The sequence below is a fragment of the Geodermatophilus arenarius genome (genome assembly GCF_042654585.1).
GTDB lineage: Bacteria > Actinomycetota > Actinomycetes > Mycobacteriales > Geodermatophilaceae > Geodermatophilus > Geodermatophilus arenarius.
Window position 1 is genome coordinate 170,307 of sequence record NZ_JBHSGR010000003.1, and the last position, 54,486, is coordinate 224,792.

Consider the following 54,486-nt stretch of genomic DNA (forward strand, 5'->3'; position numbering starts at 1 on the left):
TCTCGCGGACCTACGACGCGGCCAGTGACGCGCTGGTGTGGGCGGGTCCCGCGACCACGTCGAAGGGCGCGGTCAACGCGGCCGCACCCGCGACGCCGCCGCCCGTGACGACCGGCGTCTGCGACGCGACGCCCACGCACGAGATCGGCGCTGTCCAGGGCGACGGCGCCGCCAGCCCGATCACCGGGCAGACGGTCACCGTGCGTGGCGTGGTCGTTGGCGACGTCCCGGGTCTGTCCGGTTTCTATCTGCAGGACGCTGACGGCGACGGCAGCGCCGCCACCTCCGACGGCGTCTTCGTCTTCAGCCCCGTGGCGGTCGACCTCGGCGACACCATCGCCGTGACCGGCCAGGTGCAGGAGTACAGCGGCCAGACGCAGATCGCCGCGCGCACCGACGTCGCGGTCTGCGCCGACGGCACCGCGGCGAGCCTGCCGCCGGCCGCCCCGCTCGACCTGCCTGCCGACGCCGCTACCCGCGAGCGGCTCGAGGGCATGCGCGTCGCCCCGGCCGACCAGCTCACCGTCAGCGAGGTCTACGACCTCACCAGCTACGGCGAGCTGACCCTCTCCGCGGGTGGCGTGCTGGTGCAGCCCACGGAGATCGCCCGCCCGGGTTCCGACGCAGCCGAGGCCGTGGCGGCGGACAACGCCGCCCGCAAGATCACCCTCGACGACGGCGTCAGTGCTCGCGTCACGGTGACCACGCGGCCCCACCTGTCGCCCACCACCCCGGTGCGGGTCGGTGACCAGCTGCGTCTCCAGGAGTCGCTGGTCCTCGGCGAGGGCTTCGGCACCTACCGCCTGCAGCCGGCCGACGGCACCGCCGCCGACGTCTTCGCGCCGCAGAACACGCGCCCCGCCGCTCCGGCGCCGGTCGGCGGCGACGTCCGGCTGGGCACGTTCAACGTGCTCAACTACTTCCTGACCTTCGGCGGGGAGGGCCGGGGTGCCGCCGACCAGACCGAGCTCGAGGAGCAGGCGGCCAAGGAGGTCGCGGCGATCCGTGGTCTCGGCGCCGACGTCGTCACCCTGCTCGAGATGGAGGACACCGACTCCACCGGGTTGACCCCCGGGAACGCGGACACGGCACTGGCCGACCTGGTCCGTCGGCTCAACGCCGCGGAGGGCTCGCCGGTCTGGAGCCACGTGCCGATGCCGGATGAGCTCTACGCCGTCGACCGCGACGTCATCCGCAACGCGGTCATCTACCGCAACGACGTCGTCCAGCCGGTGGGTGACCCGGTCGGCCTGGTCGACGAGGCGGTGTGGTCCAACGCACGCGAGCCGCAGGCCCAGACCTTCGTCAAGGACGGTGACGCGTTCACCGTGGTCGCCAACCACTTCAAGTCCAAGAGCCCCGGCGACCCGACCGGCGACAACGTCGACACCGGTGACGGTCAGGGGGAGTGGAACGGCGACCGCGTCCGCCAGGCGCGGTCGGTGGCAGCCTTCGCCGCCCAGCTCGCCCGGAGCACCGGCGACCCGGATGTGATCCTGCAGGGCGACCTCAACGCCTACTCGCAGGAGGACCCGATCGAGGTCCTGCGCGAGGCCGGGTTCACCGACCTCGGCGAGGCGCTCGACCCGGGCCGGTACAGCTACGTGTACGACGAGCTCTCCGGCTCGCTCGACCACGCGCTGGCCACGGCGTCGCTGGCGGACAAGGTCACCGACGCGGCCCACTGGAACATCAACTCGGTCGAGTCGTTCGCCTACCAGTACACCGGTGACCCGGCCCTGTACGCGCCGGACCCCTACCGCTCCAGCGACCACGACCCGCTGGTCGTCGGGATCGACCTGCAGGAGCGCTGCAACGGCCTGCGGCCCACCATCACCGGCACCCCCGGGGACGACGTCCTGCGCGGCACCAACGGCGTCGACGTGATCATGGGTCTCGGCGGCGAGGACACCATCAGCGGCGGCAACGGCGACGACGTCGTCTGCGGCGGCGCCGGCGACGACACGCTCTCCGGGGAGAACGGTGCCGACGTGCTGCTCGGCGGGTTCGGCCTCGACACGCTCGCCGGCGGGAACGGCGACGACACGCTCGTCGGTGGTCCCGGCGGGGGCGACGTCCTGACCCAGGGCCGTGGCACCGGCAGCAGCGAGCAGGACGGCCGCGAGTCCTGATCCGCGGCTGAGAACGCGTCCGGCGCGGCACCCCGAGCGGGTGCCGCGCCGGACTCGTCCCGCGGGCCGGTCAGTCCCGGCGGGCCTCCCCGCCGGCCTGCTCGCCGATCGCGTCCTCCTCGGGGTCGGTCGTCGCGAGCACGCCCGCGGCGAGGGTCTGCGCGACCTCCTGCAGCAGCGGGTGCCCCGCGAGCTCCTCGACGGGCACCGGCAGCGGCAGCGACCAGTTGGGCCGGTCGGTGGTGCCGGGCATGTTGGGCCGGCGGCGGACGGCGAGCGCGTCGTCGAGGGTGGCCGACAGCAGCAGCGACGGCGCCCGCCCGAGCAGCTCGTGCGCCCGCTTGACCGCCGTCTCCGGCTTCGCGTTCCTCCGCAGCCCCGGCAGCCGCTCCAGCAGCGACCGCCGGCCGCGCTCGAGCTCCTCGTCGCTGCCGGTGCCGTGCTCGCGCTGCTCCTCGACGTCGGCCCCGGTCCACAGTCCCGCCACGGTGGGGAGGTCGTGGGTGGTGATCGCGGCCATGGCCTCCTCGGGCCACTCGGCGGGGTCGTCGTCCTCGAACCACAGCAGCCGGTAGCTGAGGATGCCGTGCTCGGCCATGGCCTCCCGGACGCCGTCCTCGACCGTGCCGAGGTCCTCGCCGACGACGACGGCCCGCGCCCGGTGGCTCTCCAGCGCCACGATGTCCAGCAGGTCCTCGGCGGGGTAGCGCACGTAGGCGCCGTCGGCCGCGCTGCCGCCCGAGGGCACCCACCACAGCCGGAACAGGCCCATCACGTGGTCGATGCGCAGGCCGCCGGCGCCGGCCATCGTCGCGCGGATGGACTCGACGAACGGCTCGTAGTCCCACTCCTGCAGCCGCCACGGCACCAGCGGCGGGGAGCCCCAGTCCTGGCCCTGCGCGTTGAACTCGTCCGGCGGCGCCCCGACGGTCGCGCCCTGCGCGAGCACCCCCTGCCAGGTCCAGGCGTCGGCGCCGCCGCCGGCCACGCCGATGGGCAGGTCCTGGATGACCGTCATGCCCTCCGTGGCGCGCTCGAGCTGCAGCGACAGGCACCACTGCAGCCAGGCGTGGAAGGCGACGTCGCGCTCGTGCTCGGCCGCGAAGGAGCCGACGGCGCCGCTGCGCGGGTCGCGCAGCTCCTCGGGCCAGGTGTGCCAGTCGGGGCCGTGGACGTCGGCCAGGGCGCACCAGGTGGCCCAGTCCTGCAGCTTCTGCCCCTGGTGCCACCACCAGTCGGGGAAGGCGGGGTCGTCGCGGCCGGTGGCGTCGAACACCCGGCGCAGCGCCTCGCGCTTGCGGGCCCAGATCGCGTCGCGGTCGATCAGGTCGCCCTCGGACAGGGCGCGGCCGGCGTCGCCGTCGAGGTCGAGGCGGTCGGCGCCGGGCACCTCCTCGACGCGGAGGTACACGGGGTTGCGGAAGCGGCGGGTGGCCGGCAGGTAGGGGCTGGCCTCCTGCTGCGGCGTCGGCGCGACGGCGTGCAGCGGGTTGATCAGCACGAAGCCCGCGCCCTGGCCGGCGGCCATCTCGCGGACGGCGCGCAGGTCGGCGAGGTCGCCGATGCCCCAGCTGCCGCGGCTGCGGGTGGCGTAGAGCTGCACCGCCCAGCCCCACGCGCGGTCCTCGGGCAGCCAGCACCGGCCGGGGGACACGATCAGCCGGCGCCGCGGGCCGCCGGGCGCCTGCAGCCAGTGGTAGCCGAGCGGGAAGTCGGCGGGCAGCTCGCCGTCGACGTGCCGGGTGGACCCGTCCTCGAGGGTCACCTCGGCCTCGTCGACCTCCAGGACGTCGCCGGGGCGGGCGACGATGGGCGCCCGGTGCTCGAGGTCCTCCGGCGGCTCGCCGATCACCTCCCGCAGGCGGTCGATGGTGGCCTGGGCGACCTCGTGTTCCTCGTCGAGGGCGTCGAGCCAGGTGGCGTCGATGCCCCACCGGTCGGTGTCGGGGGTGCGTGTCACCCCCCGATCCTCCGGGCGCGCGGGGGTGATCGCAGCGCAGGGGACGCAGTGGTGCCGGTTACCCCGCTCACCGCTCCCGCCGCGTGCGGCAGGCCGGGCCCGTGGACTGGCTGCTCGTGCACCCACCACTGCCCGGCCCCGCGGTGCTCGGCCCGCTCGCCGCGGAGCTGCGCGCCCGCGGCGCCAGGGCCGCCGTCCCCGACCTCCGGGGGGCTGGTGCAGGACCCGGCGGCCGCCCGGGCCCGCGGCCGGCCGGTCGCCGGCGACGGCCGCGGCGCACACCTCGACGTCGCCACGGACCCCGCGCGGGTGGCCGGGCTGCTGGGTTGGGCTGCTGGGCTGGGCTGCCGGGCTGAGCTGGGCCGTCGCCTGGCCGGGCGGCCCCGGCTGCGGTAGGCACGACCGGTGACCGTGATCGGCTTCCACAACTCGCACGAGCAGGTGCACCCGGCCGATCTGCTGGCCGCCGTCCAGCACGCGGAGGAGGTGGGCTTCACCGCGGCGATGTGTTCGGACCACTTCGCGCCCTGGAACTCCAACCAGGGGCACTCCGGGTTCGCCTGGTCGTGGCTCGGCGCCGCGCTCGCCACCACCGGCCTGCCCTGCGGGGTGGTCAACGCCCCCGGGCAGCGGTACCACCCGGCGGTCATCGCGCAGGGTGCGGCGACGCTGGCGGCGATGTTCCCCGGCAGGTTCTGGATGGCGCTGGGCAGCGGGCAGGTGATGAACGAGCGCATCACCGGCACGCCGTGGCCGCCCAAGCGGGTGCGCGACGCGCGGCTGCGCGAGTGCGTCGACGTCATCCGGGCGCTGCTGGCCGGCGAGGAGGTCACCCACCGCGGCCTCGTGGCCGTCGAGCGGGCGCGCATCTGGTCGCTGCCCGAGCAGCAGCCGGCGCTGATCGGCCCGGTGATGAGCGTCCCGACGGCGCGGCGGCACGCCGACTGGGCCGACGGGTTCATCACCATCAACCAGCCGCACGAGACCCTGCGCGAGCTCGTCGGCGCCTACCGGGACGCCGGCGGCCAGGGCCGGCTGGTGCTGCAGGTCCACCTGTGCTGGGACCCCGACCCGGAGCGCGCGCGAGCCATCGCCCACGAGCAGTGGTTCACCAACACCTTCCCGCCGCCGCTGTGCTGGGACCTCGACGGGCCGGAGGCGTTCGAGCAGGCCAGCGCGTACACACCGCAGGAGGCGGTGGAGGGCGCGGTGCGGGTCAGCTCCGACCTCGGGCAGCACGCCGCCTGGCTGGCGGAGTACGTCGAGCTCGGTTTCGACGAGATCTACCTTCACCACGTGGGCAAGGAGCAGCGGCCCTTCCTCGACGCGTTCGGCGAGCACGTGCTGCCGCAGCTCGGCGTCACCGAGCCCGAGCCGGCGGTGGCGCTCGACGGTCCCGGCGGGCCGCGCCGTCCGCGGCAGGAGCCCGAGCCCGGGGCGCCCACCGTGCTCCCCGAGGGCCGGCCCCCCGCGCGTTGACGATCGGGTCCGTGCCGCTCCCGACGGCGTGTCGGCGCGTGTCGCGGACACGCAGCCGGTGATCGACTCCGGGAGGAGCGCGGGTCCAGCGAGACCCCACCGTCCTGTTGCCCGGGGCGCGCGGGGCCGACAGGGTCGCGGGGCATGAAGATCACCGACACGGCCGACCTGTGGTGGAAGACGGCGGTCGTCTACTGCCTCGACGTCGAGACCTACCTGGACTGGAACGACGACGGCACCGGTGACTTCGCGGGCCTGGCCCAGCGCATCGACCACCTCGCCGACCTCGGCGTCACCTGCCTGTGGCTGATGCCCTTCTATCCCACGGCCGAGCGGGACGACGGCTACGACATCACCGACTTCTACGGCGTCGACCCGCGGCTGGGCAGCCACGGCGACCTGGTCGAGGTCGTCCGCACCGCCAACGACCGCGGCATCCGGGTGATCGCCGACCTCGTCGTCAACCACACCTCCATCGAGCACCCGTGGTTCCGGCAGGGCCGGCGCAGCAAGGACGACCCGTTCCACGACTTCTACGTCTGGCGCGACGACGAGCCGCCGGACACCTCCGACCAGGTCGTCTTCCCCGACCAGGAGGACTCGGTCTGGACGTTCAACGAGCCGACGGGGGAGTGGTACCTGCACCGCTTCTACAAGGAGCAGCCCGACCTCGACGTGACCAACCCGCGGGTCCGCGACGAGGTCGCCAAGATCATGGGCTTCTGGCTGCAGCTGGGGCTGTCGGGCTTCCGCGTCGACGCCGTCCCCTTCTTCCTGGAGACCGAGGGCGGCGCCGACGCCGACCGCTTCCCCGACCCGCACGAGTACCTGCGGGCGCTGCGCTCCTTCCTCAGCCGCCGCACCGGCAGCGGCGTGCTGCTGGGCGAGGTGAACCTGCCGCACGAGCAGCAGCGCGACTTCTTCGGCGGCGACGACGGCGACGAGCTGACCATGCTCTTCGACTTCGTCGGCATGCAGGCGATGTACCTGTCCCTGGCCCGCGCCGACGCCGGCCCGCTGACGAAGGCGCTGGTCGAGCGCCCGTTCGTCGACCCCGACAGCCAGTGGGCCACCTTCGTGCGCAACCACGACGAGCTCACCCTGGACAAGCTGTCCGAGGACGAGCGCAAGGAGGTCTTCGCCGCCTTCGGCCCCGAGGAGCGCATGCAGGTCTACGGCCGCGGCCTGCGCCGCCGGCTGCCGCCCATGCTCGACGGCGACCCGCGGCGGGTGCGCATGGTCTACAGCCTGCTGTTCTCGCTGCCCGGCACGCCGGTGCTCTTCTACGGCGAGGAGATCGGCATGGGCGAGGACCTCGACGCCGAGGGCCGGCTCGCCGTCCGGACGCCGATGCAGTGGACCGCCGGGCGCAACGGCGGGTTCTCGACCGCCGACGCCGACCGGCTGCCCGGGCCCGTGGTCACCGGCGGCTTCGCCCCGGAGTTCGTCAACGTCGCCGACCAGCGCCGCGACCCGGACTCGCTGCTGTCGTTCGTGAAGCTGCTCATCCGCCGCTACCGCGAGTCGCCGGAGCTGGGCTGGGGCTCGTTCCGGGTGATCGAGCAGCCGCACCGCGAGGTGCTCGCGCACGTCTGCGAGTGGGACGACGGCACGCTGGTCGCCGTCCACAACCTCGGTCCCGAGCCGCGCGTGGTGCCGCTGGTGCTCGAGGGCTGCGACGCCTCGCACCGGCTGGAGGACCTGCTGGTCACCCAGACGACGCCCCTCGGCGACGACGGCGCGGCGGAGCTGGCGCTCGAGGGCTACGGGTACCGCTGGCTGCGCGTGGTCGCCGAGGACGGCCGCCGGCTGCTCTGACGCCCCGTCACTCCGGGGCGACGCACCGTGGTCGCGCGCCGCGGCGCCCCGCGGCGGGACCGGCGGGTCCCGCCGCGCCCGGCCGACCTGCGCGGACCTGTCGGAGGGGCGTCCTAGCGTCGCCGGCGATGACCGAGCCCGCCGTCCCCGCACGTCCCGCCCCGCCGACCGCGCCCGCCACCGCCCCCGTGCAGTACCCGCCCGGCGACCCGGGCGCGGGCGGGGCGACCGCCGCCGGCCAGGCGTCCCCCGGAACCGCCGCCCCTGCCCCCGGCGGCCCTCCGGGCGGACCGGGCACGGGCGGGCCGTCGACGGGCGGGCCCGCGCCCGGCGGCGAGGCGGGCTCCTCCCCGACCGGGCCGGTGCCCGGCCGGCCGCCGGTGGTCCGCCCCCGCCGGAGCGACCCGCTGACCCGCATGGGCCCGTGGGCGCCGCTCGCCGGCGCGGTCCTCGGCCTGCTGGCCGGGGTGGTCGCCGTCCTGCTGCTCGGCGGGCGGGCCGAGGCGTTCGCCGAGCGCCTGGCGCTGGTGTTCCTCGTCGTCGGACTGGTGATGCTCGGCGCGGCCGGGGCGCTGCTGGCCGACGAAGTGCGGCTGGTCCGCCGCGGCGCCCGGGAGGCCACGGTGCGGCCGGCCTGGGTGGAGGCGACCGCGGGGCTGATCAACGGGCTGACCCCGGCCCGCCTGCTGCTCGGCTCCAGCGCCTTCGTGCTTTTCCTCGCCGCCTACACGGCCCGCTAGCTGTTCTGTCCCGCGAGGTCGTTGACGGGGATGCGGCTGATCGGTGGCCGTCCGCCGAGGGCGGTGTGGGTGCGGTGATGGTTGTAGGTGTGCAGCCAGCCGGGCAAGGCCGCGGCCCGGTCTGAGCTGGAGTCAAACGGGCGCGCGTAGGCCCATTCCTCAAGCAGCGTGCGGTTGAACCGCTCAGCCTTGCCGTTGGTCTGCGGCCGGTAGGGCCGGATCCGGCGGCCCTCGGCGCCCAGGTCGGTCAGGGCCTGGCGCCAGGCGTGGCTGTGCCGGTAGGCGAAGGCGTTGTCGGTCATCACCCGCTCGATGCGGGCGATGCCGTGCGCGGCGAAGAAGGCTGCGGCCCGGCGCAGGAAGCCGGCGCAGGTGTCGGCGCGCTCGTCGGGGTGGATCTCGGCGTAGGCCAGCCGGGTGTGATCATCGACGGCGCAGTGCACGTAGTCGTAGCCGATCCGGCGTCCGGCGCCGACCTCGGCGCGGCTGAAGCTGTTCTGCGCCGAGCCCCGCCCGTGGGCGCGCCAGCCGCCGCCTGGCCGGATGGCGCCGAGCTTCTTCACATCCACGTGCACCAGCTCGCCGGGGCGGGCCCGCTCATAGCGGCGCACCGGCTCTCCGCTGGGCCGGTCCAGCCAGGCCAGCCGCGGCATGCGGTGGCGGGTCAGGATCCGGTGCACCGTGGAGGCGGCCAGCCCCAGGAGCGCCGCGATCCGGACCGGACCCAGCCGCCGGTCCCGGCGCAGCGCCAGCACGGCCGCCTCCACCTCCGGCGCGGTGCGTCCCGGCGAGGAGTACGGGCGGCAGGAGCGATCCAGCAGCTCGGGGATGCCCTCGGTGCGGTAGCGGGCCAGCCACTTGTAGGCGGTGGTGCGGGAGATGCCCATCTCCGCGGCCACGTGCGCGGCCGGGCGGCCGGCCAGCACCCGCCGCACGCGCTGCAGACGAGACCACGGCGACAGCCGCGGCATAGCGTGGACCACGAAGACCTCCGGTTGAGCGGGCGACGTCAGACATCCCCACTCCGCCGGAGGTCTTCCTGCCGATCAAGCCCTCAACGGCGTGTCAACAAGGTCCGTGGGCACTACAGCTAGCGGCGCGTCAGCCCATCGCGTCGGAGTCGCTCAGCGTGGCGGGGTCCAGCCGACCCGCGACGATGTCGTCGGCGAGGTCGTCGACCACCCGCCCGGTGGCGAAGGCGTGCGCGCGCAGCACGGCGAGGGTGTCCACGACGTCGAGGCCGAGCGCCACCGTGGCGAGGCCGGTGGCCTGCCACACACGGCTGCGCCGGAGGGCGTCGGGGGCGTCCCACCACCGGGCCCCGCCCTCGTCGGCCACCCCGCCGGCGGCCCGCACCAGCTCCTCGGTCAGGCACACGACGACCGCCTCGACGTCGTCGCGCGGGACGCCGGTGAGCGTGGCCAGCTCCCGCGCGTAGAGGTCGACGATCACCGTGGGCCCCAGCGGCGGGGCCAGCGGCACCGAGAACACCGCGCGGTAGGGCGTCTCGCCGAGCAGCGCCTCGTGCAGCTCGGGCCAGTTGCGCTGGATGTCCTCGATGTCGAAGACGATGGCGCTGCCGGTGTCGTGGGCGCGCAGGCACGGGCCGTCGCCGGCGGTGAACTGCAGCTGCTCGGCCCGCGAGGTGGTGCGGTCGCTCGCGCCGATCGGCGTCCGCAGCCCGGCGCCCTCGTGGATGCTCAGCGCCGCGCCGTCCACCCGGACCGCCTGGGCCGCCGCCCGGGCCAGCCGGGAGGGCACCATCTCCGGGCCGTCCTCCCCGGTCCCGGGCGGGTCCTGCAGTGCGTCCAGGAACCGCGTCGCCGCGTCACTCGCCGTCACCCGTCCACTCCCGTCGTCCCGGTCACCGGTCCTGCCGGTGGCTGCGTCCCGGACCTGCGCGTCCCCCGACCCGTGGTCACCTTGGTCCAGCGGCCGTGCGCGCACCACACCGGGGGACCTCATCCGTAGGCCTGCACGGCGAGGACGACGGCCAGGCCCAGCCCGGCCAGCGCGATCAGCCGCCGCAGGAGGGCCTGCGGCACGCGCCGCACGACGCGCGGCCCGAGCCGTCCCCCCGCCAGGCAGCCCAGCGCCAGCGGCAGCGCGGCGCTCCAGGCCACCGGCGCGAGCACCACGAACCCGACGGCGGCCACCCCGTTCACCGCACCCAGCACGACGTTCTTCAGCGCGTTGCCGCGCGGCAGGCCCTCGCCGGTGCCCAGCAGCACCAGCGCGAGCAGCAGCACCCCGGCGGCGGCGCCGAAGTAGCCGCCGTAGACCGCGACGACGCCGGTGCCGGCGACTAGCCACCACGGGTCCCGGGCGCCGTGCAGCCGGCGGCCCTCCGCGGCCAGCTCGCCCGGCGGCCGCTGCAGCAGGATGGCCAGCGCCGCGCCGCCGATGAGCAGCGGGACCAGCCGCTCGAACGCCTCCGCCGGGGTGAGCAGCAGCAGCGCGGCCCCCGCCGTCCCGCCGACGAGCCCCGCGACGGCCAGCGGCACCAGCCGGCGGCCCTGCCCGGCCAGCTCCGGCCGGGACGCGCTCACCGACCCCACGCTGGTGAGCACCAGCGCGACGGTGTTGGTGACGTTGGCGGTCACCGGCGGCAGCCCGGTGGCCAGCAGCGCCGGGTAGCTCACCAGCGAGGCCAGCCCGGCGATGCTCCCCGCCAGCCCGGCGCCGACCCCGGCGAGGACCAGCAGCAGCCACTCCAGCGCGTTCACCGGGCCACCAGCACCCCGATGGCCACGCAGCCGAGGACGACGATCGCCGTCCGCAGGACCGCCGCGGGCAGCCGGCGACCGTACCGGGCGCCGAGCGCGCCGCCCACCACCGAGCCGCCGGCGACCAGCCCGGCGGCGGCCCAGTCGACCCGGTCGGTGGCGACGACGACGTAGGCCGTCGCGGCGACGGCGTTCACCGCGGCGCTGAGCACGTTCTTGAGCGCGTTGAGGCGCTGCAGCGGCTCGGCCAGCAGCAGCCCGAACACGCCCATCTGCAGCACGCCCTGGCTGGCGGCGAAGTAGCCGCCGTAGCTGCCGGTCGCGTACGCGCCGGCGACCAGGCCGGCCAGCCGCCACCCGCGGGGCGGCGCGTCGTCGTCGGTGCGGCGGGCGGCCAGCCGGCGGGTCAGCAGCGGCTGGACGGCGACCAGCACCACGGCCAGCCCCACGAGGACCGGGACCACCGCCTCGAACGCCGCCGCCGGCAGGTGCAGCAGCAGGACCGCGCCGGTCAGCGCGCCCAGCACCGACGCCGGCAGCAGCCGCAGCACCAGCCCGCGCTGCCCGGCGAGTTCCCGTCGGTAGCCGACCGCGCCGCTGACGTTGCCCGGCACGAGCCCCAGCGTGTTGGACACGCTCGCGGTGACCGGCGGCAGCCCGGTGGCCAGCAGCACCGGGAAGGTCACCAGCGTCCCGGACCCGACGACGGCGTTGATCGCGCCCGCCGCACCCCCGGCGGCGAGCACGGCGAGCACCTCGGCGGGGGTCACGCGTCCTTGCGGCCGGCGTCGACGACGCGCAGCACCAGCTCGCCGGCCTCGTCGGAGGCGGCCAGGTCGACCTCGGCGTCGATGCCCCAGTCGTGGTCGCCGGCCGGGTCGTCGACGATCTGCCGCACCCGCCAGACACCGGGCTCGCTCCGGTCCCACACCAGCAGCGCCGGCCCGCGGGCGTCGGCGCCGGTGCCCACCTCGGCGTGCTCGGCGAAGTAGCCGCGGACCACCTCGCCCCACCGCTCGGCGTCCCAGCCGGAGCCGGCGTCGAGCTCGCCGAGGTCGTACCAGCGGCGCCGCGCCCACAGCTGCACCCGCGCGAACAGCGCGTTGCGGACCATCGCGGTGAACGCCCGCTCGTTGCCGGTCAGCGGCCGGGCCCGCGCCGGGACGGCGACCGGCTCGTCCAGCGGCTGGTCCGGGCTGGTCAGCTGCTCCCACTCGTCGAGCAGCGAGGAGTCCACCTGCCGCACCAGCTCACCCAGCCACTCGACGACGTCGGTGACCTCCTCGGTGCGCGCGGCCGCGGGCACGCCGGACCGCAGCGCCTTCACCGCGTCGGAGAGGTAGCGCAGCACCGCGCCCTCGGAGCGGGTCAGCCCGTAGGTGGACACCAGCTCCTTGAACGTCATCGCCCGCTCCCACGTCTCGCGGACGACGGACTTCGGTGAGGGGTGCGCGTCGGCGGCCCACGGGTTGCTGCGCACGTAGACGGCGAAGGCGTGCTCGAGCAGCTCCTCGAGCGGCTTCGGGTAGGTGACGTCCTCGAGCAGCTCGATCCGCTCGTCGTACTCGATGCCCTCGGCCTTCATCTGCGCGACGGCCTCGCCGCGCGCCTTGTTCAGCTGCGCGGCCAGGATCTGCCGCGGGTCGTCGAGGGTGGCCTCGACGACGCTGACGACGTCGAGGGCGAAGGTGTCCGAGGCGGGGTCGAGCAGCTCGATCGCGGCGAGGGCGAACGTCGACAGCGGCTGGTTGAGCGCGAAGTCCGGCGGCAGGTCGACCGTCAGCCGGTAGCGGCGGCCGTCGGGCTCCGGCTCGGGCAGCCGCTCCAGCACGCCGGCCTGCAGCAGCGAGCGGGCGATGCCGACCGCCTCGCGGATGAGCCGCAGCTGCCGCTTGCGCGGCTCGTGGTTGTCGGTGAGCAGCCGGCGCACCGCCGCGACCGGGTCGCCGGGCCGGTCGGCGACGTCGAGCAGCATCGCCGTCGTCACCCGCATGTGGCTGGTCAGCGGCTCGGGCTCGGCGGCGACCAGGCGCTCCATGGTCGCCTTCGACCACGGCACCATCCCCTCGGGCGCCTTCTTGCGGACCAGCTTGCGGCGCTTCTTCGGGTCGTCGGCGACCTTGGCGAACTGCCGCAGGTTCTCCACCTCGTGCTCCGGCGCCTGGACGACGACGGTGCCCGCCGTGTCGTAGCCGGCGCGCCCGGCCCGCCCCGCGATCTGGTGGAACTCGCGGGCGTTGAGCAGCCGGGTGCGGCTGCCGTCGTACTTGCTCAGCGCGGAGAACACGACGGTGCGGATCGGCACGTTGATGCCGACGCCGAGGGTGTCGGTGCCGCAGATGACCTTGAGCAGCCCGGCCTGGGCCAGCTGCTCCACCAGCCGCCGGTACTTGGGCAGCATCCCGGCGTGGTGGACGCCGATGCCGTGGCGCACCAGCCGCGACAGCGTCGTCCCGAAGGCCGAGGTGAACCGGAAGCCGCCGATCGCGTCGGCGATCGCGGCCTTCTCCTCCTTGGTGCACACGTTGACGCTCATCAGCGCCTGTGCCCGCTCGAGCGCCTGCGCCTGGGTGAAGTGCACGACGTAGACCGGCGCCTGCCTGGTGTCCAGGAGCTCCTGGATGGTCTCGTGCGCCGGCGTCGTCGCGTACCAGTGGTGCAGCGGCACCGGGCGCTCGGCGCCGGCGACCAGCGCGGTGGGCCGGCCGGTGCGGCGGGTGAGGTCCTCGCGCAGCGCGTCGGTGTTGCCGAGCGTGGCGCTCATCAGGAGGAACTGCGCGTCGGTGAGCTCCAGCAGCGGCACCTGCCAGGCCCACCCGCGGTCGGGGTCGCCGTAGAAGTGGAACTCGTCCATGACGACGAGGCCGATGTCGGCGCCGGCGCCCTCGCGCAGCGCCACGTTGGCCAGCACCTCGGCCGTGCAGGCGATGACCGGCGCGCCGGCGTTGACGCTCGCGTCGCCGGTGAGCATGCCGACGTTGGCCGCGCCGAACACCCCGCACAGCGCGAAGAACTTCTCGCTGACCAGGGCCTTGATCGGCGCGGTGTAGAAGCTGCGCCGCCCGGCCGCCATCGCCGCGTACTGCGCGCCGGTGGCCACCAGGGACTTGCCCGACCCGGTCGGCGTCGCGAGGACGACGTTCGCGCCGCTGACCAGCTCGATCAGCGCCTCCTCCTGGTGCGGGTACAGCGGCGTGCCGCCGTCCTCGGCCCAGGCCGCGAAGGAGGTGAACAGCTCGTCGGGGTCGCTGCCGCGCGCCCGGAGGGCGGTGAGGTCGCCGGGGTCGTCGAGCAGGGGGAGGGGCGCGGTCGCGGTCATCGTGGGGAACAGCGTGCCCGACGGTCCCGGCCTTCCCAGACGCCGGGGCGACGTCACGAAACGGTCACGACCCGCCCGGTGGGGTGTGGCGCGGATCGCCTCCGTCCGTCAAAGTGAACAGCAGGTGAACGGAAGGTGGATGAGGCGCGTGCTGGAGAAGAACTGCCCGGAGTGCCACTGGGTGACGGTGACCGACGCCGACGGGCGTCGCCGGATCGAGATGCGGTGGGGTTCGCCGCAGCCGGCCGCGCAGGCGAAGCCGCGGCGCGCGGCCTGAGGCCGTCCGGGTTCCGCACGGGATCGCACGGGTAGGCGCTCGCCGAGGGCGGGACGGGGAGCAGACCCGGCCCGCCGGTCCCGCGAGCAGGAGGAGCCCCCGTGTCGTCACCCCGCCCCGAGTCCCAGCCCGAGCAGCAGCAGACCCCGCCGGGGACCCTCGGCGAGATGGACCCCAAGCCCGACCACGGTGAGGAGACCTACCGCGGGTCGGGCCGGCTGACCGGCAAGGCCGCGGTCATCACCGGCGGCGACAGCGGCATCGGTCGCGCCGTCGCGATCGCCTTCGCCCGCGAGGGCGCCGACGTGCTCATCTCCTACCTCTCCGAGCACGAGGACGCCGAGGACACCAAGAAGTACGTCGAGGAGGCCGGGCGCCGGTGCGTGCTGGTCGCCGGTGACCTCTCCGACCGCGCGCACGCCAAGACGATCATCCCGAAGGCCGTCGAGGAGTTCGGCAAGGTCGACGTCCTGGTGAACAACGCCGCGTTCCAGATGTCGCACGACAGCCTGGAGGAGGTCTCCGACGAGGAGTGGGACCACACGGTGGCCACCAACCTCACGGCGATGTTCACCCTCTGCAAGGACGTCATCCCGCACATGCCGTCGGGCGGGTCGATCATCAACTCGTCGTCGGTGAACTCCGACATGCCGAGCCCGAGCCTCGCGCCGTACGCGATGACCAAGGCCGGCATCGCGAACTTCACCGCGAGCCTCGCGCAGATGTACGCGGAGAAGGGCATCCGGGCCAACAGCGTCGCGCCCGGGCCGGTCTGGACGCCGCTGATCCCCGCCACCATGCCCGAGGAGAAGGTGGCCAGCTTCGGGCAGCAGGTGCCGATGGGCCGCGCCGGCCAGCCGGCCGAGCTCGCGCCGGTGTACGTGCTGCTGGCCAGCGACGAGGCGTCCTACGTGTCGGGCGCCCGCGTCGCGGTGACCGGCGGCAACCCGATCCTGTAACGCCGTCCGCGGATGATCAGCTGAGCTCACGCTGACGCGTCCTGGCTCACCGTCGGCGGTGGGCCAGGACGCGGCACGATCAGCTCAGCTGATCGTGCGGGCCAGCGCGGCGACGTCGGCCGGGCGCACCCGGCAGCAGCCGCCGACCAGCCGAGCGCCGGCGGCCACCCACGCCGCGGCGTCGCCGGCCGCGATCCCGCCGGTGCCCGTCCAGCGCCGTGCCGCGGCGTCCCACCCCTCCCCGCTGTTCGGGTACGCCACCAGCGGCACCCCGGCGGCCGCCGCGGCCGTCAGCGCCGGGAGCACCCCGGCCGGGTCGGTGCAGTTGACGCCGACGCCGACCACCTCCGGCACCCCGCGCGCCATCGCGAACACGTCCGCCGCGCGCTCGCCGCGGCGGGTGCGCGCCACGCCGTCGGCGTCGACGACGGTGGTCAGCGACAGCCACACCGGCACGCCCAGCGACGTGGCCTCGGCCAGCACCGCCTCCACCTCGGCGGCGGCGGGCAGCGTCTCGCAGGCGAGCACGTCGGCGCCGGCGTCGGCGAGCGCGGCCATCCGCGGCCGGTGGAAGGCGCGCAGCCGGTCGACGCCGACCTCGGCCGCGTAGGCGCCGGTGTACTCCGAGCCGTCGGCCAGCGCGGCGCCGTACGGCCCGACCGACCCGGCGACCCACGACCCCGGCGCCCCCTCCCGGGCCAGCGCCACCGAGCGGGCGACCAGCCCCAGCGCCTCGTCCCGGTCCACCCCGGCCGCGGCGAACCCCTCGACGGTCGCCTGGTAGCTCGCCGTCGTCGCCACCTGGGCCCCGGCGGCGGCGAACGCGGCGTGCGCGGCGACGACGGCACCGGGGTCGTCGCGCAGCAGCCGCGCCGACCACAGCGCCGAGGCGACGTCGTGCCCGCGGGCCTCGAGCTCGGTGGACAGGCCGCCGTCGAGCAGGACCGGGCCGGCGGCGAGGGCGGCGGACAGGGAGGTCACCGCCCCATCGTCCTCACGAGGGCTGGTACGGCGGCGCCACACCCCAGCCCCAGCGCGGCACCGGGGCGTGCTCGACGACGGCGGCGCCCTCCTGCGAGTTGGCCAGCGCCAGGCGGGTGCCCCACTCGACGTAGCCGACGAAGGCCGCGCGGAACTCGGGGTCGTCGGGCAGCCCGGCGTCGTCGGCGGCGCGGCTCATCAGCGTGGCGAAGCGGAACCGCTGCTCGGGCACCAGCCGCAGCCGGCGGTGGTGGGCGAGCATCCGCTCGTACCCGCCCAGCTGCTCGGTGTACAGCGGCGGGCCGCCGAAGACCTCGCACCACCAGGCGGTGACGTGCGCGCGGTGCGCCTCGGACACGCCGCCGGGGAAGAGCGGGCCGAGCAGGTCGTCCCGCTCGACCCGGTCGTAGAACGCGTCGATCAGGCGCCGGAAGGCCGGTGCACCGCCGGCCCACTCGTAGAGCGTGGGTGGCACGGCGGCCAGCGCACCACGGTCCCGGGCGGCGGGGAAGGGCTCAGCGCGCGAGGCGGTAGTGGGACAGGACGACGCCGGTCGTCGTCGCCACCGACTCGACCAGCTCCCAGCGCAGGTGCGCGCCGGCCGGGAACAGGGTGCGTCCGCCGCCCAGGGCGACCGGCGCGACGGCGAGCCACGCGTCGTCCACCAGGCCCGCCGGGAGCAGGGTGGCCAGCAGGTCGGGGCTGCCGAGGACGGTGAGGTCGGTGTCGACGGTGGCCTTGAGCTCCGCGACGGTGGCGGCGGCGTCGCCGGCGAGGACCGTGGTGTTCTCCCACGTCGGTGCGTAGCCCGGGTCCCGGGTGACGACGTACTTCCGCTTGGCGTCGAGCACCGGGCCGAACGGGTTGTCGGTGGTGCCCGCCCACGCGGCCTGCATCGACTCGAAGGTGCGCCGGCCGAACAGCATGGCGCCCTCGCCCGCCATGCCGCGGCCCATGACCTCGCTGAGGACGCCGTCGGGATAGGGCGCGAACCAGCCACCGTGGGCGAACCCGCCGCGGGTGTCCTCGTCCGGTGAGCCCGGCGCCTGCACGACGCCGTCCAGGCTGACGTTCTCCACGATGCTGATCCGGCCCACGACTCCTCCTCCGATCGGTTGCTACGGATTCAGTAGTAGTGGCTAGGTCTGACAAAGTGCAAGGGGTAGCCTCGGCCGCGTGCCGGACCGCCGCAGCTACGGCGACCCGTGCGGGGTCGCCCGCGCTCTCGACGTCGTGGGGGAGCGGTGGGCGCTGCTCGTCGTCCGCGAGCTGCTGCTCGGCCCCAAGCGCTACACCGACCTGGCGCGCGGGCTGGGCGCCAGCAGCCCGACCGTGCTGAGCCAGCGGCTGCGCGACCTGGAGGCGGCCGGGATCGTCACGCGGTCCGTGGCCGGGCCGCCGGTGGGCGGGCGGGTCTACGCCCTCACCTCGCGCGGGCGCGAGCTCGAGGACGTGCTGCTCGCGCTCGGCCGGTGGGGCTCGCGCACGGTGCAGACCTCGGCCGGTGAGCTGGGTACCGACGCGTTCGTGCTCGCGCTGCGCACCGTCGCCGACCCCGCGCGGCTGGCCGGGTGGTCGGCGCGGGTGGAGCTCGCCGTCGACGACCCCATGGCGCCCGACCGGGTCACCCTCACCGTCGCCGACGGCCGGCTGTCCGCCGTCCGCGGCACGACCGGCGCACCGGATGCCGTCCTGTCCGGCGCGCCGGCGGTGCTGCGCCCGGTCGCCTTCGGCCGCCGGTCCCTCGACGACGCCCTGGCTGCCGGGGACCTGCGCGTCGACGGCGACGTCGAGGTCGTGCGCCGCCTGCTGGGCACGCTCGTCCCGCCGGTCCCGGCCTGACCTCCGCGATCACGGATCTGGCGTGGCGACGCGCCGGGCGACGTCGGCGTGTCCCCACGGGAGCGCCGTGATCGCGGACGACCAGGCCGTCGACGAGACTGGGCGCGTGCCCGGCAGCGACGACACCAGCGGAGACCTCCCGGTCACCGGCTCCCTCGTCGTCCCCGCCGCGGCGCTGGCGTGGCGCTTCTCGCGGTCCTCGGGGCCGGGCGGGCAGGGCGTCAACACCGCCGACTCCCGCGTCGAGCTGTCGGTCGCGCCGCTGGAGCTGCGCGGGCTGACCGACGGGCAGCGGCAGCGGCTGGCCGAGCGGCTGGGCCCGCGGCTGGTCGACGGCGTCCTGACCGTCGTCGCCGGCGAGCACCGCCAGCAGCTGCGCAACCGGGCCGCGGCCCGCGAGCGGCTCGCCGCGGTGCTGCGCGCCGCCCTGGCCGCGCCGCCACCGCCGCGCCGGCGCACGAAGCCGACCCGCGGCTCGCAGGAGCGGCGGATCGCGGAGAAGAAGCGCCGCGGCGAGCTCAAGCGCCGCCGCGGCAGCTGGGAGTGAGGACGCCTGCGAGCGGTGGGGGGACGAGGGGGTCCTCCGTCAGAGCTCCGGCATGGGCACGCCCGGCGGCCGCACCGCCACCCACAGCGGCAGCTGCCCGTCGGCCGAGCGGGTCGCCTGCGTCACCTCGAACCCCAGGCCGCGGGCGAAGCGCACGACCGCCCAGGCGGGGGCGACCAGCGCGGCGGCGACGCCGTCGGCGTCGCCGCGGGCCAGCGCCGCCGCGAGCACCGCGCCGCCGAGCCCGCGACGGCGCGAGCGCGGCCGGGTGGCCAGCGCGCGCAGCCGCCAGTGCGGGCCCTCGGGCAGCGCGGCGGTGAGCTGGGCCTCGGTGCCGGCGACGGCGTCGGCGCGGTCGGCGTGCAGCCGCGGCACCTCCCGTTCCAGCGCCGCGCGGACGTCGGCCGGCACCGGCGTCGCGGCCCCGGCGGGGGCGTCCCAGGAGGCGACGGCGTCGACGTCCTCGCTGACCCAGGTCGTACCGGTGGCGACCCCGCGGTGGCCGGCGTCGAGCTCGGCCAGCCGGGTGAGCCGCTGCGTGCGCCCGTCCAGCGGCAGCGCCCAGCGCACCCACCGCGACTCGGCCAGCGCCACGGTGAGGGTGGCGGCGATGCGCGGCACGTCGCGCGGCTCGGCCGCCCGGACCACCGGGACGCCGATGTGGACCGTCGGCCCGGGTTCGCTCATGCCAGCCATGACACCACGGCGCACGCAGGGCCCGGACACGACCGTGGGGCCGGCCCCCGGGAGGGACCGGCCCCACGGGGCGTCGGACTCAGACGTCGAAGCCGGCGCGGTCGACCTTGCGGTGGTAGCGGGTACCGAGCTTGCCGCCCAGGATCGCGCCGAGCAGCGTGGCCAGGAGCGCGGCGGTGCCGGCGACGATCGCGGCGGTGGTCAGGGTGTCCCCGCCGATCGGGATGCTGGGCAGGTTGAGCTGCGAGAGCACGTTGTACTCCGAGCCGAGCACCGCGCCGAGGACGGCGAGGACGACGGCGACCAGCAGGCCGACCACCCACACGGCGATGCCCTGCCGGACCCCGTCGAAGCGGGCCGTGCGCCCGGCGACGTAGCCGCCGGCGAGGTGGGCCAGGAACAGCACGACCAGCAGCGTGGTGCCGCCGATGACGCCGATGGTGTCGGCCTGGTCGGTGGCCTGGTCGGTGGCCTGGTCGGCGCTGGACACCTGGGTCAGGTCGAAGGCGACGCCGGCGGCGGACAGCAGGGCCAGCAGGACCACGGCCAGGCCGTTGGCGGACAGCCAGCCGAAGAAGGCCGCTCCCCACGTGATGCCGCCGAGGCGCTCGTGCTGCGCGTCGACGGCGTCACGGGCCTTCCCGCGGGTGGCCGACGCACCGACCGAGCCGGAGGTGGCGTCGCCGCCGGGAGGGGAGCTCATGGTGCCTTCCCGACGGGATCGGGGAGCGCGGGTGCGGACCGGCCGAGGGGCCGGCCGGTCCGCGGTGGGGTCAGCGGCGACGGGTCGTCGGGTCGACGTCGCCGTCGACCTCGATCTGCTCCTTGCGCACCTGCCCGGTGACCTCCTGCTGCTCGGTCACCGTCTGGGTGTCGAGGCGGACGCGCTCGACCGGCGTGGCCTCCTTGGACACGACGGGGCGCTCGGCGTGCAGGACGACCTCGTGCTCCTCCTCGGAGATGGCCGGCCCGTCCATCGCGTTGCCGATGTTGGCGTCGGTGATGGGCTCGCGCTCGACCCGCACCTCCTCGTGGGAGACGGGGACGGTCTGGCTCACGTTCTCCGTGACGACGTACTTCCGCAGCCGCGCCCGGCCGGCCTTGACGCGCTGGGTGCCCACCTCGAGGTGCTCCTCGGAGCGGGTCATGGCGTTGTCGGTCGTCGGGCCCGAGGTGTCGCGGCCGACGACGCCCTCCCTGCCGCTGAGGTCGGCGCGGCCGCCGGTCGTCGTCCCGGTCGTCCCGGTCGTCGTCCCGGTCGTCGTCCCGGTCGTCATCGCCTGACCGGTCGTGGTGCCCGCGGTCCCCAGGCCGTAGTAGCGGTAGAGCTCCTGCTCCTCCTGCGGCGACAGGTGGCCGGCGGAGACGTCGACGTGCGGGGCGCCCTTGACCTTGGCCTTGTCGTAGGGGACCCGCAGCTCGCCGCCGGAGACCGTGGCGTCGGCCAGGGGGACGAAGGCCTCCTTGGTGCCGAACAGGCCGGTGCGGACGGTCGCCCACTCGGGACGGCCGGTCTCGTCGTCGAGGAAGACCTCGCCGACGCTGCCGTGCTTGCCGTCGGGGCCGACGGCGGTGCTGCCGATGACGTCGCTGATCTGCCGGTCGTCGATCACGTGTGCTCCTCGCGGAAGGGGGGATCGGCCGGCTCCCTCACGCGGCGGAGTGCCGGGGGTCAGCTGGCCACCCTGGGGATGCCCCGTCGTTTACGACGTAAACCCCATCCGGCTCACTCCCCGGGGACGCGCCCCTCCCGCCGGAGGGACTCCAGGCGGCCCAGCAGGTTCTCGAGGGCCTCCTCGAACTCGGCGGCCGACTCGTCCCGGGACAGCAGCTCCTCCAGTTCGGTGACGAGCGGGTACTGGGAGAGGTCGGTCCCGGTGCCGGAGACGCCCCCCGGCGCGTCCTCGGGGCTGATCTGCACGCCCTTCTGCGACACCTCGAGCAGCAGGTGCCCGAGCAGGAAGCTCGAGTAGGCCCGGTACGCGGCGACCGCCGCCTCGGCGCCGAAGCCGCTGTCGGTCATCGCGGTGAGGAAGGACTCGACCCAGCGCAGGCTGCGCAGCGGCGGGCGGACCCAGGGGGCCTCCGGCGGCCGGGTGGCCACCAGGGGGAAGACCTCGGGGTGCGCGAGGGCGATCCGCCGGACGCCGTGGGCCAGCCGCTGCAGGAAGTCCTGCCACCCGCCGGCGGCGCGCATGTGCACGTCGGGATCGCCGTACAGCTCGTCGATGACGGTCTCGACGACGCCGTCGAGCAGCTGCTCGCGTCCGGGCACGTACCGGTAGAGCGCCATGGCCTCCACCCCGAGGAAGGCGCCGAGCCGCCGCATCGTGAGGGCGGCGAGACCGTTCCGGTCGATGAACTCGACGGCCGCACCCAGGATGCGGCGGCGGTCGAGGGGGGCCCGCCCGGTGCCGGGGGGTCCGGCGGGGAGGACGGCCGCGGCTCCGCCACGGGCCTCCGGTGAGTCGGGGTCGGGACGGTGCACCGGGACGGTGTCGTCGGTCCGCGCCACGTCCGCCTCCCGGTTCCTCGTCGGAGCCTGCACACCACCGGCGCCGCACCGGACCCCGTTCCCGCCCGTGAGGTCTCCGGAACGCGGCCTCGACGTCGTCGTGGCCGCGGGGAGACCGCCGCGCCCGACGCTCGGGGTCGTGTCCGCAGCCCTCCCGTCCGGCACCGCCGCACCGGCCGGTCCCCGCACGCGGACCACCGAGACGCACTGTCCCTACTGCTCGCTGCAGTGCGGCACGGCGGTCACCGCGGGGGACCGTCCGGCGACGCTCGTACCCCTCGACTCCCCGACCAACCGGGGCGGGCTGTGCAGCAAGGGCTGGTCGGCCACCGAGCTGCTCGACCACCCCGAGCGGCTGACCCGCCCGCTGGTCCGCGCGGTGCCCGGCGACCGCACCAGTCCGCTGGTCCAGGCCGGCTGGGACGAGGCGTTCGACCGCGTCGTCGCCGCGATCGGGCGCACCCGGGCCCGGTACGGCCGCGACGTCGTCGGCTGCTTCGGCGGCGGGTCGCTGACCCGGGTGCGCGTGTACCCGGTCCGCGAGGTCGAGGGGCTGCTCGTCGTCGACGTCTGAGGTGCGGGAGACGTCCGAGGCGCAGGGTGTGCACGCAGCGCGGTCCCCGGCTCCTCCGGATCGCGCCGCGTGCACACACCGCTCAGTCCTCGATGACGTCGAGCCCCTGCTCCCGCGGCCGCGCCAGGGAGGCGAGCATCCCCTCCACCGCCTCCGGGGCGTGCCCCTCCCAGTCCTCCACCTCGCCGACGCGCAGCGGGGAGCGGGTCCGGTGGGACCGCGCGGGGTTGCCGGGGAACCGCTCGTCGGTGACGTTCGGGTCGTCCTCGAAGGGCCCCAGCGGCTCCACGACGTGGACGTGGCCCCGGTGCCGGTCCCCGGCCGGCGCCGTCGCCGGCTCCGCTCCCCGGGCGGCGGTGTCGACCAGCGCCGCGGAGTGCACGTGGTCCGTCACCCGGCCGGCCTGGGAGTCCGAGCCGCGACCGGGGACCGGCTCGTCGCCGACGGCGAGCGTCGCCCGCGTCCTGTGGAAGAAGGGCCCGGGGACGTCCCCGGGGTTCCCGGGGGTGACGGGGACGCGGGTGCCGACCGGCTCCTCCACACCGGCGATCATGCCCCCGGCCTGACCACTCACGGCCCCCGCCGGTGTCTGCAACCAGCGGCGTGTGCACCGAGCGCGGTGCCGGAGCGCCCCGGGTCGCGCCCGTGCACATCCCGCGCCCGGTGCACGGGCCCGTGCGCCCCGCGCGGTCGGGCGTGCGCTCCCCGGGCCGACCGACGTGGCCGTGGGCCCCGGGAGCGCGCACCCGTGGGAGCACCCGAGCGCTCAGGGCGCCGGGACGACGACGGTGGCCTCCATCGGCCCGCCGCACTCCTCGCTGCCCCCGACCCGCACCCAGTCCAGGTCGGCGTCGACCTCGGCGAGCGCACCGCCGTCGGCCGCGAGCACGGTGACGGTCGCGGCGTCCGGTGTCCCCGTGCCCGTCGGTACGCCGGCCGTCGTCCCGGTCAGCGGCGCGGTGACCTCGCGCCGCGGCTCCGGGTCCCGGTCGAGGCGGACGACCTGCCCGCACGAGGGCTCACAGACCACCCGCACCGACGCCGGGGCCGGACCGGTCCAGTCGCCGGTGAGCTCCACCCGCACCGCGTCGACCCACCCGATCGCCGGGCAGACGACCGCGCCGGAGCCGCCGGGTGCTCCCGCGCAGCCGGCGAGCAGGACAGCGGCCAGCAGCACCGGGATCCTCACTCGAGCGTCGCCTCCAGGAGCGGCTCGGCGCGCTCGAGCACCGCGCCCGCCGCGTCGAGGGTCTCCACCGACGCCAGGTCCCCGGGGGCCGCGACCACCGCGACGCCGTCGTCGAGCGCGGTCTCGCCGAGCACGCCGCCGACCGCGTCCAGCAGCCGCACCGTCGTCGCCCCCGGCGGGGCCACCACGACCAGGGTCGGCAGCACGGGCGGGTCCGCACTGGCGTCGGTCACCTCGCACACCGCGGCCACCGCCCGGTCGCCCTCGCCGGCGGCCCGCAGCTCCGACCCGCAGCTCCAGCCGGCGCTGCCGCTGCGGTCGACGGCCACCGCGGCCGTCGTCCCCACGTACACCGCGCCCGAGGGGAGGGTGGCGGAGAAGACGGCGACCCGGGCGGTGCCGACGGTGGGCGCGGGCACGTCGCCGGCCCACAGCACGGTGAAGGCGACGGCGTCCGCGGTCAGCCCGGTGCGCGCGAGGAGGGACTCCATCTCGCCCGTGCGCATCTCGTCGCCGGGCGCCGCCGGCGGCTGCTCGCGCGCCCAGGTGACGTCGAGGTCGCCCGGCGGGGCCCCGCCCCAGCGGGTGTCCGGCATGCCGGTGGCCAGCACGGACCCGTCGCGCTCGACGCGGTAGCGGAAGGCGGCGTCGGAGGGGAGCGACGACGGTCCGCGGTCGAGCACCGCGACGCCGTCGGGGGCCGCCACCTCCGTCCAGGTGCGCGAGACGGTGCCGTCGGCGGCGACCTCCGGCCGCTCGGACACGCTGACCACGTCACCCGGCGCGGCCACGACCACCACCGCGTCGATCCCCGTGTCGGCGTAGGCCAGCGGCAGGGAGGGGTCGACGGCGTGCGGCACGTCCTGCACCGTCATCTGCTCCGCCGTCGCGCCGGCCGGGCCGGTGAACCAGGCGACGACGGTCCCGCCGCGCGCGCCGAGGTCGGTCTCCAGCTCGGGGTCGGGCACGAGCGGCGGCGGCTGCGCCCCGGTGCGGGCGGCCACCAGGGCCCAGCGCGCGCCGGCGACGTCCCCGGCGAAGACGACGTGCCGGTCGGCCACGGCCGGCTCGGGCACGCCGACGTCCGCGCTCGACCACGGCAGCCGACGCACGCCCTCGACGAACGCCGCGTCCCCGGCCAGCGAGCCGCGGGTGGGTCCGGACAGCACGTCGGCCGCGGCCTCCCCGGGCGCGGCCACGCCGGCGGTGGGGACCGGGTCGTCCCCGCCGCGCACCACCACCGGCACCGCCACCACCACGGCCGCCACCGCGACGGCGACCGCGGCGATGCCCGTGCGCCGGCGCCGGTCGCGCCGGTGCCGCGACACCACCGCCGCGGCGAGGTCCTCCCGCGGCGGGGGAGCGGTGCGCTCGGCGAGCCGGGTCAGCCGGTCGGTCAGGTCGTCCATCAGGAGTCCTCCCCGCTCACGAGGACCGGCCGCGCCAGCAGCGCGCGCAGGCGGGCCAGCCCCCGGGTGGTGTGGGTGTTCACCGCGCTGGCCGAGCAGCCCATCGCCTCGGCGGCCTGCTGCTCGGAGAGGTCGGCGTAGTAGCGCAGGACGACGGCGGCGCGCATCCGCGGCGGCAGCGAGCGCAGCGCGGCGCGCAGCTCCTCGTCGTCCTCGCGCGGCCGCGCCGGGTCGGCGCGGTCGGGCAGCGTCTCGACCACCTGCTCGGTGCTCGCCAGCCGGCGCCGCCAGCTGGTGTGGGTGGTGACGACGACCCGGCGGACGTAGGCGGTCGGGTCGCCGCCGCGGGTGACCCGGTCCCAGTGCCGGTAGGTCTTGAGCAGCGCGGTCTGCACCAGGTCCTCGGCGTGCCCGCGGTCCCCGGCGAGGAGCACGGCCAGGCGCAGCAGCCCGGCCTGCTCGCGGGACACGAAGTCCTCGAAGGACGCGTCCTCGAAGCCCTGCTCCACCCGTGCCCTCCCGCGGTCGGCCGTCACCCCTTCCACGCCGCGGGGCACCCGCCGGACCCACACCGGCAGGTCACGGACGGGTCACGATCCGCCGGGGAGGTCAGGCCAGCTCGGCGAGGGCGGCGGCGACCGTCGCGTCGCGCACGAAGTGCAGCGCCAGCAGCCGGTGCACGAGCACGCCGCGGCGGGTCAGCCGCAGGTCGGCCGGGCGCAGCCGGGGGAGCGCCGCGCCGCCGGGGCGCGGGGTCGCCGGCGGCGGGTCGAGCAGCCCGCGGCGCTGCAGGTCGGTGAGGTCCTCGAGCGCGCCCCACGCGGTCCAGCCGCGCGGGTCCTGCGGCACCGGCGTCATCGGCAGCGGGGTGCGCTCGCGCCGGCCGACCGCGGCCAGCAGCACCCACTGCCGGCCGGTGAGCTCCGTGGCCACCCGCAGCCCGCGGAACACCACGGCGGCGTCGAGGTCGGGGGAGACGGCGGCCTCGGCGAGCAGGTAGCCGAGGTGGCGCACGCGCCACTCCTCGGTGACGGCACGCGCGGCGAGCACCACGGCCTCGGCCACCTCGTCGGCGGGCGCGCGGTCGCCGGGACCGGGGGTGAGGAACCCGTCGGTGCGCACCGTGCGGCCCTGGGCGGCGCGGGTCACCGACAGCTCGGCGGCGAAGGCGAGCGCGGCGCCGGCGCGGCAGCGGGCGCGGGAGGACACCGGCGCGGCCGGGTCGGTGTCGGCCGCGGTCGCGGTGCGCCGCAGCCACGCGGCCAGCCCGCCGTCCAGGCGCACCTTCGCCGAGCCGTCGTCGAACACCAGCCCCGCGGCCGTGCGCGCCATCGTCCCGGCGACCAGTTCCCCGGACTCCACGAGCGCGCGTCCCGGTGCCGCCTCCGTGTACTCCGCCACGCCGTCGATCATGGCCGAGCCGGCCGCCCCGTGTCGGCCCGGCGCCCGGACCCTCACCACAGCGGGGCAGGGCCGGTGAGCACGATCGCCACCGCCGTCGTCCTCGAGCCCGGCGTCTCCTGCACGACGCTGCTGGTCGTCTCCTGCCTCGCCGGCGTCGGTGGCGGCAACTTCGCCAGCGCGATGGCCAACGTCAACGCCTTCCATCCCGACCGGCTCAAGGGCTGGGCGCTCGGCCTCAACGCCGGCGGCGGCGACCTCGGCGTCCCGGTGGTGCAGCTCGTCGGCCTGCTCGTGCTGGCGACCGCCGGGGTGGAGCACCCGCGGATCGTGCTCTGCGTCCACGTCCCGCTGATCGTCGTCGCCGCCGTCGGCGCGGCCCCGCTCGTGGACGACCTGACGACGGCGCGCAACCAGCCGCGGGCCCTGCGCGAGGCGGCCCGCGAGCCGCACACCTACGTCATGTCCTTCCTCCACACCGGCACGTCCGGCTCGTTCACCGGCTTCGGGTTCGCCTTCGGCCAGGTGCTGCAGAACCGGTTCGGCGAGGACTTCGCCACCCCGCGGGCCGCGGCGTCGCTGACCTGGCTGGGCCCGCTGCTCGGCAGCCTCGTCCGGCCGCTCGGCGGGTCGCTGGCCGACCGCTTCGGCGGTGCCCGGACCACCCTCTGGACCTTCGTCGCGATGGCCGCCGGCGCCGCGGTGGTCCTCACGGCGAGCCGGGTGGGGTCGCTGCCGCTGTTCGTCGTCAGGTTCGTGCGGCTGTTCGTGCTCAGCGGGATCGGCAAGGGCTCGACCTACGAGATGATCCCGGCGGTCTTCCGCACCCAAACGCGGCAGGCGGTGGCCGCCGGGGGCGACCCGGCCGCCGCGGACCGGCGGGCGCTGCGGACGTCCGGCGCGCTGATCGGCATCGCCGGCGCGGTCGGCGCCCTCGGCGGGGTGCTGGTGGACCTCGCGTTCCGGCAGTCGTTCCTCACCACCGGCAGCGGCGACGCCGCCTACCTCGTCTTCATCGGCTTCCACGCCGCCTGCGTGGTCGTCACCCGGGTGGTCCACCTGCGCCCGACGGCCCGCCCGGCCGGCGTGTGACCGGTGCCCTTCCGCGGGGACGCCCCGGGGCGTCTCCGCGGGAGGGCACGGGGCTCAGACGGCCAGGCGGTAGCCGCGCTCGACGACGGTCTCGACGACGCCCGGCCCGAGCGCGGCGCGCAGCCGGGTCACCGCCATCTCCACCGCGTGCCCGTCCCCGCCGCCGGGCAGCCCGGGCACCAGGTCGGCCTCGGCGACGACGGCGCCGGGACGGGCGGCCAGCGCCCGCAGCACCGCCATCGGCCCCGGCGGCAGCTCCACCAGGCGGCCGTCGAGGACGGCGGCGTGCCCGCGCACCTGCAGCGCGGCCCGGCCGACCCGCAGCACCGGGTCCCGCTCGGGCAGCCGGGCGACGACCTCGCGGGCCAGCGCGCCCAGCCGGGAGCGCTGGGGCTGCAGCGTCGGGATGCCGGCGGCGGTCAGCGGGCCGGCGGTGACCGGACCGACGGCCACCGGCAGCACCCCGCCGGTCAGCGCGGCGACCAGCTCGTCCCGCCGGCCGAGCTCGGCGGCCACCGACAGCAGGCTGGCGGCGGCCGGCGCGCTGGTGAAGGTCACCGCGTCGACCGCGCGGGCCAGGACCTGGCCGACCAGCCGGCGCAGCGGCGCGACGTCCTCGGGCAGCACCCACCGGTAGACCGGCACGGTCAGCACCTCGGCGCCGGCCGCGCGCAGCGCGTCGACGAACTCCGGCAGCGGGTCGCCGTGCAGCTGGAGGGCGACCCGGCGCCCCTCCAGCGGGCCCTCCGCGCCGGACAGCAGGTGCTCGAGCACCTCGGCCGACGACTCCGACGCCGGCGACCACGCGTCGACCAGCCCGCCGCCGCGGATGGCGCCGCGCGCCTTGGGGCCGCGGGCGAGCACCCGGGCGCCGCGCAGGTGCCCGACCAGCGGCAGGTCCCAGGCCTCGGCCGCCTCCAGCCACCCGCGGAAGCCCACCCCCGTCGTCGCGACCACCAGGTCCACCGGCGCGGCGAGCACCGCCTCGGTGGCGGCGACCAGCTCGGCGTCGTCGGCCAGCGGCACGATCCGGATCGCCGGGGCGTACACCACCCGGGCGCCGCGGCGGTCGAGCAGCGCGCCGAGCTCCTCCCGCCGCCGCGCGGCGGTGACCGCCACGGTGTACCCGGCCAGCGGCGCGGGGCCGGCTGCCTGCTCCGGACCGGTCGCGAGCGCCGGGGCGTCGGGGGAGGAGGTCACCGGTCCATGGTGGCCGGTGGGCGTCGCGGTCGTGTGACGGCCCCTGCTCGGCCGGCCGGCCGCGGGGGCGCGACCGGTCAGCGGGTGGTCCAGGAGGCGATGAGGATGCTGGCGTCGTCCTGCAGCACGCCGCCCTGGTGGTCGAGGACCGCGCGCACCAGCCGGCGCACGGTCTCCGGCGGGGGGTGCCCGGCCGCGACCGCCCGGGTGAGGAACTCGACCAGCCGCTGCTCGCCGAACCACCGTCCCGCGGCGTCGCGCGCCTCGGTGACGCCGTCGGTGTAGAGCACCAGCCAGTCCCCGGGCTCGAGCACCTCCTCGGCGACCTCGAACGCCGGCGTGCCGAGCCCGAGGGGCACCCGCCCGCCCGCGCTGAGCTCCTTGACCACCCGCCCGCGCCGCAGCAGCAGCGGCGGCGGGTGCCCGGCGCGGACGTAGCGCAGCCGCCCCGTGGCGACGTCGAGCTGGGCGAGGACCCCGGTGACGAAGGCGCTGCCGGGGAACGTCGCGGCGACCACCTCGTCCACCGCGCGGACCTGGTCGTGCAGGCCGCGCCCGTCCCGCCGCGCGCTGCGGGCGGTGGCGAGCGTCGCGGCGCTCATCAGCCCCGCCCCGAGGCCGTGCCCCATGGCGTCGAGCACGGTCAGCCACACCGCGTCCTCGGCGAGCGCGTAGTCGAAGGCGTCCCCGCCGACGGCGGCGCTGGGTTCCAGCAGGCCGGCGACGACGAAGGCGTCGGTCGCGGCGGTCAGCGGGGGGAGCTGCTGCCAGACCAGCTCGGCCGACGGCGTCCGCGGCCGGGTGCGCCGGGTGCACTCGAGCACGTCGCCGTAGACGCCCATCGAGGTGACCAGGTGGGCGACCATCGAGGCCAGCCACCAGCACTGCTCGCGCAGGCCGGGGTCCTCCAGGTCCCGGGCGGCCTCCACCCGCACCTCCAGGACGCCGACCCGGTCGGCGCCGTCGAGCAGCGGCACCCACAGGCGCGGCAGCCCCCCGGCCTCCGACGGCAGCAGCTGCCCGGACTGGAAGACGCGTCCCGGCAGGGTGCCGTCGACGGCGACCGGCTCGCCGGATCTGCGGCCCTCGCCGGGCAGCTGCACCAGCCGGCGCTGCTCGTGGTCGACGACGTGCACCGTGACGTCGACGCCGAGCACCCGGCCGGCCCCCGCGGCCAGCTGCGGCAGCCGGTCCGGCGGGGCGGTGCGGGCGGCCTCGAGCAGCTGCAGCAGCGCCGCCAGCGGCCCGGTGGTGGGCCGGGGCGGGCGCAGCGGCCGGGAGTAGGGCACCCGGCGGGCCGCGGACAGCTCGTCGAGCCGTTCGTTGACCGCGACGGCCAGCAGGTCGCCGTCGAGGTCGGACAGCCGCGCCAGCCCGTCCAGGTGGGCCTCGACGTCGAACAGGTCGGCGTTGCCGCCGAGCTCGAAGTACCGCAGCCACAGCTGCTCGAGGGTGAGCTCGGCGTGCCGGAGCGCGGCCACGAGCACGGTGCGCCGGTCCTCGTCGGGGACGCCGGCGGCGACCATCAGCGGAGCCGGCGGACGGCCGAGTCGACCACCGCCCGGGCCGCCTGCCGCAGCGTGCCGGCGTCCCCTCCTGAGCGGGACAGCAGCATGGCCAGCGCGGTCTCCTCGCCGACGCCGTGCCGGGCCATGAGCACCCCCTTGGCGGTGCTGACGACGTCGCGCGTCGTCACGGCCCTCCGCAGGTCGTCGCTGGCCCGGCGGGCCTGCTCCCGGGCCGTGACGTGGGTGACCAGCAGGGCGGCCTGCGCCGCGGACAGGGTGAGCACCTGCGCGTCGTGGTCGGTGAAGACGCCGGGGTCGGCGCCGTAGACCTTGAGGGCTCCCAGCGTCCGGTCCCCGGCCACCAGCGGCACGCTCAGGGTGGACAGCAGGCCGAGCTCGACCGCCGCGGCGGCCCAGTGCGGCCAGCGGGGCTCGGCGCGCAGGTCGTCGGCCCGCACGAGCACCCGCCCGGCGGCCGCGGCCAGGCACGGCCCCTCGTCGAGCTCGTACTGCAGCGCGTCGGCGCGCTCGACCACCGGATCGGTGGAGCCCGACGACCGCCGCCCGGTGCGGTCGACGATCGAGACGCCCGCGCCGGCCGCCGCCGGGACGGTCTGCAGCACGAGGGAGCCGACCAGGCCCAGTGCGGTGGCGACGGTCTCCTCGGAGAGCAGCAGCCCGGCCACGCGCGCGGAGACGACCGACAGCTCGTCGGCCAGGGGGAGGGATCGGGTGGCGTCCTGGGACACGGGCACCTCGCGGGGACCGGCCGCGGCCACCCGCTTCTTCGAGGTGCCGCGACCTGTGGGCACCCAGGTTAGTGCCGGATCAGCGCAGGTGCGCCGCCGCGTAGCGCGGCACCCGCGCGCCGTCGCCGACGACCAGGCCGCGGGTGACCAGCAGCCGCAGGTGGGCGTCGGTCTCGGTGACGGCGAAGATCCGCATCCGCCGCTCGTACTGCGACCACGGCCGCGACCACGTCAGGTGTGCGGCCAGGTCCCACGGGGTGCTCCCCGGGTGCGCCCGGACCGCGGCCAGCAGCTCGGCCAGCCGGCGCTCGTGGTGCGCCCGCAGCTCGCGGGCCCGGCCGGCCAGGCCGCGGAAGCGCCACTCGTGGCCGGGCAGCACCTCGCCGGCCTCCTCCCCGGCGACCCGCTCCAGCGAGGACAGGTAGTCGCGCAGCGGGTCGGCGGCGCCGCCGGCGTGCGTCGAGACGTTCGGGCTGATGCGGGGCAGGACGTGGTCGCCGGCGAAGAACAGGCCGGTGGCCTCGTCGGCGAAGCACAGGTGCCCGGCGGTGTGGCCGGGCGTGTGGACGGCGCGCAGCGACCAGCCGGGCAGGTCCGCGCGGTCGCCGTCCTCGAGCAGCCGGTCGGGCAGCGCCAGCCGCCGCCACCGCGCGCGCTCCTCCGGCGTCCCGGCGTCCGCGCGGGCGTCCGGCTCGGGGGCGCCCAGCCCGACGAGGAAGGCGACCTCCACCTCGGTGGACTCCTCGGGCGAGCGGGCGGTGAAGGCGGTCAGGTCGCGGGCGTCGGCCGGGTGCATCGCCACCCACGCACCCGAGGCCTCCCGCACCCGGCCGGCCAGGCCGACGTGGTCCATGTGCATGTGGGTGACCAGCACGCCGCGGACGTCGCGGACGCCGGCGCCGATCCCGGCCAGCCCGGCGCACAGCGCCGCCCAGCTGTCGTCGGCGTCCCAGCCGGTGTCGACCAGGCCCAGCCCGCCGCCGGCCAGCTCGAGCACGTGGGCGTTGACCCACCGCAGCGGGCCGCCCATCGGCACCGGCACCGACCACAGGCCCGGCCGCACCCGCTCGACGGCGGGCACCGACCGCTCGCGCCACGCGGCGCGCTGCGCCCGGCCGGTCACCTCCACGCCGCTCGCGTCCACGCCCCGGCACTCTGCCAGCCCCGGCGGCGCGCGCCGGGCTGGGACCATGGGGGCGTGCCGACGCCGCCCACCACCCCCGCCCGGATCTCCGCCGTCCCCCTCCTCATGCGGGTGGTCTGCACGCTGCTCGCCGTCACGGTCGTCGTCGTCATGGTCGTCACCGCGCTCGTCACCCACCCCTCGGACGAGCTCAACCCCTTCGACGCCGCCGACCGCGTGGCCATCGCCGGGATCGGCCTGTTCGTCGGCGCGGGGATCCTGCTGCTGGGCCGGCCGCGGGTCGACGCCGACGCCTCGGGCATCCGGGTGCGGAACCTGCTCGGGCAGCGGACGCTGCCCTGGGCGGCGGTGCGCGGCGTCCGGTTCGACCGCCGGGCGTGGGTGGCCACGCTGGAGCTCGCCAACGGCGACGCGATGGCGATGACGGCGCTGCAGGCGGTCGACGGCGAGCGCGCGGCCACCGCCGTCGAGGGGCTGCGGGCGCTGCTGGCCGCCGACGTCGCCGCCCGTCCCGCGCCGGCGCACGGCCCGCTGCTGCACGAGTGAGCGGCGTCCCGGCTCCCGGAATACCTGCAGCGTCCGCGACGCTGTAGCATGAGCGTGCCTCCCCGCTACACGAGGCGCGTGAACCACTCCAGCGGCCCCGCCCCGGGCCGCTGACCAAGAGGAGCCCGCTCCCACCTGGCGCCGTCGAGGTGCCCAGGTCCCCGGTTCGCGGGAGTCCGGCCTGCCCCGGCCGGTCCTCCGCGACGTGCCCGGCCCGGCGACGGGCCGGTGCCGCACCGGCGAGACGGGCCCTGTGAGCACCCGCTCACGGGGCCCTCGCCGTCTCCGGTGCCCGGGTGGGCGCGACCTCCTCCCGTGTGACAGAGCAGAGGAGAGGCCATCACCGAGCCCCGTATCAACGACCGTATCCGCGTCCCCGAGGTCCGCCTGGTGGGCCCGGAGGGCGAGCAGGTCGGCATCGTGCCGATCGGCGAGGCGCTGCGCCTGGCGCAGGACTCCGAGCTCGACCTCGTCGAGGTCGCGCCGATGGCCCGGCCGCCGGTCGTCAAGCTGATGGACTACGGGAAGTTCAAGTACGAGTCCGCCCAGAAGGCCCGCGAGGCCCGGCGGAACCAGGCGCTCACCGTCATCAAGGAGATGCGGCTGCGCCTGAAGATCGACCCGCACGACTACGAGACCAAGAAGGGCCACGTCGAGCGCTTCCTCAAGGCGGGCGACAAGGTCAAGATCACCGTGATGTTCCGCGGGCGCGAGCAGTCGCGGCCCGAGATGGGCTACCGCCTGCTGCAGCGGCTGGCCGGCGACGTCTCCGAGCTGGGCGTCGTCGAGTCCAACCCGAAGCAGGACGGCCGGAACATGGTCATGGTGATCGCCCCGCACCGGAACCAGGCCGCGACCGACGGCGCCCGCCGTCAGGCCAAGGCCGACCGGGCCGCCGAGGGGCAGACCCCGACGGCCTGAGGAAGGACCCTCCTGCCCCCCACCGCTCGCACGCTCGCGGCGGGCCCCTGCAGGAGGGCCGACCACGCACCACCGAGACGGCCGGCGTCGTCTCGGCAGCCTCGTGCTGCCGGGCGGCGCCGACACCCACGAACAGGACGACGAGGACATGCCGAAGCAGAAGACCCACAAGGGCACCGCGAAGCGGGTGCGCGTCACGGGCACCGGCAAGATCATGCGGGAGCAGGCCAACAACCAGCACAAGTTCGAGCACAAGAGCTCGCGGCGCAAGCGCCGGCTGGAGAAGGACCAGGTCATGTCCCCGGCCGACAGCAAGACCATCAAGAAGCTGCTGGGCATCTGAGCCCCCGCCTCCCGTAACCAGCAAGGAGTTCTCACGTGGCACGCGTGAAGCGGGCGGTCAACGCCCAGAAGAAGCGCCGGACGACCCTCGAGGCCGCCAGCGGGTACCGCGGTCAGCGTTCGCGCCTGTACCGCAAGGCCAAGGAGCAGATCCTCCACTCGGCCACCTACAACTACCGCGACCGCAAGGCGCGCAAGGGTGACTTCCGCAAGCTGTGGATCACCCGCATCAACGCCGCGGCGCGGCAGAACGACATGACCTACAACCGGTTCATGCAGGGCCTGAAGCTGGCCGGCATCGAGCTCGACCGCCGCGTGCTCGCCGAGCTCGCGGTCAACGAGCCGGCCGCCTTCGCCGCCCTGGTGGAGACCGCCCGGGCCGCCGTCGCGGCGGCCCCGGCCGGCGGCGAGCAGGCCGCGTAGGCACTCCCTCCCGACGCCGTCGGTGACCGGCCCACCTGGGCCGGCGCCGGCGGCGTCGGTGCGTGTGGGGCCCGTGTGCGCGCGGGACCGGCGGTCTCGTGGCGATGAGCGCCCGATGGCCACGGGACCGCCGATCCCGACGAGGGGAGACGACGTGAGCGAGCTGCTGACCGAGCGGTCGGGCCGGGTCGCCGCCGCGCGCAAGCTGACCCGGCGCGCCGGCCGCGACGCCGCGGGCGCCTTCCTCGCCGAGGGCCGCCAGGCGGTCTCCGAGGCACTGGCCACCGCACCGGACGACGTCCGCGAGGTGTTCGCCACCGAGGCCGCGGCCGCCGCGCACCGCGACCTGCTCGCCGGCACCACCGTCCCCGTCCGGCTGGTCACCGAGAGGGCCGTCGCGGGCCTGTCCGAGACCGTGACGCCGCAGGGCCTGGTCGCCGTCTGCGCGCTGCGCGACATGCCCGCCGACCGGCTGACCGCCGACCCGCCCGCGCTGGCCGTCGGCCTGGCCGGCCTGGCCGACCCCGGCAACGCCGGCACCGTGCTGCGCACCGCCGACGCCTGCGGCGCCGGCGCGGTGGTCTTCGGCGCCGGGTCCGCCGACCCCTACGGCGGCAAGGCGGTCCGCTCCAGCGCCGGCAGCCTGTTCCACGTCGACGTCGTCCGGGGTGCGCCGCTGGAGCCGCTGGTCGCCGGCCTGCAGGCGCGCGGGGTCACCGTGCTGGCCGCCGACGGCGGGGGCGAGGCCGCGCTCGACGAGCTGGGGGACGCCCTCGCCGGGCCGGTGCTGTGGCTGTTCGGCAACGAGGCGCGCGGGGTGCCGCCGGAGCTGGCCGCAGCCGCCGACGCCCGGGTGCGGATCCCGATGCGCGGCCGCGCCGAGAGCCTCAACCTGGCCGCCGCCGCGGCGATCTGCCTCTACGCGACGCAGCTCGCCCAGGGCTGAGAGGCTGCCCGCGTGGACGACGCGAAGGCCGTGCTGCTGCGCTACCTCAGCACCGCCCGCGAGGCGCTGCTGTGGAAGCTCGAGGGGCTGTCCGAGTACGACGTCCGCCGGCCGCTGACGGCCACCGGCACCAACCTGCTCGGCCTGGTCAAGCACCTGGCCTGCGTGGAGGCCGGCTACCTCGGCAACGTCGTGGGCCGGCCGTTCCCGGAGCCGATGGTCTGGGACGACCCCGACGCCGGGGACGACGACCTGTGGGTGCGCGCCGACGAGTCCCGCGAGGACGTCCTGGCGCTGTACGCCCGCGCCACCGCGCACGCCGACGCCTCGGTCGCCGCGCTGCCGCTCGACGCCACCGGCGAGGTGCCGTGGTGGCCCGAGGAGCGGCGGCACCCCACGCTGCACACGCTGCTGGTGCACGTGCTGGCCGAGGTGTCCCGCCACGCCGGGCACGCCGACGTGCTGCGCGAGGGCCTCGACGGCGCGGCCGGCCTGCGGCGGGACGACGACAACCTCACCCGCGACGGCGACGCCGACCGGGCCGCCTACGTCGCGGTGGTCGAGGAGGCCGCGGCGATGTTCCGGTGAGGGCGGCGCGCCGCGGCGGGAGCCGGACGGGTGCCGACGCTTTCCCGCCACGGGGCGCGGACGGCAGGGTGCAGGTCTGCCGGCCTCCTCGGGTCGGCGGGTGTCTCCGTGGGGGAGGGCGGCCGTGACCGTGGGACCCAGGCAACGGCTCGACGGCGACCCGCGGCCGGCCGCGGACGGGCGGCGCGCCCGCTGGACCGAGCACCGCCGCGCCCGCCGCGAGGAACTCGTCGCCGCCGCCGTCGAGGCGGTCCGCGCGGCCGGCCCGGGGTTCGCCGTCGACGACGTCGCCCGCGCCGCCGGGGTGTCCAAGACGGTCATCTACCGCTACTTCACCGACAAGGACGAGCTGGTCGACGCCGTCCTCGAGCGCATCTCCTCGGCGGTCCTGCTGCCGCGGCTGCTGGGGGAGCTGGCCGCCGAGCGCCGCGACGACGTCGAGCGGCTGCGCGCAGTCATCGCCGCGTTCGTGCTGCTGGTCGAGGACGAGCCGGAGCTCTACCGCTTCGCCTACGCCTCGGCCGGCCGCGCCGGGCGCCCGGACCTCGTGGCCGCCACCGAGCGGGAGGTCGCCGGCGCGCTGGCGGCGCTGCTCGGCGAGCGGCTGGCCGCCGCGGGCCGGCCCACCGGTGCCGTGACGACGTGGGCCTACGGCGTCGTCGGCATGGTGCAGCTGGCCGCGCACTGGTGGTCGGGCACCCGCGAGGTGCCCGCCGCCGAGCTGGTCGAGCAGCTGACCGCGCTGGCCGCCGGGGGACTGGTCGGCCTGCTGCCGCCCGCCTGAGGGAACGCCCGCGACGTCACCGTGCGCGGGCGGACCTCCGGGGCGCATCCCTACGGCAGGGCCGGCTCCCGCCGCGGCACCCGCGCGGCGCCCGCGGCGGCCCGCGCGGTGGCGGCCCGGGTGGCGGCGCCGCGGGTGACCGCCTTGCGGTCGTACATGCGCAGGTCGGCGCGGTGCAGCAGGTCGGCGAACGCGACGCCGTCGGCGGGGCAGACGCTGACCCCGATGCTCGCGTCCACGTGCACCTCGGTGCCGTGCAGCGGCACCGGCCGGCGGATCGAGGCGGTGAGCTCGTCGGCGACCCGCCGCGCCTCCTCCGGCGCCGTCTCCGGCCGCAGGTCCGGCAGCGCGACGAGGAACTCGTCGCCGCCGAGGCGGGCCAGCAGGTCGCGGCGGCGGACGCGCTCGCGCAGCCGGCGGGCGACCACCTGCAGCAGCTCGTCGCCGGCGGCGTGGCCGAGCCGGTCGTTGACCGCCTTGAACCCGTCGAGGTCGACGAACAGCAGGCCGAGCGCGTCGCCGCGGGCGCGGGCCTCCCAGATCGCGGCCTCCACCTGCTCCTCCAGCCGGCGCCGGTTGGGCAGCCCGGTCAGCGGGTCGGTGTAGGCCAGCTCCTGGATGCGGGCCAGCGCGGCCGACGTCCGGTCGCGCTCGCGGACCAGGGCCCGTTCCGCCTCCACGCGCGCGGTGACGTCCACCTGCACGCCGATGTACTGGACGACGGTGCCGTCGGCGTCGTGCACCGGCGCGAGGTGCAGCTCGTTCCACCACGGCGTCCGCCCGGGGCCGCGGACGTTGAGCAGCGTCTCCCGGCACGGCTGCCCGGCGTCGACCGCCGCGCGGACGCGGGCGACCGCGCCCGGGTCGGTGTCGGGGTGCTGCAGCAGCCGGCAGTTGCGGCCGAGGATCTCGTCCGAGGACAGGCCGGCCAGCTGCCGGAAGGCCTCGTTGGCGTAGACGATCGGCTGGTCGGGCAGCCGCACGTCGACGACGGTCACCCCGCTCGGCGTGGCCTCCAGCGCCCGCCGCAGCAGCGCCTCCGCCTGCGTGGTGCCCACGGCCAGCGCGGCGGCCGCCGGGCTCGCCACCACCGCCGGCCGGGGCGCGACGGCCGCCGCGGGCACGGTGCCGCCGGCGCGCGGGGCCACCCGGGACAGCAGCGACGACGCCGCGCGGGACACCGTCGTGCGCTCGTAGGTCAGCGCGTACTCGAACGTGCGCTCCAGGTCGGGCCCGTCGTCGCCGAGGTCGCGGGCCAGCAGCGCGGCGCTGAAGTGCGGGGACAGGACGGCGACGTCCCACTCGCCGCGCACCGGGTCGTCGTCGGCGAGGTGCGCGCCGCGCACGCCCGGCAGCGGCTCCACCGGCAGGTCCTCGCCCAGCGCGCAGACGAAGCCGGTGCGCTCGGCCAGGTCGCGGTAGCGCTGGGTCGTGGCGACGGTGAAGTGGCGCGCCTCCTGGAAGGTCGCGGCCACCACGCAGGTCTCGCCCAGGCGCATGGCCTCCCGCTCCAGCTGCTTGGACAGCTCGATGAGCAGGGCCTTGGGCGCGCGGCGCAGCGGGACGTCGTCGGGCAGGCAGGCGAAGGGGGAGACCGCGCCGACCGCGCCGGTGGGCCGGCCGGCGCCGGGCAGCACCAGCTCGCCGACCGGCAACCCCGGGGCGGCGCCCGGGCCGGGGCGGCCGAGGTGCCAGCCCTGGCCGAGGGTGGCGCCCAGCCCGCGGGCGTAGGCCAGGTGCCCGGCGGTCTCGATGCCCTCGGCGAGCACCACGGCGCCGCTGCGCTCGGCGTAGGCGTTGACCGCGTTCACGATCTCGGCGATCGCCGGGCCCGGGCGCTCCTGCACCAGGCGCAGGTCGAGCTTGACGACGTCGGGGCACAGCAGCGGCAGGAACGCCAGCGACATCGACTCGGCGCCGACGTCGTCGACGGCGATGGCCCAGCCCAGTTCCCGGACCCGCTCGACGGTGCGCAGCAGCTCGGCCGGCCGGGCCGCGATCGCCCGCTCGGTGATCTCCATGACCACCCGCAGGTCGCCGGGCGCGCCCTCGGCGATGGCGACGAGGTCGGCCAGCGGTGCGGTGTCGAGCACCTCGGGCTCGACGTTGACGAAGACGGTCAGCGGCGCCACGAGCCCGCCGTCGACGGCGCCGCGGAAGGCGGCCGCGCGGCAGGCCTCGTCCAGCTCCGCGAGCCGGCCGGCGCCGCGGGCCGCGGCGAACAGCGCGTCGGGCCGCTCCAGCGGGCCGACCGGGCCGCGCGCGAGGGCCTCGTAGGCGACGACCCGCCCGGTGTCGATCTCGACGATGGGCTGGAAGACGCTGCGCACGCCGCGCAGGGCGTCGGCGAGGACGGGGTCGGATCCGGAGGGCGCCGGTGCCTCGTGGGGGCGGGTCACGTCCCGGTTGTCGGCAGCGGACCCCCGGGGCGACACCCGTCGGTCCGCCCGGCTCCCCCGGGAGGGTCAGGCGGGCAGCGCGATGAGGACGACGGCGGCCGCCGCGACGGCCAGCCCGGCGCGCTGCGCCCCGGCCAGCCGCTCGCGCAGCACGACCTGCGCCAGCACGACCGTGCTCGCCGGGTACAGCGACGCCAGCACCCCGGTGATCGCCAGCTGCTCGCCGACCTGGGTGGCGACGAGGAACAGCGCGTTGGCCGTCATGTCGCCGACGCCGGCGAGCACCACCACCGGCAGCACCCCGCGGGACACCAGCAGCGAGCGGCCCGACGCCAGCGCGAGCCCGCCGATCAGCAGCACCGACACGACACGGGCGGCCAGCAGGGGGCTCAGGCCCGAGTCCCCGCCGGTGCGGTCCAGCAGCACGAAGAACAGCCCGAAGCCGGCGCCGGCGGCCAGCGCCGGCGCGACGGTGCCCAGCCGCGCGGCGCGCAGCGAGGACAGCCCGCCCTCGGCCGCCACGAGCACCACCGCGACCAGCGCGAGCAGGATGCCGAGCGCGGCCAGGACGCCGAGCCGCTCGCCGAGCAGCAGGCCGCCGACCACCGGCAGCGCCGCGGCCGCCACCGCCGTCACCGGGGCCACCACGCTCATCACCCCGGTGGCCAGCGAGCGGTAGAACAGCAGCAGCCCGGCCCCGCCGGCGACACCGGCGGCCGCGCCCCAGCCCAGGTCGGCCGGCGTGGGGCTGCCGCCGAGCCAGGGGAGCAGCAGCACGACGGCGACCAGCCCGGCCGCCTGCGACAGCGCGACGACGGCGGCCGCGGCGGCCCGGCGGCTGGCGATCCCCCCGCAGAAGTCGGCCATCCCGTAGACGACGGCCGAGGCCAGCGCCAGCACCATCGCCATCCGGTGCGCCTCCCGCGTCGTCGTCCCGCCGTCCCGCCGATCCTGGCAGCCGCCGGCCCCCGTCCTCCCGCCGGCACCGGGACCGGCGATCCCGTGGCCGTCCGCGCCCGGTGGCCACGGGACCGCCGATCCCGGGCGGGGTGGCGGCGGGCACGAGCGGCCGTCGGGCGGTCGCGGCAAACCCGGCAGCGACGTCCCGGGGCCGCCGGGCAGAATGGCCTCCCGTGTCCGGCGCCAACGACCCCTACGACCCGAAGCAGGTCGCGGCCCTGTCCGCCGAGGCCCTCGACGCCGCCGTCGCAGCGGCGCGGGAGGCCTTCGCGGGAGCGGGCGACCTCGAGGCGCTGGCCGCCGTGCGCCCGGCCCACCTCGGCGACCGCGCGCCCGTGCCGCTGGCCCGCCGCGAGCTCGGCGCGCTGCCGCCGGCCGCCCGCGCCGACGCCGGCAAGCGGGTGAACGCGGCGCGGGTCGCCGTCACCGAGGCGTACGAGACGCGGAGGGCCGAGCTCGAGGCCGAGCGCGACGCCCGGGCGCTGGCCGAGGAGCGGGTCGACGTCACCCTGCCCTGGGACCGCACCCCGCGCGGCGCCCGCCACCCGCTGACCACGCTGCAGGAGCGGATCGCCGACGTGTTCGTCGGCATGGGCTACGAGGTGGCCGACGGCCCCGAGCTCGAGGCCGAGTGGTTCAACTTCGACGCGCTCAACATCGGCCGCGACCACCCGGCGCGCACGATGATGGACACCCTCTTCGTCGCCCCCGAGGACTCCGGCCTGGTGCTGCGCACGCACACCAGCCCGGTGCAGGCCCGCACGCTGCTGTCCCGGACGCCGCCGGTGTACGTCGTCGCGCCCGGGCGGGTCTACCGCACCGACGAGCTCGACGCGACGCACACCCCGGTCTTCCACCAGGTCGAGGGCCTGGCCGTCGACCGCGGGCTGACGATGGCGCACCTGCGCGGCACCCTCGACCACCTCGCGCGGGCGCTGTTCGGCCCCGAGGCGGTCACCCGCTGGCGGCCGTCGTACTTCCCGTTCACCGAGCCCTCGGCCGAGTTCGACGTCTGGTTCCCCGAGCACCGCGACGGCCCGCGCTGGGTCGAGTGGGGCGGCTGCGGGATGGTCAACCCGCGGGTGCTCGTCGCCTGCGGCGTCGACCCCGAGGAGTACAGCGGCTTCGCCTTCGGCGTCGGCATCGAGCGGGCGCTGCAGTTCCGCTCGGGCGTCGGCGACATGCGCGACATCGTCGAGGGCGACGTCCGGTTCACGAGTGCGTTCGGAGTGGAGCTGTAGATGCGGGTCCCCGTCGGCTGGCTGGCCGAGTACGTCGACGTCCCCGCCGGGACTCCCGTCGAGGACCTCGACGCCGCCTTCGTCCGGCTGGGCCTGGAGGTCGAGGAGGTCCACACCCCGGCCGAGGTCACCGGCCCGCTCGTGGTCGGCCGGGTGCTGGAGATCGAGGAGCTCACCGGCTTCAAGAAGCCGATCCGGTGGTGCCAGGTCGACGTCGGCGAGGGCGCCCCGCGCGGGATCGTCTGCGGGGCGAGCAACTTCGTCGCGGGGGACAGCGTCGTCGTCGCGCTGCCCGGCGCCGTGCTGCCCGGCGGGTTCGAGATCGCCGCGCGGAAGACCTACGACCACGTCTCCGACGGGATGATCTGCTCGGTCCGCGAGCTCGGCATCGGCGAGGACCACGCCGGGATCCTGGTGCTGGGCGAGGGCTTCGAGCCCGGCGCCGACGCCCGCCCCGTCGTGGGCCTCGACGACGTCGTCATCGAGCTCAACGTGACCCCCGACCGCGGCTACTGCCTGTCCATGCGCGGGATCGCCCGCGAGGTGGGCACCGGCCTGGGCGTGCCGTGGCGCGACCCGGGCGCGGCGGCGCCGGCCGCCTGGTCCGGCGAGCCGGCGTGGGAGGTGACCGTCGCCGACGCCGACCGCTGCGACCGGTTCTCCATGGTCGCGCTCGAGGGGCTGGACCCGACCCGGCCCAGCCCCTGGTGGATGCGCCGCCGGCTGGCCCAGTCGGGCGTCCGTTCGATCTCCCTGGCCGTCGACGTCACCAACTACGTGATGCTCGAGCTCGGCCAGCCGATGCACGCCTTCGACCGGGACGCCGTGACCGGCCCGATCGTCGTCCGCCGGGCCCGCGAGGGCGAGCGGCTGACCACCCTCGACGGCGCCGACCGGGCGCTGTCCGGCGACGACCTGCTCATCACCGACGACACCGGCCCGATCGGGCTGGCCGCGGTGATGGGCGGCGCCTCGACCGAGATCGGCGACGGCACCACGAACGTGCTGCTCGAGGCGGCGCACTGGGAGCCCACCGGCGTCGCGCGCACCGCCCGCCGGCACCGGCTGCCCAGCGAGGCCGCCCGCCGCTTCGAGCGCGGCGTCGACCCGGAGATGACCGTCGCCGCGCTCGCCCGCGCCGCGGAGCTGCTCGCCGAGCACGGCGGCGCCCGCGTCGTCGGCGCGCTGGTCGACGTCGACACCCGCGCCCCCCGCCCGTCGATCGCGCTGGACGCCGCGAGGCCCGGCCGGGTCTCCGGCGTGCCCTACTCACCCGCCCAGGTGGTCGAGCTGCTCGGCGCGGTCGGCTGCGCGGTGGAGGCCGACGGCGGCTCGCTGACCGTCACGCCGCCGTCGTGGCGCCCGGACCTCACCGACCCGGCCGACCTGGTCGAGGAGGTCGTCCGGCTGGCCGGCTACGACGACGTCCCCTCGGTGCTGCCCACCGCCCCGCCCGGGCGCGGGCTCACCGAGACCCAGCGCCGCCGTCGCACGGTGGGCCGCGCGCTGGCCGAGGCCGGCTACGTCGAGGCGCCGTCCTACCCGTTCGTCGGCACCCCGGCGCTGGACGCGCTCGGCCTCGCCGACGACGACCCGCGCCGCCGGGTCGTGCTCGTGCGCAACCCGCTGTCGGAGGAGGAGCCGGCGCTGCGCACCACGCTGCTGCCCGGCCTGCTCGCGACGCTGGCCCGCAACCTCTCCCGCGGCCGCCGCGACGTCGCCCTGTTCGAGCACGGCGCGGTCTTCCCGGGCGACCGGCGCACCCCCGCGCCGCTGCCCGGCGTCGACCGCCGGCCCGACGACGACACCCTCGCCGCCCTGCTCGGCGCGGTGCCCGACCAGCCCTGGCACGTCGCCGTGGCGCTGACCGGGCAGCGCGAGCCGCGCGGCTGGTGGGGCCCGGGCCGGGCCGCGGGCTGGGCCGACGCCGTCCAGGCCGCCCGGCTGGTGGCCGCCGCCGCGGGCGTGGAGCTGTTCGTCCGCCCCGGCGAGCAGGCCCCCTGGCACCCGGGGCGCTGCGCGGAGCTGGTCGTGGACGACCGGGTGGTCGGGTACGCCGGTGAGCTGCACCCGCGGGTGTGCGCCGCCCTCGACCTGCCGGCCCGCACCTCGGTGATGGAGCTCGACGTCGACGCGTTCCCGCCGGCGCCCGTCCCGGTGGGGCCGCGCATCTCGACGTTCCCGCCGGTCTTCCTCGACCTGGCCTTCGTCGTGCCCGACGAGATCACCGCCGCGCACGTCGAGTCGCTGGTCCGCGGGGGCGCGGGGGAGCTGTTCGAGGCGGTCCGCCTGTTCGACGTGTACTCCGGCCCGCCGGTCCCGGCCGGGTCGCGGTCGCTGGCGTACTCCCTGGTGCTGCGCGCGCCGGACCGCACGCTGACCGCCGAGGACGTCGCCCGGGTGCGCGAGGGCATCGTCGCCGTCGTCGAGCTGCAGGGGATCACCCTGCGCAGCGGCGACTGATGGCGGACCTCACCGGCCTGGTCGCACTCGTCACCGGGGCGTCGGCGGGCATCGGCCGGCACCTGGCCGAGGGGCTGGCCGCCCGCGGGGCCGCCGTCGCCGGCGTCGCCCGCGGCGCGGAGCGGCTGCGGACGGCGATGGCCGAGGTCGCCGCCGCCACCGGTGCCCGCACCCTCGCGTTGCCCGCCGACGTCACCGACCGCGCCGCCGTCGACGCCGCCGTCGCGGAGGTGGTCCGCGAGCTCGGGCCGATCGGGCTGCTGGTGAACAACGCCGGCCTGATCGACGCCGCCGAGGTGCCGCTGTGGGAGGCCGACCCCGACCAGTGGTGGGAGGTCGTGGAGAGCCAGGTGCGCGGGCCGTTCCTCGTCTCCCGCGCGGTCCTGCCCGGGATGGTCGCCGTCGGCGGCGGCCGGGTGGTCGACCTGGCCAGCGGGATCAGCACCCGCGCCAACCCGCACTACAGCGCCTACTCGGCGGGCAAGACCGCGCAGATGCGCATCACCGAGTCGATCGACCTGGCCGGTGCCGCGCACGGCGTGCGGGCGTTCGACCTGGCGCCGGGCGTCGTCGACACCGCGATGACCCGCGCCATGCCGATGCACGAGGGCCGCACCGACTGGACCCGTCCCGAGGACGTCGTCGACCTGGTGGTGGCCATCGCCGCCGGGGAGCTGGACCAGTGGTCGGGGCGGTTCTTCCGCGCCGGGGTCGACGACCTCGACACGCTGCGCGCCACGGAGCCGGCCGACGACGCGCGGAAGCTGCGGCTGCTCCCGTACGGCGACGGCGACCCGCTGGCCTGACCGCCCTCGTCCGGGCGCGGTCGTGCTCTGCCCCGCCTCCGGGGGCAGAGCACGGAGGCCGGAGCCGGCACCTCCCGCGCCGGACGTTCGTGCTCTGCCCACCCCTGTGGGCGGAGCACGACTGCGCGCAGGACCCCGGGGCGTCCCCTCCCTCCGTGCTCTGCACACCTCCCTGGGCAGAGCACGAGCGTGCGCGAGAGCACGCGGGGACCCGGCCATGAAAGGTCATGCACGGTCCTGTATGGTCATGCATCGTGGACACAGGGCAGACGTGGACGGTCGGGGTCACCGGCGCCACCGGGTACGCGGGGGGAGAGGTGTGCCGGCTGCTGGCCGGGCACCCGCACCTCCGCCTGGCCGGGGTGCACGCGAACAGCAGCGCCGGCCGACGCCTGGGTGAGCTGCAGCCGCACCTGCTGCCCTTCGCCGACCTCGAGGTCCGGTCGAGCGCGCCCGAGGACCTCGCCGGCTACGACGTCGTCGTCCTCGCGCTCCCGCACGGGGAGTCGGCCGCGATCGCCGCGCAGCTGTCCCCGGACACCCTGGTCGTCGACTGCGGCGCCGACCACCGGCTGCAGGACCCGGCCGCCTGGGCCCGCTGGTACGGCGGCGACGCCGGCACGCCGCACCCGGGGACGTGGCCCTACGGCCTGCCGGAGCTGCCCGGCCAGCGGGAGCGGCTGGCCGGCGCGCGGCGGATCGCGGTGCCCGGCTGCTACCCGACCTCGGTCACCCTCGCCATGGCCCCGGCGCTGGCCGCCGGGCTGGTCGAGCCGGACGTCGTCGTGGTCGCCGCCTCGGGCACCTCCGGCGCGGGCAAGGCGGCCAAGCCGCACCTGCTCGGCAGCGAGGTGATGGGCTCGGTCAGCGCCTACGGCGTCGGTGGCGTGCACCGGCACACCCCGGAGATGGCGCAGACCCTCGGCGCGGCCGCCGGGGGCCCGGTGCGGATCAGCTTCACCCCGACCCTGGTGCCGATGAGCCGGGGCATCCTCGCCACCTGCTCGGCGCCGCTGCGGCCCGGGATCGACGCCGACGCCGCGCGGGCCGCCTACCAGAAGGCCTACGCCGACGAGCCGTTCGTGCACCTGCTCCCCGAGGGCCGGTGGCCGACGACGGCGCAGGTGCTCGGCGCCAACACCGTCGCGGTGCAGGTCGCGGTCGACCCGGACGCCGGCCGGCTGGTCGTCGTCGCCGCGGTCGACAACCTCACCAAGGGCACCGCGGGCGGCGCGATCCAGAGCGCCAACGTCGCCCTCGGGCTGCCCGAGACCGCGGGCCTGCCGCTGGTGGGGGTGGCCCCGTGAGCGTCACCGCACCGCAGGGCTTCCGGGCCGCCGGCGTCGCGGCCGGGCTGAAGAGCACCGGCGCGGCCGACGTCGCGCTGGTCGTCAACGTCGGGCCGCGGGACGACGCCGCCGCCGTCTTCACCACCAACCGCTTCTCGGCCGCGCCGGTGCAGTGGAGCCGCCAGGTGCTGGCCACCGGCCGGCTGCGCGCGGTGGTCCTCAACTCCGGCGGCGCCAACGCCTGCACCGGCCCCGAGGGCTTCCAGGACACCCACGCCACCGCCGAGCACACCGCCGAGCAGCTGGGGCTGGGCGCCATCGACGTCGCGGTCGCCTCCACCGGGCTGATCGGCGTCCGGCTGCCGATGGACAGGCTGCTGCCCGGGGTCACCGACGCGGCGAAGGCGCTGTCGGCCGAGGGCGGTCCCGACGCCGCCCGGGCGATCATGACCACCGACTCGGTGCCCAAGACGACGGTCGTCGAGCGGGACGGCTGGTCGGTCGGCGGGATGGCCAAGGGCGCCGGCATGCTCGCGCCGAGCCTGGCCACGATGCTCGTCGTCCTCACCACCGACGCCGCCGTCGACCCGGCCGTGCTGCAGGAGGCGCTGAAGGCCGCCACCGCTGTCAGCTTCGAGCGGGTCGACTCCGACGGCTGCCTGTCCACCAACGACACCGTCGTGGCGATGGCCAACGGCGCCAGCGGGGTCGGCCCGGGTGCGGAGGAGGTCGCCGAGGCGCTCACCGCCGCGGCCACCGACCTCGCCATGCAGCTGCTCGCCGACGCCGAGGGCTCGACCAAGGACATCGCGATCACCGTGCGCAACGCGGCGACCGTCGAGGACGCGCTCACCGCCGGCCGCGCCTGCGCCCGCAACAACCTGCTCAAGACGGCGCTGTTCGGCAACGACCCCAACTGGGGCCGGGTCCTGGCGGCGATCGGCACCACCGACGCCGCCTTCGAGCCCGACCGGGTCGACGTCACGATCAACGGCGTCACCGTCTGCCGGGGCGGCGCGATCGGCGACCCGCGCGAGGGCGTCGACCTCACCGGCCGGGCCATCACCATCGACGTCGACCTGGGCGCCGGCACCGAGCAGGCCACGATCTGGACCAACGACCTGTCCCTCGCCTACGTGCACGAGAACTCGGCCTACTCGACGTGAGCACCCACGAGAACACCCACGAGAACACCCACGAGAACACCCACGAGGACCCCACCCCGCCCGACGTCCGGGTCGACGAGGCGCCCCCGCCGCGCCGGCGGATCGGCACCACCCGGGTCATGCGCACCTACGACCCGGAGGGCGACGCCCGCAAGGTCGCCGTCCTCACCGGCGCGCTGCCGTGGCTGCGGGAGTTCCACGGCAACGTCGTGGTGATCAAGTACGGCGGCCACGCGATGGTCGACGAGGAGTGCCGCCGGGCCTTCGCCGAGGACATGGTGTTCCTGCGGACCTGCGGCATCCTGCCCGTCGTCGTCCACGGCGGCGGCCCGCAGATCACCGAGATGCTCGGCCGGCTCGGCATCGAGAGCGAGTTCCGCGGCGGCCTGCGGGTGACCACCGACGAGACCGTCGAGGTGGTCCGCATGGTGCTCACCGGCCAGGTCACCCCGGAGGTGGTCGGGCTGGTCAACCAGCACGGCCCGCTGGCGGTCGGCCTGTCCGGCGAGGACGGCGGCCTGTTCACCGCCGAGCGCACCCGGGCGCTCGTCGACGGGCAGCCGGTCGACGTCGGCCGGGTCGGGGACGTCGTCGCCGTCGACCCGACGCCGGTCACCGCGCTGCTGCAGTCCGGGAAGATCCCGGTGGTCGCCACGGTCGCGCCCGACCGCGACGGCGTGGTGCACAACGTCAACGCCGACACCGCCGCCGCCGCGCTCGCCGTGGCGCTCGGCGCGGTGAAGCTCGTCGTCCTCACCGACGTCGAGGGCCTCTACGCCGACTGGCCCGACCGCGACTCGCTGGTGCAGCAGATCGACGCCGCCGAGCTCGCCGAGATCCTCCCGACGCTGGATGCCGGGATGATCCCGAAGATGGCCGCCTGCCTGCGGGCGGTCGAGGGCGGGGTGAAGCGGGCGACCGTCGTCGACGGCCGGACCCCGCACGCCCTGCTGCTGGAGATGTTCACCACCGAGGGCACCGGGACGATGGTCGTCCCCGCCCACTCACTGAGCGGAGAGGAGCCGGCATGACCCACACGGAGGAGCTGGCCACCCGCTGGTCGGCGGTGATGATGGGCAACTACCGCACCCCGCCGGTCGCGCTCGCGCGCGGCGAGGGCGCGACCGTCTGGGACGTCGACGGCCGCGAGTACACCGACCTGCTCGGCGGCATCGCGACGACGATCCTCGGCCACGCCCACCCGAGGGTGGTCGAGGCGATCACCCGGCAGGCGCAGACCCTCGGGCACGTCTCCAACCTGGCGATGCACGAGCCCGGCGTCACGCTCGCCGAGCGGCTGCTGGAGCTGGCCGGCCGGCCCGGGCGGGTGTTCTTCTGCAACTCCGGCGCCGAGGCCAACGAGGCCGCCTTCAAGATCAGCCGGCTCACCGGGCGGCCCGAGGTGGTCACCGCCGAGGGCGCCTTCCACGGCCGCACGATGGGCGCGCTCGCGCTCACCGGCCAGCCGTCCAAGGCCGCCGCGTTCGCCCCGCTGCCCGGCGGCGTCCGGTACGTGCCCTACGGCGACGCCGACGCGCTGGCCGGGGCGGTCGGCGACCGGACCGCGATGGTGCTGCTCGAGCCGCTGCTCGGCGAGGGCGGCGTGCAGCCCCCGCCGCCGGGCTACCTCGCCGCCGCCGCCCGCACCGCCGCGGACGCCGGCGCGCTGTTCGCCGTCGACGAGGTGCAGACCGGCACCGGCCGCACCGGCCACTGGTTCGCCCACCAGGCAGACGGCCTGCAGCCCGACCTGGTCACCATGGCCAAGGCACTCGGCGGCGGCCTGCCCATCGGCGCCACGCTCGCCTTCGGCGACGCCGCGGAGCTCATGACCGCCGGCTCGCACGGCTCCACGTTCGGCGGCAACCCGATCGCCTGCGCCGCCGCGCTCGCCGTCCTCGACACGATGCGGGACGAGGGCCTGCTCGAGCGCGCCAAGGAGCTCGAGCACCGGTTCACCGCCGGCATCGAGGGCCTCGGGCACCCCGGCGTCTCCGGGGTGCGGGGGAGGGGTGCGCTGCTCGGCGTCGTCCTCACCGCCCCGGTCGCCGGCGCGCTGGAGGCCGCGCTGCGCGAGGCCGGCTTCCTCACCAACGCCGTCGCCCCCGGCGTGCTGCGCCTGGCGCCCTCCCTGGTCCTCACCGACGGCCAGGTCGACGCCTTCGTCGCCGCGCTGCCGGCCGCCCTCGACACCGCCCTGCAGGAGACCGACTCGTGACCCGGCACCTCACCCGCGACGACGACCTCACCCCCGGCGAGCAGGCCGAGGTCCTCGCGCTGGCCGCCGAGCTCAAGCGCACCCGGCACACCGACGCCGCGCCCACCCCGCTGCGCGCGGCGAACGGCGTGCCGCGGGCGGTGGCCGTGCTGTTCGACAAGCCCTCCACCCGCACCCGGGTGTCGTTCTCGGTCGGCGTCGCCGAGCTCGGCGGGTACCCGCTGGTGATCGACGCCGGGTCCAGCCAGCTCGGCCGCGGCGAGCCGGTGGAGGACACCACCCGCGTGCTCGACCGGCAGGTCGCCGCGATCGTGTGGCGCACCTTCGGCCAGGACCGGCTCGAGACCATGGCCGCCACCAGCCGGGTGCCGGTGGTCAACGCGCTCACCGACGACTTCCACCCGTGCCAGATCCTGGCCGACCTGCAGACGGTGGCCGAGCACAAGGGCTCGCTGGCCGGCCGGTCGCTGACCTACCTCGGCGACGGCGCCAACAACATGGCCCACTCGTACCTCCTCGGCGGCGCGACCGCCGGCATGCACGTGCGCATCGGCTCGCCGGAGGAGTACCAGCCGGCGCCCGACGTGCTGAAGAGGGCGGCGGAGATCGCCGCCGAGACCGGCGGCTCGGTCCAGTGGACCGCCGACGCCGCGGCCGCCGCCGACGGCGCCGACGTCCTCGCCACCGACACCTGGGTGTCGATGGGCCAGGAGGACGAGTACGACACCCGGGTCGCGCCGTTCCTGCCCTACGCCGTCGACGACGCCGCGCTGGCCCGCGCCGCCGACGACGCCCTCGTGCTGCACTGCCTGCCCGCCTACCGCGGCAAGGAGATCGCCGCCGACGTCATCGACGGCCCGCAGAGCGTCGTCTGGGACGAGGCGGAGAACCGGCTGCACGCGCAGAAGGCCCTCCTCACGTGGTTGCTGGAGCGATCCACGTGACCGGGGCGCTGACCCGCTCGGCGCGGCAGGCCCGCATCGCCGAGCTCATCGCCGCCCGGCCGGTGACCTCGCAGACCCAGCTCGCCGCGCTGCTGGCCGAGTCCGGCGTCGAGGTCACCCAGGCCACGCTCTCCCGCGACCTGGAGGAGCTCGGCGCGGTCAAGCTGCGCGGCTCCGACGGCGCCCCGGCGTCCTACGTGCTGCCGCCGGAGAACGCCCCGCTGCGCCCCGCGCAGGCCGCCCCCGCCCGCCTCACGCGGCTGCTCGGGGACCTGCTCACCAGCGCCGACGGCAGCGCCAACCTCGCGGTGCTGCGCACCCCGCCCGGCGCCGCGCAGTTCCTCGCCTCGGCGCTGGACAAGGTGGGCCTGCCCGACGTCCTGGGCACCATCGCCGGCGACGACACGCTGCTCGTCGTCTCGCGCGACCCCGACGGCGGCGCGGCGCTCGCCCGGCGCCTGCGGTCGCTGGCCGGCCGCGCACCCGGCGAGCCGCCCCACCTGACCGACGAGACCGACGACCCCGCTGGAGGATCAGCCCCGTGACCGACCCGACCGCCCCCGCCTCGCAGACCCGGCTCTGGGGCGGCCGCTTCGGCGGCGGGCCGTCGCCGGCCATGGCGGCGCTGTCGAAGTCCACCGACGTCGACTGGCGGCTGGCCCCCTACGACCTCGCCGGCTCCCGCGCCCACGCGCGGGTGCTGCACCGCGCCGGCCTGCTCACCGACGACGAGCTCGGGCAGATGGTCGGCGCGCTCACCGAGCTGTCGGCCGAGGTCGCCGCGGGCACCTTCGCGCCGGTCGAGGCCGACGAGGACGTGCACGAGGCGCTCGAGCGCGGCCTGATCGCCAAGCTCGGCACCCTCGGGGGCAAGTTGCGCGCCGGCCGGTCCCGCAACGACCAGGTCGCCACCGACCTGCGGCTGTACCTGCGGCACAACGTGCGCGCGCTGGTCGGTGAGCTGGCGTCGCTGGAGTACGCCCTGACGGGGCTGGCCGAGCGGTACCTCGAGGTGCCCGCGCCCGGCATGACCCACCTGCAGCACGCCCAGCCGGTGCTGATCAGCCACCAGCTGCTGGCCCACGCGCACGCCTTCGCCCGCGACGTCGACCGGTTGCTCGACTGGGACCGCCGCGCCGCCGTCAGCCCGCTGGGCTCGGGCGCGCTGGCCGGGTCCTCGCTGCCGCTGGACCCCGACGCCGTCGCCGCCGAGCTCGGCTTCGACCGGGCCGCGGAGAACTCGATCGACGCGGTCAGCGACCGCGACTTCGCCGCCGAGTTCTGCTTCGCCGCCGCGATGGTCGGCGTCCACCTGTCCCGGCTGGGGGAGGAGGTCGTGCTCTGGACGTCGACCGAGTTCGGCTGGGCCCGCCTCGACGACGCCTGGGCGACCGGGTCGTCGATCATGCCGCAGAAGAAGAACCCGGACATCGCCGAGCTCGCGCGCGGCAAGTCCGGCCGGTTCGTCGGCAACCTCACCGGCCTGCTCACCACGCTCAAGGGGCTGCCGCTGGCCTACGACCGTGACCTGCAGGAGGACAAGGAGCCGGTCTTCGACTCCCTCGAGCAGCTGCTGCTCCTGCTGCCCGCGGTCACCGGCATGGTCGCCACGCTCACCCTGCGCCCGGAGGTGCTCGAGGCCGCCGCGCCGCAGGGCTTCGCGCTGGCCACCGACGTCGCCGAGTGGCTGGTCAAGAACGGCGTGCCGTTCCGGTCGGCGCACGAGATCTCCGGCGAGATGGTCGCCGTCTGCGAGGCCGCGGGCCTGGAGCTCGACCAGCTCGACGACGACCAGCTCGCCGGCATCGACGAGCGGCTCACCCCCGCCGTCCGGGAGGTGCTGTCGGTGCGCGGCGCGCTCGCCGCCCGGGACACCCGCGGCGGGACGGCGCCCGAGCGGGTCGCCGCCCAGCTGGCCGCGCTCAAGGACGTCGTCGCCGCCCACGGTCGCTGGTCGGCCGACTCGCCCGTGGCGGCCGCGCTCTGAGCCAGCCAGGCCGCCTGCTGACGGCGGAGGAGCTGCTCGGGCCGGTCGACGACGTCGCCCCGGCGCTGCTGGGCTGCTGGGTGGTCACCGACCGGCCCGAGGGGACCGTCGCCGTCCGGCTCACCGAGGTCGAGGCGTACTCGGGGGAGGGGGAGGACCCGGCGTCGCACGCGCACCGCGGCCCCACCCCGCGCGCGGCGATCATGTTCGGCCCGCCCGGGCGGCTGTACGTGTACTTCAGCTACGGCGTGCACTGGTGCGCCAACGTCGTCGTCGGTCCCGCCGGCCGCGGCTCGGCGGTGCTGCTGCGCGCCGGCGAGGTGGTGGTGGGGGAGCAGGTCGCGGCCCTGCGCCGTCCCTCCGCCCGCGTGCCCCGGGACCTGGCCCGCGGCCCGGCCCGGCTGACCGCGGCGCTGGCGATCGGGCCGGAGGACGGCGGTGCCGACGTCCTCGACCCCGCCTCGCCGGTGCGGCTGCACGCGGGGCAGCCGCCGTCCGCCGTCTCGGCCGGGCCCCGGGTCGGGATCAGCCGGGCGACCGAGCTGCCGTGGCGGTTCTGGGAGACCGGGGCGCCGTCGGTGAGCGCCTTCCGCCCGGGCGGGCAACGCCGGCGCCGCGCCGCCGGGCAGACTGGTACCTCGTGACCTCCTCCGTCCTCGACGAACTGCAGCGCCGCGGGCTCATCGCCCAGACCACCGACGAGGACGCCCTGCGCGCCCACCTCGCCGAGGGACCGGTCACCTACTACTGCGGCTTCGACCCGACCGCCCCGAGCCTGCACGTGGGGCACCTGGTCCAGGTGATGGTGCTGCGGGCGCTGCAGCGCGCCGGCCACCACCCCGTGGTCCTCGTCGGCGGCGCCACCGGGCTGATCGGCGACCCGCGACCGACCGCCGAGCGGCAGCTCAACGACCGCTCCACCGTGGCCGGCTGGGTGGACAGCATCCGTCGCCAGCTGGCGCCCTTCCTCGACCGGCCGGCCGAGCAGGAGGGCCTGCCCGCGCCGGTCTACGTCGACAACCTGACCTGGACCGAGCCGCTGTCGGCCATCGACTTCCTCCGCGACCTCGGCAAGCACTTCCGGGTCGGCCGGATGCTGGCGAAGGAGGCGGTGTCCGCGCGGCTGAACTCCGAGGCCGGCATCAGCTACACCGAGTTCAGCTACCAGATCCTCCAGGCGCACGACTACCTGCAGCTGTTCCGCCGCCACGGCGTCACGCTGCAGACCGGTGGCTCGGACCAGTGGGGCAACCTCACCGCCGGCATCGACCTGGTCCGCCGGGTGGAGGGGGCCGCGGTGCACGCCCTGTCCACCGTGCTGGTCACTAAGTCCGACGGGCAGAAGTTCGGCAAGAGCGAGAGCGGCACCGTCTGGCTCGACCCCGCGCTCACCTCGCCCTACGCCTTCTTCCAGTTCTGGCTCAACGCCGACGACGCCGACGCGCTCACCTGGCTGCCGCAGTTCTCCGAGCGGCCGGCCGAGGAGGTCGAGGCGGTCCTGGCCGAGAGCCGGGAGCGGCCGGCGTCGCGTGCGGCACAGCGCGCCCTGGCCGAGGAGCTGACCGCGCTCGTCCACGGGCCCGAGGAACTCCGCCAGGCGGAGGCCGCCGGGCGCGCGCTGTTCGGGCGGGACGACCTGACCGCCCTCGGCGCCGACACCCTCGGTGCCGCCCTGCGGGAGGCCGGCAGCGTCACCGTCGACGGCGGGACGCCGACCGTCGCGCAGCTGCTCCAGCAGACGGGCCTCGTCTCGAGCCTGTCCGAGGCCCGCCGCACGGTGAAGGAGGGCGGCGCGTACCTCAACAACGAGCGCGTCACCGACGCCGACATCGTCCCGGGCGAGGAGGCCTGGTTGCCGGGCGGCTGGCTGGTGCTGCGCCGCGGCAAGCGATCCGTCGCCGGGGTGCAGCGCGTCGCGCACTGAGGACGTCCTGCCGCGTTGCCGCCATGTGACACGCCGGTTCCGGAACGGTGTCTGGCGTCACGGCCGAGCCGGTTTGACATGCTCCCGACAGGCACGTAACTTTCTCTCTGCGCGCCGCACGGCCCGGGAGGGCCGGCGCGGAGGACCCTTCGAGGGAACACTCCGGGCGGGCGCAGGGTTGGACAACAAGCAGCCACCGAGGAAGCCCGAGAGGGTCGAGTCGGTGTGCGTCCGCTCCTTGAGAACTCAACAGCGTGCCGAAAGTCAGTGCCAAGTAACAAA

53 protein-coding genes (1 of these 53 cut by a window edge) are annotated in these 54,486 nt (G+C 76.4%); 29 read left to right on the plus strand and 24 right to left on the minus strand.

The annotated features are described in order from the left end of the window. On the plus strand, positions 1-2,132 hold the 3' portion of the coding sequence (locus ACFO3M_RS04645) for an ExeM/NucH family extracellular endonuclease (RefSeq protein ID WP_387986962.1). The gene continues 499 nt to the left of window position 1, outside the view; the window shows 2,132 of its 2,631 coding nt (coding positions 500-2,631); its start codon lies beyond the left edge, outside the window; its stop codon occupies positions 2,130-2,132. Positions 2,133-2,202: 70 nt separating this feature from the next. Here the strand turns inward: ACFO3M_RS04645 and malQ are convergent, their stop codons facing one another. After that, on the minus strand, positions 2,203-4,092 hold the full coding sequence (malQ, locus tag ACFO3M_RS04650) for a 4-alpha-glucanotransferase (protein WP_387986965.1): 1,890 nt from the start codon (positions 4,090-4,092) through the stop codon (positions 2,203-2,205). Positions 4,093-4,497: 405 nt separating this feature from the next. Between malQ and ACFO3M_RS04655 the strand changes: the two genes are divergently transcribed. The 3 genes from ACFO3M_RS04655 (at position 4,498) to ACFO3M_RS04665 (ending at position 8,129) form a co-directional block, all read left to right on the plus strand. Further along, positions 4,498-5,571: a TIGR03885 family FMN-dependent LLM class oxidoreductase gene (locus ACFO3M_RS04655; RefSeq protein WP_387986968.1), complete on the plus strand. Its 1,074-nt coding sequence runs from the start codon at positions 4,498-4,500 to the stop codon at positions 5,569-5,571. Between the two features lie 144 nt (positions 5,572-5,715). Next, complete coding sequence (locus tag ACFO3M_RS04660) at positions 5,716-7,389, plus strand: alpha-amylase family protein (protein WP_387986971.1); 1,674 nt, start codon at positions 5,716-5,718, stop codon at positions 7,387-7,389. Between the two features lie 128 nt (positions 7,390-7,517). Further along, positions 7,518-8,129 carry a hypothetical protein gene (locus tag ACFO3M_RS04665; protein WP_387986974.1) on the plus strand — a complete coding sequence of 204 codons (612 nt, stop codon included), beginning with the start codon at positions 7,518-7,520 and terminating at the stop codon, positions 8,127-8,129. On the opposite strand, the gene ACFO3M_RS04670 is transcribed toward ACFO3M_RS04665, so the two are convergent. From ACFO3M_RS04670 to ACFO3M_RS04690, 5 genes are all read right to left on the minus strand, one after another. Further along, a complete protein-coding gene (locus tag ACFO3M_RS04670) occupies positions 8,126-9,112 on the minus strand; it encodes an IS481 family transposase (RefSeq protein WP_387986977.1) in 987 nt (328 codons plus the stop codon). The two genes, ACFO3M_RS04665 and ACFO3M_RS04670, sit on opposite strands and share 4 nt — an antisense overlap. 118 nt (positions 9,113-9,230) lie before the next feature. Further along, positions 9,231-9,971, minus strand: coding sequence for a hypothetical protein (locus ACFO3M_RS04675; RefSeq protein ID WP_387986978.1), 741 nt, complete (start codon positions 9,969-9,971; stop codon positions 9,231-9,233). A gap of 119 nt (positions 9,972-10,090) precedes the next feature. Further along, a complete protein-coding gene (locus ACFO3M_RS04680) occupies positions 10,091-10,855 on the minus strand; it encodes a sulfite exporter TauE/SafE family protein (RefSeq protein WP_387986980.1) in 765 nt (254 codons plus the stop codon). Next, complete coding sequence (locus ACFO3M_RS04685) at positions 10,852-11,625, minus strand: sulfite exporter TauE/SafE family protein (RefSeq protein ID WP_387986983.1); 774 nt, start codon at positions 11,623-11,625, stop codon at positions 10,852-10,854. The genes ACFO3M_RS04680 and ACFO3M_RS04685 overlap by 4 nt, the downstream gene beginning before the upstream one ends. After that, positions 11,622-14,174 carry a DEAD/DEAH box helicase gene (locus tag ACFO3M_RS04690; RefSeq protein ID WP_387986984.1) on the minus strand — a complete coding sequence of 851 codons (2,553 nt, stop codon included), beginning with the start codon at positions 14,172-14,174 and terminating at the stop codon, positions 11,622-11,624. Before ACFO3M_RS04690 ends, ACFO3M_RS04685 begins: the two co-directional genes overlap by 4 nt. Positions 14,175-14,313: 139 nt before the next feature. Between ACFO3M_RS04690 and ACFO3M_RS04695 the strand changes: the two genes are divergently transcribed. Then, a complete protein-coding gene (locus tag ACFO3M_RS04695; RefSeq protein ID WP_387986986.1) occupies positions 14,314-14,451 on the plus strand; it encodes a hypothetical protein in 138 nt (45 codons plus the stop codon). Positions 14,452-14,552: 101 nt separating this feature from the next. After that, positions 14,553-15,410 carry an SDR family oxidoreductase gene (locus tag ACFO3M_RS04700; RefSeq protein WP_387986989.1) on the plus strand — a complete coding sequence of 286 codons (858 nt, stop codon included), beginning with the start codon at positions 14,553-14,555 and terminating at the stop codon, positions 15,408-15,410. 84 nt (positions 15,411-15,494) lie between these two features. Here ACFO3M_RS04700 and mmuM read toward each other — a convergent pair whose 3' ends face one another. From mmuM to ACFO3M_RS04715, 3 genes are read right to left on the minus strand one after another with little or no spacing between them, the layout of a single operon-like run. Continuing rightward, positions 15,495-16,391, minus strand: coding sequence for a homocysteine S-methyltransferase (gene mmuM, locus ACFO3M_RS04705; RefSeq protein WP_387986991.1), 897 nt, complete (start codon positions 16,389-16,391; stop codon positions 15,495-15,497). 13 nt (positions 16,392-16,404) lie between these two features. Beyond that, a complete protein-coding gene (locus ACFO3M_RS04710; RefSeq protein ID WP_387986994.1) occupies positions 16,405-16,866 on the minus strand; it encodes a group II truncated hemoglobin in 462 nt (153 codons plus the stop codon). A gap of 40 nt (positions 16,867-16,906) precedes the next feature. Beyond that, positions 16,907-17,488, minus strand: a complete 582-nt coding sequence (locus tag ACFO3M_RS04715) for a dihydrofolate reductase family protein (protein WP_387986996.1) — start codon at positions 17,486-17,488, stop codon at positions 16,907-16,909. 79 nt (positions 17,489-17,567) lie between these two features. On the opposite strand from ACFO3M_RS04715, the gene ACFO3M_RS04720 reads away from it, so the two are divergent. Both ACFO3M_RS04720 and arfB read left to right on the plus strand, forming a co-directional pair. Beyond that, a complete protein-coding gene (locus ACFO3M_RS04720) occupies positions 17,568-18,233 on the plus strand; it encodes a winged helix-turn-helix transcriptional regulator (protein WP_387986999.1) in 666 nt (221 codons plus the stop codon). A gap of 67 nt (positions 18,234-18,300) precedes the next feature. Beyond that, entirely contained in the window at positions 18,301-18,780 is a 480-nt protein-coding gene (gene arfB / locus ACFO3M_RS04725; RefSeq protein WP_387987001.1) for an alternative ribosome rescue aminoacyl-tRNA hydrolase ArfB, read from the plus strand. Positions 18,781-18,819: 39 nt separating this feature from the next. Here arfB and ACFO3M_RS04730 read toward each other — a convergent pair whose 3' ends face one another. The 4 genes from ACFO3M_RS04730 to ACFO3M_RS04745 form a co-directional block, all read right to left on the minus strand. Then, positions 18,820-19,467 carry an N-acetyltransferase gene (locus tag ACFO3M_RS04730; protein ID WP_387987003.1) on the minus strand — a complete coding sequence of 216 codons (648 nt, stop codon included), beginning with the start codon at positions 19,465-19,467 and terminating at the stop codon, positions 18,820-18,822. An 88-nt stretch (positions 19,468-19,555) separates the two neighbouring features. Further along, the gene (locus ACFO3M_RS04735; RefSeq protein WP_387987006.1) at positions 19,556-20,179 is read right to left on the minus strand and encodes a hypothetical protein; all 624 of its coding nucleotides are present in this window, start codon (positions 20,177-20,179) and stop codon (positions 19,556-19,558) included. A gap of 70 nt (positions 20,180-20,249) precedes the next feature. Beyond that, positions 20,250-21,089: a DUF2382 domain-containing protein gene (locus tag ACFO3M_RS04740; RefSeq protein ID WP_387987008.1), complete on the minus strand. Its 840-nt coding sequence runs from the start codon at positions 21,087-21,089 to the stop codon at positions 20,250-20,252. Positions 21,090-21,202: 113 nt separating this feature from the next. Continuing rightward, entirely contained in the window at positions 21,203-21,991 is a 789-nt protein-coding gene (locus ACFO3M_RS04745) for a TetR/AcrR family transcriptional regulator C-terminal domain-containing protein (protein ID WP_387987011.1), read from the minus strand. Positions 21,992-22,130: 139 nt separating this feature from the next. Between ACFO3M_RS04745 and ACFO3M_RS04750 the strand changes: the two genes are divergently transcribed. Next, on the plus strand, positions 22,131-22,565 hold the full coding sequence (locus tag ACFO3M_RS04750; RefSeq protein ID WP_387987014.1) for a molybdopterin-dependent oxidoreductase: 435 nt from the start codon (positions 22,131-22,133) through the stop codon (positions 22,563-22,565). A gap of 82 nt (positions 22,566-22,647) precedes the next feature. Here the strand turns inward: ACFO3M_RS04750 and arr are convergent, their stop codons facing one another. The 5 genes from arr to ACFO3M_RS04775 all read right to left on the minus strand — a co-directional run bounded on the left by arr (position 22,648) and on the right by ACFO3M_RS04775 (position 26,564). Beyond that, on the minus strand, positions 22,648-23,118 hold the full coding sequence (arr, locus tag ACFO3M_RS04755) for an NAD(+)--rifampin ADP-ribosyltransferase (protein ID WP_387987016.1): 471 nt from the start codon (positions 23,116-23,118) through the stop codon (positions 22,648-22,650). Between the two features lie 213 nt (positions 23,119-23,331). Then, complete coding sequence (locus ACFO3M_RS04760; RefSeq protein WP_387987018.1) at positions 23,332-23,754, minus strand: hypothetical protein; 423 nt, start codon at positions 23,752-23,754, stop codon at positions 23,332-23,334. After that, positions 23,751-25,163 (minus strand): hypothetical protein, encoded by a 1,413-nt coding sequence (locus ACFO3M_RS04765; protein ID WP_387987019.1) that lies wholly within the window; start codon positions 25,161-25,163, stop codon positions 23,751-23,753. Before ACFO3M_RS04765 ends, ACFO3M_RS04760 begins: the two co-directional genes overlap by 4 nt. Continuing rightward, positions 25,163-25,699, minus strand: coding sequence for a SigE family RNA polymerase sigma factor (locus ACFO3M_RS04770; RefSeq protein ID WP_387987021.1), 537 nt, complete (start codon positions 25,697-25,699; stop codon positions 25,163-25,165). Before ACFO3M_RS04770 ends, ACFO3M_RS04765 begins: the two co-directional genes overlap by 1 nt. Positions 25,700-25,772: 73 nt before the next feature. After that, a complete protein-coding gene (locus ACFO3M_RS04775; protein ID WP_387987023.1) occupies positions 25,773-26,564 on the minus strand; it encodes a hypothetical protein in 792 nt (263 codons plus the stop codon). A 75-nt stretch (positions 26,565-26,639) separates the two neighbouring features. Here ACFO3M_RS04775 and ACFO3M_RS04780 point away from each other — a divergent pair, with 75 nt between their 5' ends. Next, a complete protein-coding gene (locus tag ACFO3M_RS04780; protein ID WP_387987025.1) occupies positions 26,640-27,656 on the plus strand; it encodes an MFS transporter in 1,017 nt (338 codons plus the stop codon). 54 nt (positions 27,657-27,710) lie between these two features. Here ACFO3M_RS04780 and ACFO3M_RS04785 read toward each other — a convergent pair whose 3' ends face one another. The 4 genes from ACFO3M_RS04785 to ACFO3M_RS04800 all read right to left on the minus strand — a co-directional run bounded on the left by ACFO3M_RS04785 (position 27,711) and on the right by ACFO3M_RS04800 (position 32,257). Continuing rightward, entirely contained in the window at positions 27,711-28,856 is a 1,146-nt protein-coding gene (locus ACFO3M_RS04785; RefSeq protein ID WP_387987027.1) for a uroporphyrinogen-III synthase, read from the minus strand. A 77-nt stretch (positions 28,857-28,933) separates the two neighbouring features. Continuing rightward, a complete protein-coding gene (locus tag ACFO3M_RS04790; protein WP_387987030.1) occupies positions 28,934-30,382 on the minus strand; it encodes a PP2C family protein-serine/threonine phosphatase in 1,449 nt (482 codons plus the stop codon). Beyond that, positions 30,382-31,176 (minus strand): GAF and ANTAR domain-containing protein, encoded by a 795-nt coding sequence (locus tag ACFO3M_RS04795; RefSeq protein ID WP_387987032.1) that lies wholly within the window; start codon positions 31,174-31,176, stop codon positions 30,382-30,384. Before ACFO3M_RS04795 ends, ACFO3M_RS04790 begins: the two co-directional genes overlap by 1 nt. Positions 31,177-31,192: 16 nt before the next feature. Continuing rightward, on the minus strand, positions 31,193-32,257 hold the full coding sequence (locus ACFO3M_RS04800) for an MBL fold metallo-hydrolase (protein ID WP_387987035.1): 1,065 nt from the start codon (positions 32,255-32,257) through the stop codon (positions 31,193-31,195). Between the two features lie 54 nt (positions 32,258-32,311). Here ACFO3M_RS04800 and ACFO3M_RS04805 point away from each other — a divergent pair, with 54 nt between their 5' ends. From ACFO3M_RS04805 to ACFO3M_RS04835, 7 genes are all read left to right on the plus strand, one after another. After that, positions 32,312-32,803 carry a PH domain-containing protein gene (locus ACFO3M_RS04805; RefSeq protein WP_387987038.1) on the plus strand — a complete coding sequence of 164 codons (492 nt, stop codon included), beginning with the start codon at positions 32,312-32,314 and terminating at the stop codon, positions 32,801-32,803. Between the two features lie 390 nt (positions 32,804-33,193). After that, on the plus strand, positions 33,194-33,724 hold the full coding sequence (infC, locus tag ACFO3M_RS04810; protein WP_387987040.1) for a translation initiation factor IF-3: 531 nt from the start codon (positions 33,194-33,196) through the stop codon (positions 33,722-33,724). 148 nt (positions 33,725-33,872) lie between these two features. After that, a complete protein-coding gene (gene rpmI, locus ACFO3M_RS04815) occupies positions 33,873-34,067 on the plus strand; it encodes a 50S ribosomal protein L35 (RefSeq protein ID WP_387987043.1) in 195 nt (64 codons plus the stop codon). A 35-nt stretch (positions 34,068-34,102) separates the two neighbouring features. Beyond that, the gene (rplT, locus tag ACFO3M_RS04820) at positions 34,103-34,489 is read left to right on the plus strand and encodes a 50S ribosomal protein L20 (RefSeq protein ID WP_075015337.1); all 387 of its coding nucleotides are present in this window, start codon (positions 34,103-34,105) and stop codon (positions 34,487-34,489) included. Between the two features lie 154 nt (positions 34,490-34,643). Continuing rightward, positions 34,644-35,435, plus strand: coding sequence for a TrmH family RNA methyltransferase (locus ACFO3M_RS04825; RefSeq protein WP_387987046.1), 792 nt, complete (start codon positions 34,644-34,646; stop codon positions 35,433-35,435). A 12-nt stretch (positions 35,436-35,447) separates the two neighbouring features. Next, complete coding sequence (locus tag ACFO3M_RS04830; RefSeq protein WP_387987049.1) at positions 35,448-36,023, plus strand: DinB family protein; 576 nt, start codon at positions 35,448-35,450, stop codon at positions 36,021-36,023. Between the two features lie 124 nt (positions 36,024-36,147). Next, positions 36,148-36,807 (plus strand): TetR/AcrR family transcriptional regulator, encoded by a 660-nt coding sequence (locus ACFO3M_RS04835; RefSeq protein ID WP_387987052.1) that lies wholly within the window; start codon positions 36,148-36,150, stop codon positions 36,805-36,807. A gap of 50 nt (positions 36,808-36,857) precedes the next feature. On the opposite strand, the gene ACFO3M_RS04840 is transcribed toward ACFO3M_RS04835, so the two are convergent. Continuing rightward, positions 36,858-39,206: a diguanylate cyclase domain-containing protein gene (locus ACFO3M_RS04840; protein ID WP_387987055.1), complete on the minus strand. Its 2,349-nt coding sequence runs from the start codon at positions 39,204-39,206 to the stop codon at positions 36,858-36,860. A 66-nt stretch (positions 39,207-39,272) separates the two neighbouring features. Further along, positions 39,273-40,115: an EamA family transporter gene (locus ACFO3M_RS04845; RefSeq protein ID WP_387987058.1), complete on the minus strand. Its 843-nt coding sequence runs from the start codon at positions 40,113-40,115 to the stop codon at positions 39,273-39,275. Positions 40,116-40,339: 224 nt separating this feature from the next. On the opposite strand from ACFO3M_RS04845, the gene pheS reads away from it, so the two are divergent. The 12 genes from pheS (at position 40,340) to tyrS (ending at position 54,204) form a co-directional block, all read left to right on the plus strand. Then, entirely contained in the window at positions 40,340-41,407 is a 1,068-nt protein-coding gene (gene pheS, locus ACFO3M_RS04850) for a phenylalanine--tRNA ligase subunit alpha (RefSeq protein ID WP_387987060.1), read from the plus strand. Beyond that, positions 41,408-43,870: a phenylalanine--tRNA ligase subunit beta gene (pheT, locus tag ACFO3M_RS04855; protein WP_387987063.1), complete on the plus strand. Its 2,463-nt coding sequence runs from the start codon at positions 41,408-41,410 to the stop codon at positions 43,868-43,870. It begins immediately after the preceding gene. Then, entirely contained in the window at positions 43,870-44,676 is an 807-nt protein-coding gene (locus ACFO3M_RS04860; protein WP_387987066.1) for an SDR family NAD(P)-dependent oxidoreductase, read from the plus strand. The genes pheT and ACFO3M_RS04860 overlap by 1 nt, the downstream gene beginning before the upstream one ends. 254 nt (positions 44,677-44,930) lie before the next feature. After that, entirely contained in the window at positions 44,931-45,983 is a 1,053-nt protein-coding gene (gene argC / locus ACFO3M_RS04865; RefSeq protein ID WP_387987068.1) for an N-acetyl-gamma-glutamyl-phosphate reductase, read from the plus strand. Continuing rightward, entirely contained in the window at positions 45,980-47,131 is a 1,152-nt protein-coding gene (gene argJ, locus ACFO3M_RS04870; protein ID WP_387987071.1) for a bifunctional glutamate N-acetyltransferase/amino-acid acetyltransferase ArgJ, read from the plus strand. The genes argC and argJ overlap by 4 nt, the downstream gene beginning before the upstream one ends. After that, on the plus strand, positions 47,128-48,162 hold the full coding sequence (gene argB, locus ACFO3M_RS04875; RefSeq protein WP_387987074.1) for an acetylglutamate kinase: 1,035 nt from the start codon (positions 47,128-47,130) through the stop codon (positions 48,160-48,162). The genes argJ and argB overlap by 4 nt, the downstream gene beginning before the upstream one ends. Beyond that, a complete protein-coding gene (locus tag ACFO3M_RS04880) occupies positions 48,159-49,349 on the plus strand; it encodes an acetylornithine transaminase (protein ID WP_387987077.1) in 1,191 nt (396 codons plus the stop codon). The genes argB and ACFO3M_RS04880 overlap by 4 nt, the downstream gene beginning before the upstream one ends. Next, positions 49,346-50,293, plus strand: coding sequence for an ornithine carbamoyltransferase (gene argF, locus ACFO3M_RS04885; protein WP_387987079.1), 948 nt, complete (start codon positions 49,346-49,348; stop codon positions 50,291-50,293). Before ACFO3M_RS04880 ends, argF begins: the two co-directional genes overlap by 4 nt. Beyond that, on the plus strand, positions 50,290-50,838 hold the full coding sequence (locus tag ACFO3M_RS04890; protein WP_387987082.1) for an arginine repressor: 549 nt from the start codon (positions 50,290-50,292) through the stop codon (positions 50,836-50,838). The genes argF and ACFO3M_RS04890 overlap by 4 nt, the downstream gene beginning before the upstream one ends. Next, entirely contained in the window at positions 50,835-52,280 is a 1,446-nt protein-coding gene (gene argH / locus ACFO3M_RS04895) for an argininosuccinate lyase (RefSeq protein ID WP_387987085.1), read from the plus strand. Before ACFO3M_RS04890 ends, argH begins: the two co-directional genes overlap by 4 nt. A gap of 17 nt (positions 52,281-52,297) precedes the next feature. Beyond that, positions 52,298-52,924: a DNA-3-methyladenine glycosylase gene (locus tag ACFO3M_RS04900; protein WP_387987093.1), complete on the plus strand. Its 627-nt coding sequence runs from the start codon at positions 52,298-52,300 to the stop codon at positions 52,922-52,924. Next, positions 52,921-54,204, plus strand: a complete 1,284-nt coding sequence (gene tyrS, locus ACFO3M_RS04905; protein WP_387987088.1) for a tyrosine--tRNA ligase — start codon at positions 52,921-52,923, stop codon at positions 54,202-54,204. The genes ACFO3M_RS04900 and tyrS overlap by 4 nt, the downstream gene beginning before the upstream one ends. The last annotated feature ends 282 nt before the right edge of the window (positions 54,205-54,486 follow it).

Coding starts and splice junctions, on each gene's coding strand:
- ACFO3M_RS04660 (WP_387986971.1), top strand. CDS start 5,716: ATGAAGATCACCGACACGGCCGACCTGTGGTGGAAGACGGCGGTCGTC.
- ACFO3M_RS04665 (WP_387986974.1), top strand. CDS start 7,518: ATGACCGAGCCCGCCGTCCCCGCACGTCCCGCCCCGCCGACCGCGCCC.
- ACFO3M_RS04690 (WP_387986984.1), bottom strand. CDS start 14,174: ATGACCGCGACCGCGCCCCTCCCCCTGCTCGACGACCCCGGCGACCTC.
- ACFO3M_RS04695 (WP_387986986.1), top strand. CDS start 14,314: ATGAGGCGCGTGCTGGAGAAGAACTGCCCGGAGTGCCACTGGGTGACG.
- ACFO3M_RS04730 (WP_387987003.1), bottom strand. CDS start 19,467: ATGAGCGAACCCGGGCCGACGGTCCACATCGGCGTCCCGGTGGTCCGG.
- ACFO3M_RS04735 (WP_387987006.1), bottom strand. CDS start 20,179: ATGAGCTCCCCTCCCGGCGGCGACGCCACCTCCGGCTCGGTCGGTGCG.
- arr (WP_387987016.1), bottom strand. CDS start 23,118: ATGATCGCCGGTGTGGAGGAGCCGGTCGGCACCCGCGTCCCCGTCACC.
- ACFO3M_RS04765 (WP_387987019.1), bottom strand. CDS start 25,163: ATGGACGACCTGACCGACCGGCTGACCCGGCTCGCCGAGCGCACCGCT.
- ACFO3M_RS04790 (WP_387987030.1), bottom strand. CDS start 30,382: ATGGTCGCCGCCGGCGTCCCCGACGAGGACCGGCGCACCGTGCTCGTG.
- rpmI (WP_387987043.1), top strand. CDS start 33,873: ATGCCGAAGCAGAAGACCCACAAGGGCACCGCGAAGCGGGTGCGCGTC.
- ACFO3M_RS04845 (WP_387987058.1), bottom strand. CDS start 40,115: ATGGCGATGGTGCTGGCGCTGGCCTCGGCCGTCGTCTACGGGATGGCC.
- pheT (WP_387987063.1), top strand. CDS start 41,408: ATGCGGGTCCCCGTCGGCTGGCTGGCCGAGTACGTCGACGTCCCCGCC.
- ACFO3M_RS04860 (WP_387987066.1), top strand. CDS start 43,870: ATGGCGGACCTCACCGGCCTGGTCGCACTCGTCACCGGGGCGTCGGCG.
- ACFO3M_RS04880 (WP_387987077.1), top strand. CDS start 48,159: ATGACCCACACGGAGGAGCTGGCCACCCGCTGGTCGGCGGTGATGATG.